The 56,605-nt window shown below is 66.9% G+C and carries 52 protein-coding genes, 1 tRNA gene and 3 pseudogenes (2 of these 56 only partly in view); 30 read left to right on the top strand and 26 right to left on the bottom strand.

The genetic code is table 11. The features are described from left to right. The 3 genes and pseudogenes from ACQP0P_RS47140 to ACQP0P_RS47130 form a co-directional block, all read left to right on the top strand. On the top strand, nt 1–1,235 hold the 3' portion of the coding sequence (locus ACQP0P_RS47140; protein ID WP_433369579.1) for a GmrSD restriction endonuclease domain-containing protein. 460 nt of this gene lie to the left of the window's left edge; only the last 1,235 of its 1,695 coding nucleotides appear in the window; its start codon lies off the left edge, out of view; it ends in the stop codon at nt 1,233–1,235. A 76-nt stretch (nt 1,236–1,311) separates the two neighbouring features. Then, entirely contained in the window at nt 1,312–1,965 is a 654-nt protein-coding gene (locus tag ACQP0P_RS47135; RefSeq protein ID WP_433369577.1) for a JAB domain-containing protein, read from the top strand. A 330-nt stretch (nt 1,966–2,295) separates the two neighbouring features. After that, a pseudogene (locus ACQP0P_RS47130) lies at nt 2,296–2,412 on the top strand (hypothetical protein); the annotation flags it as partial. 37 nt (nt 2,413–2,449) lie between these two features. Here ACQP0P_RS47130 and ACQP0P_RS47125 read toward each other — a convergent pair. The 12 genes from ACQP0P_RS47125 to ACQP0P_RS47070 all read right to left on the bottom strand — a co-directional run bounded on the left by ACQP0P_RS47125 (nt 2,450) and on the right by ACQP0P_RS47070 (nt 17,539). After that, nucleotides 2,450–3,592: a restriction endonuclease subunit S gene (locus tag ACQP0P_RS47125; protein WP_433369574.1), complete on the bottom strand. Its 1,143-nt coding sequence runs from the start codon at nt 3,590–3,592 to the stop codon at nt 2,450–2,452. Continuing rightward, a complete protein-coding gene (locus ACQP0P_RS47120; RefSeq protein ID WP_433369572.1) occupies nt 3,589–5,067 on the bottom strand; it encodes an HsdM family class I SAM-dependent methyltransferase in 1,479 nt (492 codons plus the stop codon). The genes ACQP0P_RS47125 and ACQP0P_RS47120 overlap by 4 nt, the downstream gene beginning before the upstream one ends. A 5-nt stretch (nt 5,068–5,072) precedes the next feature. Further along, a complete protein-coding gene (locus tag ACQP0P_RS47115) occupies nt 5,073–5,546 on the bottom strand; it encodes a type IV toxin-antitoxin system AbiEi family antitoxin domain-containing protein (protein ID WP_433369569.1) in 474 nt (157 codons plus the stop codon). An 85-nt stretch (nt 5,547–5,631) separates the two neighbouring features. Next, nucleotides 5,632–8,100 carry an EcoAI/FtnUII family type I restriction enzme subunit R gene (gene hsdR, locus ACQP0P_RS47110; protein ID WP_433369566.1) on the bottom strand — a complete coding sequence of 823 codons (2,469 nt, stop codon included), beginning with the start codon at nt 8,098–8,100 and terminating at the stop codon, nt 5,632–5,634. A gap of 293 nt (nt 8,101–8,393) precedes the next feature. Next, entirely contained in the window at nt 8,394–8,777 is a 384-nt protein-coding gene (locus ACQP0P_RS47105) for a toll/interleukin-1 receptor domain-containing protein (protein ID WP_433369564.1), read from the bottom strand. 437 nt (nt 8,778–9,214) lie between these two features. Beyond that, a complete protein-coding gene (locus tag ACQP0P_RS47100) occupies nt 9,215–10,333 on the bottom strand; it encodes a hypothetical protein (protein WP_433369561.1) in 1,119 nt (372 codons plus the stop codon). A gap of 16 nt (nt 10,334–10,349) precedes the next feature. Continuing rightward, nucleotides 10,350–12,389, bottom strand: coding sequence for a methyltransferase, FxLD system (gene fxlM, locus ACQP0P_RS47095; RefSeq protein ID WP_433369558.1), 2,040 nt, complete (start codon nt 12,387–12,389; stop codon nt 10,350–10,352). A 36-nt stretch (nt 12,390–12,425) separates the two neighbouring features. After that, complete coding sequence (locus ACQP0P_RS47090; protein ID WP_433369555.1) at nt 12,426–13,484, bottom strand: lanthionine synthetase C family protein; 1,059 nt, start codon at nt 13,482–13,484, stop codon at nt 12,426–12,428. Continuing rightward, a complete protein-coding gene (locus ACQP0P_RS47085) occupies nt 13,481–15,505 on the bottom strand; it encodes a lantibiotic dehydratase family protein (RefSeq protein ID WP_433369552.1) in 2,025 nt (674 codons plus the stop codon). The genes ACQP0P_RS47090 and ACQP0P_RS47085 overlap by 4 nt, the downstream gene beginning before the upstream one ends. Nucleotides 15,506–15,567: 62 nt before the next feature. After that, complete coding sequence (locus ACQP0P_RS47080) at nt 15,568–15,741, bottom strand: FxLD family lanthipeptide (protein ID WP_143121300.1); 174 nt, start codon at nt 15,739–15,741, stop codon at nt 15,568–15,570. 68 nt (nt 15,742–15,809) lie between these two features. Beyond that, a complete protein-coding gene (locus ACQP0P_RS47075) occupies nt 15,810–16,130 on the bottom strand; it encodes a hypothetical protein (RefSeq protein ID WP_433369549.1) in 321 nt (106 codons plus the stop codon). Between the two features lie 965 nt (nt 16,131–17,095). Further along, a complete protein-coding gene (locus ACQP0P_RS47070) occupies nt 17,096–17,539 on the bottom strand; it encodes a recombinase family protein (RefSeq protein ID WP_433369546.1) in 444 nt (147 codons plus the stop codon). Between the two features lie 157 nt (nt 17,540–17,696). On the opposite strand from ACQP0P_RS47070, the gene ACQP0P_RS47065 reads away from it, so the two are divergent. Genes ACQP0P_RS47065 through ACQP0P_RS47045 form a run of 5 tightly spaced genes read left to right on the top strand, consistent with a single transcriptional unit; the run spans nt 17,697 to nt 20,943 of the window. Continuing rightward, nucleotides 17,697–19,481: an ElyC/SanA/YdcF family protein gene (locus tag ACQP0P_RS47065; RefSeq protein WP_433369543.1), complete on the top strand. Its 1,785-nt coding sequence runs from the start codon at nt 17,697–17,699 to the stop codon at nt 19,479–19,481. Next, the gene (locus ACQP0P_RS47060; RefSeq protein ID WP_433369540.1) at nt 19,423–20,223 is read left to right on the top strand and encodes a WbqC family protein; all 801 of its coding nucleotides are present in this window, start codon (nt 19,423–19,425) and stop codon (nt 20,221–20,223) included. Before ACQP0P_RS47065 ends, ACQP0P_RS47060 begins: the two co-directional genes overlap by 59 nt. Nucleotides 20,224–20,271: 48 nt before the next feature. Next, nucleotides 20,272–20,496, top strand: a complete 225-nt coding sequence (locus ACQP0P_RS47055) for a hypothetical protein (RefSeq protein ID WP_433369537.1) — start codon at nt 20,272–20,274, stop codon at nt 20,494–20,496. A 43-nt stretch (nt 20,497–20,539) separates the two neighbouring features. After that, entirely contained in the window at nt 20,540–20,617 is a 78-nt protein-coding gene (locus ACQP0P_RS47050; RefSeq protein WP_433382459.1) for a hypothetical protein, read from the top strand. Between the two features lie 17 nt (nt 20,618–20,634). Beyond that, a complete protein-coding gene (locus tag ACQP0P_RS47045) occupies nt 20,635–20,943 on the top strand; it encodes a C40 family peptidase (RefSeq protein WP_433382457.1) in 309 nt (102 codons plus the stop codon). A 110-nt stretch (nt 20,944–21,053) separates the two neighbouring features. On the opposite strand, the gene ACQP0P_RS47040 is transcribed toward ACQP0P_RS47045, so the two are convergent. Further along, complete coding sequence (locus ACQP0P_RS47040) at nt 21,054–21,233, bottom strand: hypothetical protein (protein ID WP_433369534.1); 180 nt, start codon at nt 21,231–21,233, stop codon at nt 21,054–21,056. Nucleotides 21,234–21,620: 387 nt separating this feature from the next. Here ACQP0P_RS47040 and ACQP0P_RS47035 point away from each other — a divergent pair, with 387 nt between their 5' ends. Beyond that, nucleotides 21,621–22,733: a hypothetical protein gene (locus tag ACQP0P_RS47035; RefSeq protein WP_433369531.1), complete on the top strand. Its 1,113-nt coding sequence runs from the start codon at nt 21,621–21,623 to the stop codon at nt 22,731–22,733. A gap of 290 nt (nt 22,734–23,023) precedes the next feature. Here the strand turns inward: ACQP0P_RS47035 and ACQP0P_RS47030 are convergent, their stop codons facing one another. After that, nucleotides 23,024–23,842, bottom strand: coding sequence for an IS3 family transposase (locus tag ACQP0P_RS47030; RefSeq protein WP_433369529.1), 819 nt, complete (start codon nt 23,840–23,842; stop codon nt 23,024–23,026). A 161-nt stretch (nt 23,843–24,003) separates the two neighbouring features. Here ACQP0P_RS47030 and ACQP0P_RS47025 point away from each other — a divergent pair, with 161 nt between their 5' ends. After that, nucleotides 24,004–24,369, top strand: a complete 366-nt coding sequence (locus ACQP0P_RS47025; RefSeq protein WP_433369527.1) for a hypothetical protein — start codon at nt 24,004–24,006, stop codon at nt 24,367–24,369. A gap of 29 nt (nt 24,370–24,398) precedes the next feature. Here the strand turns inward: ACQP0P_RS47025 and ACQP0P_RS47020 are convergent, their stop codons facing one another. Continuing rightward, nucleotides 24,399–24,755, bottom strand: coding sequence for a hypothetical protein (locus ACQP0P_RS47020; protein ID WP_433369524.1), 357 nt, complete (start codon nt 24,753–24,755; stop codon nt 24,399–24,401). Nucleotides 24,756–24,900: 145 nt separating this feature from the next. Between ACQP0P_RS47020 and ACQP0P_RS47015 the strand changes: the two genes are divergently transcribed. Then, entirely contained in the window at nt 24,901–25,821 is a 921-nt protein-coding gene (locus ACQP0P_RS47015; protein WP_433369521.1) for a nucleotide kinase domain-containing protein, read from the top strand. A 39-nt stretch (nt 25,822–25,860) separates the two neighbouring features. Here the strand turns inward: ACQP0P_RS47015 and ACQP0P_RS47010 are convergent, their stop codons facing one another. From ACQP0P_RS47010 to ACQP0P_RS46995, 4 genes are all read right to left on the bottom strand, one after another. Next, nucleotides 25,861–26,658: a hypothetical protein gene (locus ACQP0P_RS47010; RefSeq protein WP_433369518.1), complete on the bottom strand. Its 798-nt coding sequence runs from the start codon at nt 26,656–26,658 to the stop codon at nt 25,861–25,863. Nucleotides 26,659–26,722: 64 nt separating this feature from the next. Next, nucleotides 26,723–27,631, bottom strand: a complete 909-nt coding sequence (locus tag ACQP0P_RS47005; RefSeq protein ID WP_433369516.1) for an ImmA/IrrE family metallo-endopeptidase — start codon at nt 27,629–27,631, stop codon at nt 26,723–26,725. Continuing rightward, complete coding sequence (locus ACQP0P_RS47000) at nt 27,628–28,053, bottom strand: helix-turn-helix domain-containing protein (RefSeq protein WP_433369513.1); 426 nt, start codon at nt 28,051–28,053, stop codon at nt 27,628–27,630. The genes ACQP0P_RS47005 and ACQP0P_RS47000 overlap by 4 nt, the downstream gene beginning before the upstream one ends. Continuing rightward, nucleotides 28,050–28,238, bottom strand: a complete 189-nt coding sequence (locus ACQP0P_RS46995) for a hypothetical protein (protein ID WP_433369510.1) — start codon at nt 28,236–28,238, stop codon at nt 28,050–28,052. Before ACQP0P_RS46995 ends, ACQP0P_RS47000 begins: the two co-directional genes overlap by 4 nt. Before the next feature lie 193 nt (nt 28,239–28,431). Between ACQP0P_RS46995 and ACQP0P_RS46990 the strand changes: the two genes are divergently transcribed. Continuing rightward, nucleotides 28,432–29,304 carry a nucleoside triphosphate pyrophosphohydrolase family protein gene (locus ACQP0P_RS46990; protein ID WP_433369507.1) on the top strand — a complete coding sequence of 291 codons (873 nt, stop codon included), beginning with the start codon at nt 28,432–28,434 and terminating at the stop codon, nt 29,302–29,304. 103 nt (nt 29,305–29,407) lie between these two features. On the opposite strand, the gene ACQP0P_RS46985 is transcribed toward ACQP0P_RS46990, so the two are convergent. Further along, nucleotides 29,408–29,533: a hypothetical protein gene (locus ACQP0P_RS46985; RefSeq protein WP_433369504.1), complete on the bottom strand. Its 126-nt coding sequence runs from the start codon at nt 29,531–29,533 to the stop codon at nt 29,408–29,410. Nucleotides 29,534–29,929: 396 nt separating this feature from the next. Between ACQP0P_RS46985 and ACQP0P_RS46980 the strand changes: the two genes are divergently transcribed. Both ACQP0P_RS46980 and ACQP0P_RS46975 read left to right on the top strand, forming a co-directional pair. Then, a complete protein-coding gene (locus ACQP0P_RS46980) occupies nt 29,930–30,475 on the top strand; it encodes a winged helix-turn-helix domain-containing protein (RefSeq protein ID WP_433369501.1) in 546 nt (181 codons plus the stop codon). 794 nt (nt 30,476–31,269) lie between these two features. Next, nucleotides 31,270–33,051, top strand: a complete 1,782-nt coding sequence (locus ACQP0P_RS46975) for a reverse transcriptase domain-containing protein (protein WP_433369499.1) — start codon at nt 31,270–31,272, stop codon at nt 33,049–33,051. A 247-nt stretch (nt 33,052–33,298) separates the two neighbouring features. On the opposite strand, the gene ACQP0P_RS46970 is transcribed toward ACQP0P_RS46975, so the two are convergent. Then, nucleotides 33,299–35,467 (bottom strand): recombinase family protein, encoded by a 2,169-nt coding sequence (locus tag ACQP0P_RS46970; RefSeq protein ID WP_433369496.1) that lies wholly within the window; start codon nt 35,465–35,467, stop codon nt 33,299–33,301. 331 nt (nt 35,468–35,798) lie between these two features. Here ACQP0P_RS46970 and ACQP0P_RS46965 point away from each other — a divergent pair, with 331 nt between their 5' ends. From ACQP0P_RS46965 to ACQP0P_RS46950, 4 genes are all read left to right on the top strand, one after another. Next, complete coding sequence (locus ACQP0P_RS46965; protein ID WP_433369493.1) at nt 35,799–35,933, top strand: hypothetical protein; 135 nt, start codon at nt 35,799–35,801, stop codon at nt 35,931–35,933. A gap of 170 nt (nt 35,934–36,103) precedes the next feature. After that, nucleotides 36,104–36,238, top strand: coding sequence for a hypothetical protein (locus ACQP0P_RS46960; RefSeq protein WP_433369490.1), 135 nt, complete (start codon nt 36,104–36,106; stop codon nt 36,236–36,238). A 37-nt stretch (nt 36,239–36,275) separates the two neighbouring features. Further along, nucleotides 36,276–36,536 (top strand): hypothetical protein, encoded by a 261-nt coding sequence (locus ACQP0P_RS46955; protein WP_433369488.1) that lies wholly within the window; start codon nt 36,276–36,278, stop codon nt 36,534–36,536. Nucleotides 36,537–36,703: 167 nt separating this feature from the next. Next, nucleotides 36,704–37,522, top strand: a complete 819-nt coding sequence (locus ACQP0P_RS46950; RefSeq protein ID WP_433369486.1) for a DUF5677 domain-containing protein — start codon at nt 36,704–36,706, stop codon at nt 37,520–37,522. A 641-nt stretch (nt 37,523–38,163) separates the two neighbouring features. On the opposite strand, the gene ACQP0P_RS46945 is transcribed toward ACQP0P_RS46950, so the two are convergent. Together ACQP0P_RS46945 and ACQP0P_RS46940 are read right to left on the bottom strand one after the other, a co-directional pair. Next, complete coding sequence (locus ACQP0P_RS46945; RefSeq protein ID WP_433369483.1) at nt 38,164–38,340, bottom strand: hypothetical protein; 177 nt, start codon at nt 38,338–38,340, stop codon at nt 38,164–38,166. An 84-nt stretch (nt 38,341–38,424) separates the two neighbouring features. Beyond that, complete coding sequence (locus ACQP0P_RS46940) at nt 38,425–38,571, bottom strand: hypothetical protein (protein WP_433382536.1); 147 nt, start codon at nt 38,569–38,571, stop codon at nt 38,425–38,427. Here ACQP0P_RS46940 and ACQP0P_RS46935 point away from each other — a divergent pair. The 3 genes and pseudogenes from ACQP0P_RS46935 to mobF all read left to right on the top strand — a co-directional run. Continuing rightward, nucleotides 38,504–38,791, top strand: a pseudogene (locus tag ACQP0P_RS46935) (LysR family transcriptional regulator substrate-binding protein); the annotation flags it as partial. The gene ACQP0P_RS46940 and the pseudogene ACQP0P_RS46935 overlap by 68 nt on opposite strands. Nucleotides 38,792–38,939: 148 nt before the next feature. After that, the gene (locus ACQP0P_RS46930; RefSeq protein ID WP_433382534.1) at nt 38,940–39,128 is read left to right on the top strand and encodes a hypothetical protein; all 189 of its coding nucleotides are present in this window, start codon (nt 38,940–38,942) and stop codon (nt 39,126–39,128) included. 316 nt (nt 39,129–39,444) lie between these two features. Beyond that, nucleotides 39,445–43,404, top strand: coding sequence for a MobF family relaxase (gene mobF, locus ACQP0P_RS46925; protein ID WP_433369480.1), 3,960 nt, complete (start codon nt 39,445–39,447; stop codon nt 43,402–43,404). Nucleotides 43,405–43,760: 356 nt separating this feature from the next. Here the strand turns inward: mobF and ACQP0P_RS46920 are convergent, their stop codons facing one another. Continuing rightward, nucleotides 43,761–44,108 (bottom strand): GntR family transcriptional regulator, encoded by a 348-nt coding sequence (locus ACQP0P_RS46920; RefSeq protein ID WP_433369477.1) that lies wholly within the window; start codon nt 44,106–44,108, stop codon nt 43,761–43,763. A gap of 696 nt (nt 44,109–44,804) precedes the next feature. Between ACQP0P_RS46920 and ACQP0P_RS46915 the strand changes: the two genes are divergently transcribed. The 4 genes and pseudogenes from ACQP0P_RS46915 to ACQP0P_RS46900 all read left to right on the top strand — a co-directional run. Continuing rightward, complete coding sequence (locus tag ACQP0P_RS46915) at nt 44,805–45,203, top strand: hypothetical protein (RefSeq protein ID WP_433369475.1); 399 nt, start codon at nt 44,805–44,807, stop codon at nt 45,201–45,203. Then, nucleotides 45,204–46,079 carry a hypothetical protein gene (locus ACQP0P_RS46910; RefSeq protein WP_433369472.1) on the top strand — a complete coding sequence of 292 codons (876 nt, stop codon included), beginning with the start codon at nt 45,204–45,206 and terminating at the stop codon, nt 46,077–46,079. Nucleotides 46,080–46,302: 223 nt separating this feature from the next. Next, nucleotides 46,303–46,455: a hypothetical protein gene (locus ACQP0P_RS46905; protein ID WP_433369469.1), complete on the top strand. Its 153-nt coding sequence runs from the start codon at nt 46,303–46,305 to the stop codon at nt 46,453–46,455. Between the two features lie 5 nt (nt 46,456–46,460). After that, nucleotides 46,461–47,579 (top strand): annotated as a pseudogene (locus ACQP0P_RS46900) (recombinase family protein); the annotation flags it as partial. Nucleotides 47,580–48,114: 535 nt separating this feature from the next. Here ACQP0P_RS46900 and ACQP0P_RS46895 read toward each other — a convergent pair. Next, nucleotides 48,115–48,200: transfer RNA gene (locus ACQP0P_RS46895), tRNA-Leu, on the bottom strand. Nucleotides 48,201–48,364: 164 nt separating this feature from the next. On the opposite strand from ACQP0P_RS46895, the gene ACQP0P_RS46890 reads away from it, so the two are divergent. The 3 genes from ACQP0P_RS46890 to ACQP0P_RS46880 all read left to right on the top strand — a co-directional run bounded on the left by ACQP0P_RS46890 (nt 48,365) and on the right by ACQP0P_RS46880 (nt 52,830). After that, complete coding sequence (locus ACQP0P_RS46890) at nt 48,365–49,672, top strand: M20/M25/M40 family metallo-hydrolase (protein ID WP_433369466.1); 1,308 nt, start codon at nt 48,365–48,367, stop codon at nt 49,670–49,672. Between the two features lie 109 nt (nt 49,673–49,781). After that, entirely contained in the window at nt 49,782–50,402 is a 621-nt protein-coding gene (locus ACQP0P_RS46885; RefSeq protein ID WP_433369463.1) for a hypothetical protein, read from the top strand. A gap of 250 nt (nt 50,403–50,652) precedes the next feature. Continuing rightward, nucleotides 50,653–52,830 carry a chaplin family protein gene (locus tag ACQP0P_RS46880; protein WP_433369461.1) on the top strand — a complete coding sequence of 726 codons (2,178 nt, stop codon included), beginning with the start codon at nt 50,653–50,655 and terminating at the stop codon, nt 52,828–52,830. 182 nt (nt 52,831–53,012) lie between these two features. Here the strand turns inward: ACQP0P_RS46880 and ACQP0P_RS46875 are convergent, their stop codons facing one another. Beyond that, nucleotides 53,013–53,429, bottom strand: coding sequence for a DUF5703 family protein (locus ACQP0P_RS46875; RefSeq protein ID WP_425427982.1), 417 nt, complete (start codon nt 53,427–53,429; stop codon nt 53,013–53,015). On the opposite strand from ACQP0P_RS46875, the gene topA reads away from it, so the two are divergent. Both topA and ACQP0P_RS46865 read left to right on the top strand, forming a co-directional pair. Continuing rightward, the gene (gene topA / locus ACQP0P_RS46870) at nt 53,356–56,007 is read left to right on the top strand and encodes a type I DNA topoisomerase (RefSeq protein ID WP_433369458.1); all 2,652 of its coding nucleotides are present in this window, start codon (nt 53,356–53,358) and stop codon (nt 56,005–56,007) included. The two genes, ACQP0P_RS46875 and topA, sit on opposite strands and share 74 nt — an antisense overlap. 132 nt (nt 56,008–56,139) lie before the next feature. Next, nucleotides 56,140–56,605: the 5' end (the start) of a metallophosphoesterase gene (locus tag ACQP0P_RS46865; RefSeq protein ID WP_433369455.1), read on the top strand. The gene runs 941 nt beyond the window's last position; the window shows 466 of its 1,407 coding nt (coding positions 1–466); the start codon lies at nt 56,140–56,142; its stop codon lies beyond the right edge, outside the window.

Raw genomic sequence — 56,605 nt, 5'->3', positions numbered from 1 at the left:
AGTACGCCAAGTGGGCTTCGAAACGGCTTCCTGAGGAGTTCGAGGAGGCGGCGGGGCAGTTGTTCGACAACTTCGCGAACTACGAGACCTCGGTCGTGACGCTGAAGACGGCCTCGATTACTGAGGTCGGCCGGATTTTCGAACGGGTCAACACGCGCGGCACACCACTGACGGCGGTCCAGGTCATCCGCGCGGTGACCTGGCGCAGCGACTTCGATCTCCTCGACGCCATCGACGGCGTCCGCGACGTGCTCGCGGCCAAGAACTACGGCTTGATCGACCAGATGCTGCTACTCCGCGCGATCTCGGCGGCGGCCGGGCTCGGGTTCGCCAAGTCCGACATGGAGCAGCTGCCGTCCGTAGGCCATGAGCGTCTCCTGGCCGCCATCGAGGAGACCGAGGAGGCCGCGAAGAAGGCCGTGGACTTCCTCACCACCGAGATCGGCACTCCGACGGCCGCCGCGCTTCCCCACGCCAACCAGCTCGCCGTCGTCATCGAGATCTTCCGGCAGATCCCGAGGCCGAACGGCAAGCAGTTCGCCCAGCTCCGCAGTTGGTTCTGGCGGACGATCCTCGGCGGCTACTACGACGGCTGGAATCCCCGGAAGATGGCGGCGGACCTCGCAGCGGTGACGGCATTCGCGAAGGGCGAGACCAAGGGCATCGAGGTGGACGTCCCGCCACCCAGCACGCGGCTGTGGGCGGGCAAGTACGATCGGGGCACCGCGCCGCAGAAGACGTTCGCGCTCATGCTCGCGGCACGGGGCCCCGTCGACCTGATCACCGGGGCGGCCATCGACGTGGGGAAGACCTTGGCCGGGGACAACTACCTGCAGTTCCACCACTTCTTTCCCAAAGCGGCCCTCCTGCGCAGCGCCCTCAGCTTCGAGCAAGCCAACGTCCTCGCGAACATCGTCATGCTGACCGCGATCAGCAACCAGAAGTTCTCCGACCTGCCGCCGTCCGCCTATCTGAAGGCCGAAATCGACTTCAGTGACGAACGGACGATCCGCGAGCGGCTCGACACGTGCCTTGTCTCCGCACCCGCTTTCGACGCGGCCATGCGCGGCGACTACAAGGCGTTCATCGCCGCCCGGTCGGAGACCCTGCTGGAGTGGGCGAGGGACCTCATCCAGCGCGGCCTGGCGACGGAGGCCGCGCCAGCGGAGCTCGACGAGGAGAGCCTGCGGCTCGCGAACGAGGTCGAGGTCGTGGACGAGGACACCGACGACTGAGGTCCGGGCGGCGGTGTTCGGGACGGCCGCGTTCTGTCGGTGCCGGATGGTCTCCTGGTGGCGGGAGGTTCGTCCGATGCGCGTCACTGATCTACCCCAGGCCGACCGGCCCAGGGAACGGCTGCTCGAGCACGGCCCGCGTGCGCTCGCCGACCGGGAGCTGCTGGCGCTGGTGCTGGGTGAGGGCCGTCCCGGCGTGGACGTCATCGAGCTGGCGTCCCGGCTGCTCGCCGACCATGGCGGGCTTGCCGCGGTGGCGGCGGCCGATCCGGGCGCGCTCCAGCGGTCGGCGGGGATCGGTCCGGCCAGGGCGGCCCGGCTGACAGCGGTGTTCGAGCTGGCGCGGCGCGCGGCTCGGCCGCCGCGACTCTGCCGGATCACGGCCACCGAGGACATAGCGGTCGCCGCCGCACCGCTGCTGCGGGGTCTCCGGCACGAGAGGGCGGTCGTGGTCGTCTGCGACGCCAGCGGCCGGATCCTGAAGACGGCCACGCTCACCGACGGTGCGGCGGATCGCACCCCGATCCCGGTCCGTGACGTCCTAAGCCTGGTCCTCGCGCTGGGCGGCACCTGTTTTGCGGTGGCGCACAACCATCCGAGCGGCCGGACGGAACCGAGCGAGGCAGACGTCCGGGTGACCGCCCGCCTCCGCGACGCCGCTACCACGGTCGGGCTCCGCCTGCTCGACCACGTCATCGTCACCGAGACTTCGTGGGCCAGGATCCCGTGACATCGCACCGGTGCCGGTCCAACCGGCGGGGACGGCTCGCACGAGCCCATCCGGTCGCCAGCCTCGACGAGCCCGTCGGGCGACCCCGACAGATAGACCCACCAGGTGCCCGTCGCGCGCCCATACCAAGCCCACACGGCGCGAGCCCATCGGCGAAGCTCCGCCGACGGACTCACGCGCACTCTCGTTCGGCGAGTGCCGCCTGCAGCGCGAGTCCGTCACTTGGATGAAGCTCAAACAGAAGGAATACGAGTGACTCGCGAGGTTGCAGACCTGGAGTAGCACAAGAGCAGCCACAGCGGTTCAGCCGCCGAATGCGTCGAACTCGCCTCTCTACCGAGCCGTGTCTTGATCCGCAAGTCTATGAACCCCGGCAAGCGATTTCTGAACGTCGCGGGCGTCAACGCCCACCCAATCTTCGCCACGCTCCGCGCCGATCGGCTCTGACCAACGGGACGGGCGAGGCCTGAGGCCCTGCCCTCACTCACAACCGTCCGTTGAACGCATAGTTCAGGAGAGCGGATCCAAGGGCCTTTAGCTCTCGATCTTGCGTCGCGGACGCCGCATGGCAAGTGGCCAGTGAGTCAAGCGCATCGGCGAGCCGTCGTTGTTCTGGCATCGGTGGAAGCGGTACCTCAGTAGCCAGGAGTCGTTCTGGACTGACTCGCTGCCGTCTGGAACCCATGCCCGTGGTTTTGTCGCGGAGCGCGGCATGAAGGGCAGGCCACGTAACCAGGTGCTTAACATATCGGGGATCGGCTACATCGGCGTCGATGGCGAACGTGGGGAATTCGTGGGAGACATACAACCGGTCGAACTCGTCAGGAACGATAGCGAGGGCGCCTTCCCAGCCGAAGAGCTTGCTGTAGACGAACTGCCCCGCCCGTAGGCGGTTGTATCTTGCGTACTTTGTCTCAGAACCTTTGATTGGTGGCCGAGTGAACATCCCGCGACCGTGGCTATAGATGCCAGCCGTTCGATAGAGGGTGTCCGCCTCGACGGGTACGGAGTCGTTGACAGGTATCAGGAAATCGCGTACCTGCGCAGGATCCCCTGCTCGTGTGATCAGCGAGCTGAAGAGGGCGCGACGAGTGGCCTCGGCAGTTTCCTTAAGCTGCCTGATCTTCCCTATCTTGGCTGTGGCGGCGTCGAGGTGGGCGGCGATGCGGCGTTGCTCGTCCAGTTTTGGCAGGGGGACGGTTGTGGAGAGAAGGCGGTCGATATTGACTCGTTGACGGCGTGAGCCCATGCCGGTGCCCTGGTCTCGGAGCTTGTCATGGAGACCCGGCCAGGTGGTTAGGTGGGCAACGTAGTCGGGGTCGGCGACGGCGTCGTCGATGTGGAAGGTCGGGAATTCGTGAGAGACATGCAGGCCGTCGAATTCTTCCGGCACGGTAGCAAGCGCGCCTTCCCAGCCGAAGAGCTTGCTATAGATGAACTGCCCCTTCCGGATTCTGTTGTATTTGAGATAGTTGGTCTCGGAGCCGGTAATGGGCGGGCGCTTGAAGAGCCCGCGCCCGTAGCTGTAGATGCCTGCCGTCGTGTAGGTGGCGTCCGGGTCGATGGACACGATATCTGATTCTTGCCACAGGAACGTGCCGAGAGTGACTTCCGGGTAGGCGTTCACACTGATCCCTCCACGTCCTTCGCGAGCGAGGAGAGGAGTGCGAGGATTTCGTGTTCGGCGGAGACCAGATTGCCGAGGAGTTCGGCGGGCGGGCGATGGGCCAGATCGTCTTTCTCGGTCGGATTGGCGAGGTCGAGATTGTAGTTCTGACTGATGATGTCGGCGGCGGGAACCCGCCATGCGCGATCCGTTTGTGCCCGGTTAGCACGCTCGGGACCACCCCACCACGCGGCGCAAGCCTCGAATTCTTCATAGCGCATGGGCTTGGTTTTGGCGTAGCCCTTGCGACCTTCCGGCGGGATGATCTCGTAATACCAGATTTCCTTGGTTGCGCCGGTTTTCTCGAAGAAGAGGAGGTTAGCGGGGATCGGTGTATAGGGAGCAAAAACGCCTTGGGGGAGGCGGATGATGGTATGGAGGTCGCACTCCTCCAAGAGCTGCTTGCGCACCTTCGCGCCGGGCCCCTCGCCGAAAAGCGCGTTATGAGGGAGAACGATGGCGCAGCGTCCGCCATGCCCTAGCTTTTTGATAACTGAGTGAAGGAAGAGCCAGGCCGTCTCACGGGACCGGTAGGCGGTTGGGAAACCTTGGACGATGGAGTCCTCCTCCTCGCCGCCGAAGGGCGGGTTGGTGAGGATGACATTGACCTGGGAGGCGGGGCCCTTCTCGTCGATCATCACGCGGAGGGAGTTGGCGTGGAGAACCTTCGGGGAGGGGATGCCGTGCAGGGTCAGGTTCATCATGCAGAGCAGGAACGGCAGGGGCTTCTTCTCGATGCCGCGGATGTTGTTGAACAGCTCTTGCTGGAGGACCTTGTTGGTGGCCTGCGGGAATAGTTCGGTGTAGGCCTCGACGAGGAAGCCCCCGGTGCCGCACGCCGGGTCCATGATCGATTCGCCGAGCTTGAGGAAGGTCTGCTCGACCATGAAGCGGATGACGGGGCGCGGGGTGTAGAACTCGCCAGAGTCGCCCGCGGCGTCGCGCATCTGCTTCAGCAGGTCCTCGTACAGGAACGCCATCGTGTGGATGTCGTCGCTGCTGTTGAAGTCGATGCCGCGGATCTGGTTGACCAGGTCGCGGAACAGGTAGCCCGACAGCATCCGGTTCTGGACGCCGGCGAACACCTGGCCGAGGACGTTGCGCGGGTCGCCAGGCACGTCGCTGCGCATGCTCGCGAGTTCCGGCAGAAGCTTGACGTTGACGAACGCCAGCAGGTCCGCGCCGGTGAACGTCTCGTCGTCGGCCCAGGCCCGCCACTGGTACTCCGGTTTGATGATCGGGTCTTCGCCGAATACCTCGCGTTCGGCCTCCAGCGCGTCGAAGGAACGCAGGAACAGCAGCCAGGACAGTAGGGGCAGGCGGTCCAGGTCGCCGTTGAGGCCCGCGTCCTTGCGCATGATGTCGCGGGCCGACTTGATGACGGCCGACAGACGGGCGCGGGAGGTCGTGTCCTGCTTCTTCGCGGGTGGGGCCATGGTCGTCAGAGATCCTTGTTCGTCGGCTGGATGTTCAGATCGATGAGGGTGCGGGCGAGAGTCGTCGCGCGGAAGCCGTCGCGCTGCTCGACGTCGGCGGGGGACAGGTCAGCGCGGTGGGTGAGCACGGCGGGGTCCCGCTGGCGGAATCCGGGCGGAACCGTCATGTGCACGACGGCTGGGTCGACCGGCGCGAGGCCGTGGACGCTCAGGGCTGTCTCGTGGGAGAAGACCGCGCGGTCCAGGCTCCACAGGGACCAGCGGACCAGATGGTCCAGGTCGCTCGACGGGAGGTCGGCGTACTCGCGGAAGCGGTACAGGCCCCGGTCGATGCGCGTCCAGTTGCCCCGGCGGACGTGGAAGTACTGCGACTGGTAGGAGTAGCCGTCGAGCAGCGCCTGGGCCGCCGTGAAGAAGCCGCGCTGACGGGCGGCCCGGCGCCAGAGCCGGGTCCGGGGTTCCTTCTCCCGCTGCCTCATACATGGAAGGTTAGCGCAGGTGAAACTTATAGTCGCTTTTAGTTTTGTGCACGATAGGGGATTGCTTCTTCCGTTCCGAAAGAAATCAGGAGGCCTCGTACAAACGGGTTCTTAGCTGGTCGACGGCGACACGGAGCCCGGCCCCGGCGCGGTCTCCGAAACGCTCGGCGATCTCGACGACGGTGCCGAAGCCACGATAGGGGGATGTCTTCATGGAGTCGGAGTCCAGCTCGAGTTCCTTCTCGTTGTGGGAGGAGTACTGCTCCAGCAGGCGTTCGAGGATCGTGCGGGCTTCGGGGGCGAACGACTCCAGGAACTCGCGGTGCTGGAGTTTGAAGCGGAGTGCTCGTTCCGAGCGCGAGAGCACGGGGAGGCCCCAGCCGAGATAGATCAGGAGGTCGATGGCGTCGGCGTCGGGGCGACCCGTCAGCTCGCCGAGGTCGGCGGAGCTGATTCCTGAGGACTCCAGCCGCTTGCGCAGCTCCGCGCGGCTCCGGCTGTGTGCCCACTGGGCGAGCAGTTGGTTCGGGGACAGGTCGAGCTCGTGGAGTCTGTCCTTGATGAACTGCTCCAGCCGAACCAGCCGTAGTCGCAGGCCGGTGCCATCGGTCTCGGTGACGAAGACGGCCGTGCCGACGATGCTGACCTCGACGTCGTCGATGTAGTAGGTGCGGCCCTCGGCGCGGATGTCATCGATCTCGTCGGGGTCGGTGATCATCCGAGGCAGCTCGCCGCCTTCCGCACCGAGGTACTCGGCCTCGGGTTCGGCGACCTCGTCCGGGTCCGGTTCAGGTTCGGTGTCGTCGAGGTCCTCGGGGAAGGTGATGAAGCTGCCGTCAGGGTCTGCCTCGTCGCGGAGCCGCCGGAGCGGCGGGCCATCGAACTTGGGGTCGTAGAACAGGCGGGTCGCGTCCACGAAGTCGATGATGTCGAACGCGAACTTTCCGGTCTCGGGCGACAGGCGGGTGCCGCGGCCGATCGTCTGCTTGAACTCCGGCATCGAGCGGATCACTCGGAATAACACGATGTTGCGGACGGTCGGGATGTCGACGCCCGTCGACAGCATCCGCGACGTCACCGCGATGACCGGGACCTCGGAGCTGGCGTCGCGGAATTCGTCCAGACGCTCCCGGCCGGCCTCGTGGTCGTCTCCGGTGATCCGGCAGACCCACTTGTGGCCGTGCCGCTGCGACAGGTCGGCGTTGGCGCGGGTCAGCGCCTCGACCATGCGCATCGCGTGGTCGTTGGTCTGGCAGAACACGATGGTCTTGTGCATTCGGCCGGTCTTATGCAGATACTCCGTCAGGTAGCGGGCTACCTCGTCGGTGCGGTCGAGGATCGCCACGATGCGCTCGAAGTCCTTCGGCCCGTAGAGCTCATCGGGGATTTCTCTGCCGTACATGTCGAGCTGACCTGCGTCCGGCCGCCAGCCGTACAGGTCGATATCGATCCGGACGTTGCGGACCCGGTAAGGGGCGAGGAAACCGTCGCGAATGCCCTGGGCGAGGGAGTACTCGTAGATCGCGTCGCCAAAGTAGTGGTAAGTGTCGACGTCCTTACGGCTGATCGGCGTGGCCGTCAGACCCAGCTGGACGGCGGGCTCGAAGTACTCCAGGATCTCGCGCCACTGCGAGCCCTCCGAGGCGCTGCCCCGATGGCACTCGTCGACGATGATGAGGTCGAAGAAGTCCCGGTCGAACCTCGTGTAGAAGTCCTGCGCCCCGCCGGGCTGCGACAGCGACTGGTACAGCGCGAAGTAGATGTTGCGGCTCTTCTGCACTCGGCCCTGGCCGAGCCGGTGGACGGCCTCGCCGAACATCTCGGTGAAGTAGTCGTCCTTGGGCTGGTCGATGAGGATGTTCCGGTCGGCGAGATACAGGACACGGGGCCGCCGCCCCTTTTTTGGCCAGTTCGCGTTCCACAGCTTCGCAACGATCTGCGCCGAGACCAGGGTCTTGCCCGTGCCGGTGGCCAGCACTAGGAGTAACCGTCGTTGGCCCTTGGCGATGGTCTGGACGGCTCGGTTGATCGCGTTGCGCTGGTAGTAGCGGGGGTCCTTCGGAGTGCCGTCCCAGTTGCGGGTCAGTTTGAACGGCGCGGAGGCCAAGTCGGCATGAGCGTCGTCGGCGAGGGATCGGTCATCGCGGTACCGGGCCCAGAGCTGCTCCGGCGTGGGGAACTCCGAGATCTCCGAGATCAGGCCAGTCCGGTAGTCGACCTCGATGGTGCGGGTGCCGTTCGTCGAGTAGGCGAACGGGACGTCTAGCAGCTCGGCGTAGCGTTTGGCCTGCTCGAAACCCTCAGCGGGATCAATGCGGGAGCGTTTGGCCTCGACGACGGCGAGCGGCAGGCCGTCGGAGTACTCCAGCACGTAATCGGCGATCAGCGGGCGCTGCTGATGGTGGCGGCGGGCGGTCGGCTGGATCCGGCCGCGATTGATCCGGTATCGGCTCTTGACCTGCACTTCTACATTCCAACCGGCCCGGACGAGAGCGGGCAGGACGAACCGCTCACAGGTCTCGTCCTCGGTGGGGTTGCCGCTACTGGAAGTCACCCTTCATTTCTACCCGGAGGGTGTGACAATTTCCGGACTATCGATCCCAAACCCCCTTTGAACGCGGATTGGATCTTCGACAGGATGACGGCTCAGTCGGTTGCCTCGCCTTTCGTGACTACGGAACGATACGAAGTACCGGGCGTTGGTCAGCCATCCCAAAAAGCTCACGGACCCGTGAGGGGGGCCAGGCGAGCTGGTCGGCTAGGTCCTGCATGCAGGCTCCACCGACTCCCGTGTTCTGGGCTTGGCACCGGCAACGCGGAGCGACGCCCGAGCACGCTGCCGGACGCCTAGTTCGCCGATGTGAGGGGTGCGGTCAGATCGTCCTCAACGGAGACCAGCTCGGCGATCTTGTTGGCAATGTCTGCCATCGAATCATCCGCCGTGTTCAACCCATTTCGGGAGGCAAGCAAGGGGCTAACCTTCCGGAGTTCGTCGTAAGTCGTCTCGTGCACGACAGGGAGCAGTAGGTCACGTGCAAGGAGCTCCGAGAGCTCCTTGTCAGAGACGCCCCGGCGGTCGACGCGTTTCAGTAGCGCTGGGGTGACTAGGACGAGACCTGTACGCGACCTCGCCAGGCCTCTGTCGATCTCCCGCATGAACGGTTGGCCGAGCACGATGTCCTTCTCGCTGAACCAGACCGACACGCCCTCTGCATCCAGCAGGTCGTGCAACTCCTTAGCAGCACCGCGCCGGTCATCCCACGCGTGGCAAAGGAAGACATCGCGAAGGTCTGGCTCTAGACGCGCACGCAACTCGACAGTGCGGCGAACGGGAGTCAGCGCCCGCACCTCGGCAGGCGTGTAAGTTATGGAGGAGGTGCTCGGTGACCAAGGCGGCCGCGTTCTGCCGCTAGTGGAGCCGCCTCTACTGCTCGCGCCGCCCCCGCTACTGCTCCGCGACATGTAATCCGGCTGCGGATAGTAAGGCCGGGGCGATGAGTACCCGGAGCGTCGGCCACTGCACGCAGGGCAAGCCGCAGCTGCGCTGGCGGTTCGATGGCCCCGGACCGGGGCTGTACAAGAACTCATAACCACACGGTAGTCCACGCGGCTCCTGGAGCCATCTCGTTGACGCGTAGCCCGGGGTCGTCTAGCGATCATAGGTCGGCTCAGGCCGCTCCGTGTAGCTCGGCAAGCAGGGCACGCAGGTTGCCCTCGCCGTGACGGACTGCGGCAGTGAGGGCATCCAGGTGGGCTGCTGGGAGGTACCTGGCGCCGAACCCCGAGGCGGTGAGCACGCCGGCGACTTCCTGTTCCTGCTGCGGGGTCATGCGGGAGCGCATCCCGTGGTGCCCCATGACCTCTCGGGCAGCGTAGGCGTCCGTGCAGGCCACGCCGACGACAGTGGACCGCAGGTCGGAGTCATATGCCGTGGGTCGGTCGGCGGTCAGGTCGAGCATGGTCAGGGTGAGCCGAGTCCGGAACGCTGCGGTCATCGGGTCGGGGTCGGTGATCAGCGCGAGAGTCTCCCGCCCCGCATGGTCCAGTTCGTCCTGTGGTGTCGGCGTGGTCGGAGGACGGCAGTAGACGCGCAGGATGGCGGCGACGGCGTTCTCCCAGGGCTCTGTAGGAACGCTGGAGTCGATCATGGTGACGGCCTGCTGCGGGAGGCCCTGTTCCATCAGCGACATGATCGTGAGCTGGCGGCCGTCGAGAAGCCGCTGACCGACGCCGCGGTGCGCGGCCATGGATTCGGCCGCCTCGGTCCAACGGCCAACGCACGCGAGGGCTCTGGCGCCGTCGATCAGCAGGGCGACCCACAGCTCCGTACAGATCGTGCGGTGGTCTGCGCCGGTCCGGATCAACGGCGACAGGTCGACGGCGTGATCGCGGATGACGGTGGCGCCGCGCTGCTCGGCGGCCCGGTACAACTGCTGCAGCACCGCGAAGGCAGCGCTACCTTCACCTTCGCGGACCAGGAGTCGGGCGATGTTCACCAGCGGCATCAGCGACATCACGGCGATGTCCTGGTCGAGGCTCCCGGCTTCGGCGAAGACCTTGTGCTGCCGCCAACACAGTTCGGCTGCCAGGTCGGGCATGCCGCTGTCGGAGGCGATGAGCGCGGAGAAGTTGAGGACACCACAGGCGCGGGCCACCCGCTTGGAGTGGTCCGCGCCGGGTGTTTCGGCGGTCAGCGCGGTGAGCTCTGCAATGCGCTTGTCCAGTGGAAGCCCGGGGGGTTTGGGTCGGCAGACCAGCGGGATACGGGCGGCGATCGCAGGGTTCATCACGCTGCTCCCCTTCCTACGGCCAGTCGATGACGAGTCGGCTGTTGGTCTTGTCGATGACGAAGCGTGAGTCAGCGGCCTTCAGCAGGTCGCGGTTGACGGCCGTGGCCATGCGGAAGCCGGGGGCCGGGGCGTCGTTGCCGTAGTCGCGGTCCCATTCCTGGATCGCGGCGGCGACCTGCTCGGCGAGGTCGGCGGCGCGCGGGCCGTGACCGATGACGCCGATCTCCCAGAACCGGCCCACGGTGTCTTCACCCTCACGGACGGTCAGATAGGCCAGGCTGTCGCCGTCGAGCGCCGCCATCGAACCCCACCCGAAATGCGGGGTGAACCCGGGCCGCTGGCCAGGTACCCGAGACAGGCCGTTGGGCAGGACGCACGCCAACCACAGATAGACCCACTCCCAAGCTGAGCCCTGCCGGAACTTCACTCCCGTGTAGACCTGGTGGGAGGGCTCGTCCAGGACGGTCCGCATCGCCTCCCGGTCCACGAGCTGCTCACTGTAGGTTTCCAGCCGGACGTTGCCCTCCCCGGCCATGGGGACCACGGTACGGACGTCGTCACATACGCCTTTGCGCAGCGGGACGAACGTGGCCATCTCGCAGGAGACGGTCTTCCAGGTCTCGCCGTCGCCGTCGCGCTCGAAGGCGAAGGATCGGGAGATACTGCCGCGGATCCGCATCGGGATGACGAGACGGCCGTCCGGGGCCAGTTGATTCAGGACGGGGAGGGGGATGTCACCGGCGCCCACGGTGAACTGGATCCGGTCGAACGGGGCATGCTCGGGCAGACCGGTCGCGCCATCGGCCAGCAGCGCGGTCACGTTCGACGCGCCAGCTGCGGCCAAGTGCTTTGCGGCGGTGTTGACGAGGTCAGTGTCGACGTCCACCGTCCACACGTGGCCGCCGGGGGCGACGAGTCGTCCGAGGAGGGCGGCGTTGTAGCCAGTAGCTGCCCCGGCCTCCAGGACCTTGTGGCCGGGCTCTGCGCCCAGTTGCTCCAGTTGGGTGGCGACGATAGACGGCGCGGATATGCAAGAGATCATCTCGCCGTCTCGGTCGTTCTTCACCGACACGGCGTCATCGACGTAGGCGGCGACGACCTCGACGTCGGGGATGAACCGGTGGCGCTCGACGTCCCGGAAGGCATCGATGATGGCGGGAGTGCGCAGGTGGCCGGAGCCGGTGAACTTGTCCACCATGGCGTTGCGCAGCTCGGCGGGGTCGGTCGTAGTGATGGTGCTCTCCATCCTCTTGAAAACGGGTGCGGACTGACTGCTAGACACGGTGGCTGGGTTGCCGTCTCCGAAGGCGACGTTCCAGCCAAGCCAGGCCGCGGCAGCCTGCTCGGCCACGGGTGTGGCCGCGCGGTTGAAAGCGAAGATCGCATGGTGGGCGAGGACCGCGCGCAGCCCCCGCCGGAGTTGCCCACTGGTCGCGAGCCGGGCCAGGCGGCGGCCAGCGTCCTCGAACGCGGCGACGCGGTCAGGCCAGCCGGGTTCGGTGGTGTCCCGCTTGGCGGCGTCGGCGTGCACGAGGCGCCGCATGGCAGTGATCGCAGACGCCTGGTAGGCCGCCTGCGGTGGGTCGATTGCCGGGCGGAGGTTGCCGAATGTCGCCCACACGTCGCTGATCTCGAACGGGTCGAGGCCTGCCGCGCGGTTCATGGTGGAGAGCAGCAGGATGCACCGCTCGCGGGCGTACGGGCTGCCGGTCTCGGCCAAGGCCGCGGGGCTGTCGGCGCACCACACCTCGTGGGCGATGGCCATACCCTGCTCGCCGCCGAAGGTTTCGATCTCCGGTTCGTAGATGCCGCCAACCCAACCGGCCGCGACCTCGTCGGCGACGAGTTGATCGAGCAGGTCGGCAGCGGGCCTCTCGGTGCGCAGCCGGAGATTGCCTTCCTTGCGCAGGAAGTGGAAACGCCAGCCGGACAGCGCGGCCGCGAGTGCGATCGCAGCCTTCGGGGTCGCTCCGGCATCGCCGGGAAAGCGGATGGTGGCGTGCCACCACTTCGGTTCGTCGGGCAGCGGTAGGTTCTCGTCGTTCCAGTCCATGTCCTCGGTTCGCTCCTGCTCGGTTGTGGTGGCGGGTCAGTTGATCAACAGGGCGCGGGTCCAGCCGGTCACGTTGGAGCCCTTCAGCGCCATGACCGCCCCGGCTCGGCCTTCCATGAACCCGGGCTTGGACAGTGCGGGGATCCCCGCTTCTAACCTCTGGCGGGTCTGCCGGATGGGCTCGGCGAACCGGTCGGGGGTACGGCTGTCGGCGGCGAGGGCGGTCGTGACGGTCAGCAGCCCGGCCCAGCCGTGGCAGAGGGACGCATCGGTGACCCGGCTCAGGCGGGCCGGGTCGGTGAGGGCGGCGATGGCGAGTTCCTCGGCCTTCTGCCTGCGGGCGTCGTCGCCGAGCGCGCAGGCTGCCAGTTGCAGCGTGCGGGCGATACCAAGGTCCCCGTAACACCAGGAGGGGCGCAGGGGCGGCGCCTGCAACGCCTCAGCGGCGAGTGGGTCCAGGGTGATCCAGTAGAAGGAGCCGAACTTCTCCAGCCAGGCCGTGAACGTCTTGATGGCGCCTATCTGGCCTTCTACCAGGACGCCGCGGCGGGCGGCGAGAGACAGCAGCGCCAACGGGCCGGCGATGCCGTGGGCTACCCCATTGTTCGCGTGGCCACCGGTGATCTCCTCATGCGTGGGGCTGTTCGGCGACCACCACCCGGGCAGGACCTGGGCATCGGCTTCGGCCGGGACTGCCAGCGTCACCAGGTAGGCCAGCACCTCCTGCAGCAGCGGCGGCGAGCCTGCTCGGGCAAGCAGCACCACCCCCAGCCCGGTGAGCCCCCGGATGAGATCGAACTCTGCCAGTGCCGGGAGCCGGGTCGCCTTTCGTCGGCAGCGGGCCGCGGCGAGCCGGGCGGCCACGACCCGGTCGACGGCCGTCTGAACGGTCTGGTCGACGCGCCCGGCACGGCCAAGCACGAACTCCAGGGCCGGGGCGCCGTGGAACAGAGAAGCGTTGGAGCCGGTGCTGACGCCGCCAGCGACCGCCTCGGCCAGCAGAGGCCGGGCTGCGGCAAGGTTACCGCGCTCGATGTGCAGCAACGCTATCCCCAGCGCGCCCTCGGCCAGGGCCTGCGTCGTGGGCGGGCTCATCGGCCCGCCCTGACTGCGACGACGATGCTGTGGGCCCGCCCGCCGATCCATCCATCCATGTCCGGCGGCGGCGCCTCATAGAGCACCGCGATAGGGGAGCCGCACAGGTGCGTACGGAGCACGTCCAGGTCCATCTCCCTGGTGAGGTCCAGGAGCAGGCGCTGATCGTCCATGGCCAGGAGCACACGCTCCGGCACACCCGCCCGGCCGCGCCAGGCGTGCAACTGCGCGGCCCACTCGTCCAGGGGGGCCGCACGGCCGGGCAGGGCGCGGGCCCGAAGCTGCCAGCGGGCGGCAACGACGATGCTGCGCCGATAGTGCAGCCCCGGCGTGAACGGCAGCGTCCACGCCGCACCCCAGTCGAACCAGGTCACCTGCGGAGTCGCGGCACGGCTGATCTCGGCCAGGAAGCGGGCCAGCGGCGGGGTGAAGTTGTTCCACATGAAGTTGAGCGCGGTCGGCGCGAGCAGCTCCAGGCGCTCCCCGGTGGCGGCCACCGCGAGGTAGAGGTGGCTACCGCGCAGACCTACGACCAGATCAGAGGGGACGAACACCGTGGCGTCGCTGCCCCGGTGCTCTCCGACGCTGACCAGCTTCGGCAGGACTTGCGGGGTGCGCGTGAGCAGGTCGGCCTCGACGCGGGAGGGATGGAACGACAACTGAGCCAGTTCCGCCACAGGATCAACCGTGGGAAGGGCCACTTGCCCGGCGGCCTGCGGGAACAGGTGCCCGAATCGCCCCGTCATCGTGCCTGCCGCCCTGGAGACGGTGTGAACGTGGACGCGGAAGTCGCCTCGGTCGAGCGCTGGGAGGGAACGGGCTTGGACCTGTGCGCACACCTCGAAGTGCGGTGCCAGGGCGGTGGGTTCGCCTGCGGCCGCCTCCAACTCCTCGATGAGCGGCTCGGACAGGATCACCGTCCGGTGGCGTTCGACGGCGGCGGTCCCTGCGAGATCCAACAGCAGCCGGTCGCGCCGCGACATCGGTCGTGGCGGCTCGGACACCGAGCCGAACCCGTCAGGCAGGCCCAACCCGTTGTCCGGGTCAACGAGCTGCTCCAGGCCGACCTCGGCGTCTTCACCCCATCGGGCGGCGAACTGCTCGGTGTAGCGCCGCCACGCCCGGGTGCCGGTTGGGTTGGCCGCGAGCCTGGCCAGCACGGTTGCCACGGTTTCCATCTCGACCGCGACGGCCTCCGGCAGCCGAACCGTGGCGTTTAGCCGTAGATCCACGTACGCCTCCCGATCGCGGGCGTCCAAGGCGACGGCAGGCAGGACGGCTGCCGGGTCAACGACCGTGGCGGGAGCACGCAGTGCCGACAGCAGCAGCCGAAGCCGCAGCAGCTCCGCGAGGAACGCCGCCTGGCGGTGTCCTTCCACCTGTGGGAATTCTGCGGCGAGTTTGCCCGCGAGCGCCGCATACCGGATGGGTGACGTGGCCGCCTGGAGAACGAACGTCAGCGCAGGCGTCAGCGCGAGGGAGAACTCCGACGCGCCCTCGGACGGCACGAAGACGCAGCCGCCGCGCACGTACACCAGGTTGTTGACGCACACCTCGATGGCCGCCATCGACACGCCGCTGCCTTCCTGGGCGCTGATCACCTTGTCCAGCGCCCGGGGGTCGGCTCGGGTGACGATCTCGTGCTCATCCCCGACAAGCACGGCGGATGTCTCGCCGAAGTCGACCAGGCAGACGCCGGCGAACAGGCCGAACGGCGTGGACCGGTGCTCATACCTGATGGCGTACCGGGCGACCGCGAGCGCGGCGCGACGCGCCCGGCGAGCGTTCAACAACCGCCCGTCAAGAACTGCCTCCACCTGGCGGGCCAGGTCCAGGCTGGCACTGGAGACCGCGCGCCGGAACGTGTCATCGGCCCAGATCGGGCCGAGCCAGGAACGCCACTGCTCGGGGGACGCGGCGGGCCCCGGCCACTGTGGCAGGGCGGGGGCGGAAAGGTTCACCGCCGCGCGCAGCATCCCGGCGCCCGTACACCGGTACAGGGTCCGCCGCGACCGCGTCATCACTCACGCTCCGTTCTGGGGAAGAAGGGGGCGCGGGCCCGTACGGACCCGCGCCCCGCGGACTACGAGGTCGTGCAGGCGCTCGGGCAGGAGGTTCCGCAGTTGTCGCCGGTGCTGCACATCAGCACCGTGTCGGCCGCCGGGGTGTTCTCGATGAATTCGATGTTGAGGGCGAACGGGTCGAACGTCTCTCCCGTGTCGACCGTGGCGGTCTCCTCCGGCGTCAGAGTGCTCATGTCTCTACTCCTTGTCCTGTTTCGGGTTCCTGACGTGGGGTGTCCACGCCAGCCGGGCAGGGGCATAGTCAGCCCGCTTCCGCCTGGTTCACGTACGGGTCGGCCTCGTACCATTCGCCGCGGCTGGTGTGGTCAAGGTGGTGCTTGCGCACCAGGGCGGCGTACATCCGGATGACGTCGCGGTAGGCCCGGCCTCGGCTGGTTTGCTCGTGCCCGCGCCTGTCGGCGGGACGGAGCACGAAGAACTCGCCGCCCTCCGACGCCAGTTCGTACCGGCCGCAGCACGAGGTGTGTCTGACCCGGAGGATGGCGCCGTGTGACGTGTACGGCTCCCACTCGGGGGTGGGGCCCTCCTGCTTGACCGCCTGCGGCTGGCGGGTTCTCGTCATCCTCGTCTGCTCTCTCCACGGGGCGTGCGGCCCGCTGGGGGAGGAAGGCGGACAACCTGCACTCCTCGACAGGGTGCCCGCCTTCCCCCGCCTGGCCGACCCGCTGGCGAGCCTGCGCGCTCGCCACGTGGGAAGGGCCCGGCCAGGGTCTGGAGCCCGCCGCCCACGACGGCCTTCCGGGGCACATCGTGGGCGGCGGGTTGTAGGCGGCGCGGGGCAGCATGGGTGCTAGGTAGGGGCATGGGCCCGCGCCGGAGTACGTGGACGGCCGCACGTTGTGAGCCTGCTCGGCTGTCCACGCCAAGACGAGGAGAAGCAACACGGCCACCCGGCGGCGACCGCCAGGAACGCGTCACCGTACGTGAACACGATGCGCTCCCTTCCGGTGTGGTCTGGGGCCCCGAGGTCTTCCGGACCGGCGGGGTGCTGCCGGGTCCGGTGATCGTCTCGGGGCCGCTTCTGGCAGATCCTCACGGCCACCCGGGACGGATGTGGTGGGTGGCCGGTCCGCGGTCATGGCACGCGGGGAGGCCCGCCAGAGATCAAGTTCAGCTTCCTGCATGCGCTGCCACAGCTCGGCGGCGCTGCGCCCCATGACGGTGCGACACAGTCGCGGGTCGGAGCACTCCCACGCCTGCAGGACCCGCCAGTACGGGCGCCACAGGACAACCCAGCGGGGCGCCCGCGCCTGTACCAGTTGGGCGACCTCGACGGCGCCGGGGTCATACCGGGGCCGCATCGAGCACTTCACGAAGGTGTACGGGGAGGCGACAGCCCTCGCGACAGCCGCTGCGTTCTCTTGGACGACCTCGGTTACCCCAGGAATCGCCCCCTTCAGCTTGCCGGCGGCTGCACGGTCGGCCTCGAAGCCGTTCTTGTCGGCACCTGCGAGCGCGGCGTACGTGCGCTCTACCGCTGGCACGTTCGGGTTGAATTCGCAGCCGGGCGGTGGTGCGACGAAGGTGTCAATCATCATGGGGTCCTTGGCGAGTTGGTTCGAGTTGGCCATGGGGAACGGCGCGGGCCAGAGTCACGACCGGTCGGCCGGCGGAAGAGCCAGTGGTACGGAGGGCTCCCCGCACGACCAGCAGCCGCGCCCCAATCGCGTTCAGCTGTTCCCGCCGCCGAGTCGCGACGGGCTTCTCGCCCAGGTGGTGCGTAGTGGGCAGAACCACCCCGTAGGCGCCGGACATGAGAAGGACGTCCAGCAGGCCGGCGAAGGCCGGGTCGTCCGGCGATGCGGTCCCTCGATCGGTGAAGATGCCGCAGAGCTGCAGTTCGTGCTGCTCGCAGTATTGGGCGAGGGCTACCGTCAGGGCGGCGTGCCGCTCAGGCGTCGAACGATGCAGCCGCAGGTACCCGTAGACGATCGGGCCGTCCACATCGTGTTGTTCGGTGAGTGTCCACAAGGTAGCCGTCCTTACCGTGGTCGGGGCTTACGGCCCGCTCTTCGAGCATGGCCAGCCCCGACCCCGCTGGATACGACCCGCTGTCGCACTTGCGTCGCACTTCCGTAGGCCCTCGGTACCTCTGCGTGCTTCCATGGCCGTGGAAGGGAGCAGCGACGTGACGACCGTGCATGAGTGGACCGGTCTCGAAGCGCGTGCACTTCGCCGAGCCCTGCGGATGAGCGTGCGGGTGTTCGCGCAGCACCTCGGCGTGGCTCCCCGCACCGTGGCGAAGTGGGACCAGCTCGGTACCACCACTCGGCCACGTCCGGACACCCAAGCTATCCTGGACACCGCACTCGCCCGCGCGAATTCGGCGACTCACCTGCGGTTCGAGACGCTGCTCCTGGAACTCGGCCAGGACGTGGACCAAGGGCTGAGAGTCACTCGGATGGGACCACGGGCCTGGGACTACGAGACCTGGACAGACGATCTTGACCGGGCTGTGGTCGCTCTCAGCCGCCAGAGCTTCAGCTACGCCACCGACCTGCTGAACCGATGGCTCACCCGCTACGACCCGCACGCCTTGGACGACAAGGGTCTTTACCTGTTCGCACGATCGACGACGCTGTTCGGCGACCTCCAGCGCGACCAAGGAGCAGTCGCCGGCCCATTGTCCGCTCGCCGCTCCTACCTCAACGCCCGATCGATCTACGGACAGCTCGACATCCCCCGTCGTATCGCGCAGCTCGACCTTTCGTTGGCGGTGGTCGCCGAGATGGGGGGCCGGTTGGACGAGGCCGCCAAGGACTATGAGGCGCTGGCGGTGGACGACCGGCTCTCACCACGCGATAGGGCGCGAGCCCGGCTGTGGGTGGGGACCGCCCTGAGCAAGAACGACAAGAATGACTACGCCGCCCGCCTGATGACGACCGCCATCCGCGAGTTCGAGAACCTCGGTGAACCCGAGGACTGGTCCGTCGCGCACCAGAAACTCGCTCTGGCCCACCGTGGCGCAGGGAACCTCTCGGAGGCGCTACGCCTGATCGACCTCGCCCGCGCTACCGCAGTCACCGATGCGCCCATGCAGCGGGTCCGGCTGGAGACGGCTTACGGGCACGTCCTGCTTTCGGATCGGGCCACCGTGGATGATGGGGTGGTGATCCTCGACCGTGCCGCACGCGAGGCCGCGCAGCACGGGCTCGCGCACCAACTGCGCAGCATCGAGGGCATCCAGCGGACCATCCAGGGGGAGAGCCGCCTCCCTCTGCCACGGCGACCAGGGAGCAATCGAGTGAGCGTCAAGCAGCAGGTCATCACCGACGAGCAGTGGCAGCACGCCTACACCATCTGGGACTACCACCAGATGCACCACGACCTGAGCCGGTGTGACGTGGCCATCGGTCTGGGCAGCCACGATCTGGGGGTGGCACGCGCGGCGGTCGACCTGCACCGCGCCGGTTGGTTCCCGCTGCTCGTCTTCTCCGGCGCCACCAGCCCCACCACCGCGGCGCGCTTCCCCCGAGGCGAGGCCGTCCACTACCGCGAGCACGCGCTCGACCTCGGCATGTCCGACGAGGCGATTCTGCTGGAGCCGAACGCCACCAACACCGGCCAGAACATCGCACTGTCCCGCCAGGTGCTGGCCGATGCGGGTATTCAGCCCGGTTCGGTGCTCCTGATCTCCAAGCCGTACATGGAGCGTCGGGCCTACGCCACGGCACGAAAGGTATGGCCCGAGGTCGAGGTGGTGTGCGCTTCCGAGCCGCTTGAGCTGGATGACTACGTCAGCTCGATCGGTGATCCAAAGTTGGTCATCGACATGCTCGTCGGCGACCTCCAGCGCGTGATCGAGTACCCCAAGCTCGGCTACGCCATCGAGCAGCCCGTCCCAGGAGAGGTCCATGACGCCTACCAGGCTCTTCTCCGCGCCGGATTCGACAGCAGGCTCCTTACGCCCTGACCTGCCGTACGGCGAGGTGTGCGCCATCCACCAGCCCAACCTCTTTCCCCGACTGGTGACGCTGGCCAAGCTGTTCGCCGCTGACTACTGGATCGTCCTGGATGACGTGCAGTTTGCACGCAGGGACTACCAGCACCGCGCGCGCCTCGCCTCGCTCGACGGCTCGTGGCAGCCGCAGTGGCTCTCCATTTCCACCCATCTGCCATACGGCCGCTCCACCTCCATCCGCGGAGCGCGCCTGGCCGATCCCACCCGCTGCCGGCGCCGTGTCGCCCAGCTCCTCGCCGACCATTACCGGCACAGTATCTACTGGCCGCCGTTCAAGAGGCGGCTCGAACCTGTATTCGCCGCGTTCGAGAGCACGGATCGACTGGCGGACGTGACGGAGCTGTCCACACGTCTGCTGCTGGAGGAGGTCGGGTGGCGGGGGCAGATCCTGCACAGCAGCGATCTGCTCGCACCCGGTGAACGCTCGCAGCGCCTGGCCGACCTGGCCTGGCTGACAGGCGCCACGACCTACCTGTGCGGGACCGGGGGTATGCGATACCTGGACCCGGCCGCTTTCCGGGTCCACTCGATCGAGGTCCTCCCGTTCCAAGCCCGCGGATCGGGCATATGGGCATCCGCCCGGGAGGTGAGCGCGGTACACGCCCTGATGCTCGTCGGGTCGGGCGCTCTGGGGCGGGAACTGGAGGCCCTGCGCGAACGAGTTCTTGAGGACGATCCCCGATCTGGTGCCTAGCCCTGCTGGGCTTTGGAGATCGGTTCGCCTCCTCGCCATGCCGGGCTCATGGCACCCCGGTTCCTCGGCAAGGATCCCGACAGCCCCGACGGCGACTCGCCAACCGTCTGGGAGGACGGCGACGACTACATCCTGCAGGGCTTCACCATCACCGACACCGCCACTCTCCAGCATGTGGTCGACATGCTCGAGGGCGAAACGTTGATCCGCTTCCCCAAGCGCATGATGCAGTTCTTCCCGGAGGTAACCGGTGGCGGCAACAGCAACGCTTAAGCAACTCCTGAACGCCTGTCAGCGCTCTGCCTGGCACCTGGAGATGCGCGACGGCTACACCCTGAACGATCCCGGCCTCAGCGCCTGGCAATCCGGGCACAGGATTGGCCTGGATAACTAGACGGTCCCGGTTTCGGCATAGGCCGAGGGGCGAAGATCAGGGGCTTCGACTGCTCGGCCCTGGCCCAGTACGCCTGGGCCAAGGCCGGTGTTTCCATCCCCCGCGTGACCTACGACCAGTGGAACCACGGCATCCGCGTCCGTGGTCCCATCAAGCCTGGCGACCTTGTCTTCTACGAGACGGACTCCAAGATTCCCGGCCCTGACCGGGTCGGTCTGGCGATCTCCGACACCAAGATGGTCAACGCCCCGTTCACAGGATCAGTGGTCCGCGTCGAACCCATCAACTGTCGTGGGTTCGTCGGTGCGGTGCGGCTCAGCGGGTAAGGCTCGCACGACCGGTGGTGATGAAGCGCCAGCCGTATCCGGCAATACGGCTGACGTTCCGGCATGTAAAGGCCCCTCCTTTACACCTTTCGTTCTCTGCCGGTCCTGCTCTAACCGAACAAGATCGGGGAGAAGCCACCCAAAGCGGCGGTCCCGACGGTCAGCCCTACCAACAGGGAAGCCGACGGCGACTTTCCTGAACGCAGCGCGAGCAGGGCGGCGCCCCCTCCCACAGCAACAGAGAGGGCGATAGCGATGATCGCCTTGATCACCACGCCGGACAGGATCATCAAACCTCCGGATCGAAAAAGCTTCCGGACCATTGATTGACCGGGAGCTCCCTTTTGCTTGCTTACCTGTCTATCGCCTTCTCAATGCGGACATATCTATACAGACCATCGCGGGAGAGGTCAGATCGATGCGAAACGAAGCGGAACGAACAAAGGTTCTGTTAAACCATCCATTCCAAAGCCTCGTCGCGCCACACCGGATCGTTCCGAGTCGTTCTAGCTGCTCAGAGTGATCCGGAACGATTCGGAATGATCATATTGAAACGTTGATCATTGGTCTTATTCGTTCCGAGAGGGTTCGAGATGATCGAATCGGACGCGTAGATGCTCTTGACGCCTTGGATATGCGGGACAATTCGGAGATTGCATCAATGATGATGAACGGCGGTGTCCATGGTCGTGAATGGCCATCCCCCGAGCCAGGGGCGCGAACAGCTCGTCGCAGCGCTCAGGGAAGCACGGGATATAGCAGGAAACCCGTCGTACGGCGTGCTGTCTCGCCACACGCCCAGACGTCATCCGCTGAGCAAAACTGCCGTCCACGACATACTGAACGGGATTCGGGTGACTCCCCTTCGGTGGGAGATAGTTTCCAGCCTCGTGCATGCCTGCCGTGAGGTCTTGGAACAGACCGGCATCGATCCTGATGAAGCACTGGGAACGATGGCGGACTGGCACCAGCGGTATTGCAGCTACCTTCACAACGGCGCCCCGCGGCAGGTCGACGACGAAGCTGTTGTCGACCGTGCTACCGGCAGGATGCTCTCTTCCGCCTCCGCACCCAACGCCTCTGCTGAAGGCATCGGTCAATCCGCCGGCAACACCACAGGTAGCACTGTCTCCGCCGGGACCGGCCTTGGCTCCTCAAAATCGGATTCACCTGAGTGGAAGCGAATGCTGACGTGGTTCGGACCGCGGGGTGTCGACCTCCTCGACTGGGCTGACAAGCAGCAAGCCCTGGCGGCCTTCGAACTGGGTGTCCTCCTGCTGAACGCTGGGTCTCTGGCCGAAGGCGGAGAATTCCTGCGCCAAGCGGCCCAGCGGGACCCTCGCTTGGCCTTGAAGGTGAGCCTCCGGCAGGGAGCGTATCTCTACGGCAAGATCCCGAAGGATATCTGTCGCAGGGTTGCCGTCGGCTACTCGTGGTGTGGACTTGATGAGACGTCACGTCAGTGGCAACACTATGCCCAGAGCCTGGACGGTATCCCGGTGATCGGAGTCCTCTCCCCACTTGGGCGGCACGCTGTCATGGACGATGTCTTGGAGCTGAACCCGACCCGTCACGCCCCATTGGAGCCGAACCAAGTTCAACAGATCGACATCGCATACTGCGAGGTCTACACCTCACTGCCGGAGCCGGTTCTCACCAAGCATGAAGTCGATCTTCTAAAGAGCATACTTGCGCAGGATCAGCAGGACACTTCTGTCGTTGAGCGCGAGCATCTAACGATTCCGCCACCTGTGGAGATCGCGGAGTTCTCCGCAGATTTCGTCTCTTGACAGAGACTCCGCGGTCCGATCACCCGGCGCCTAAGCTGGAAGAGACCGCTCTTACCGTTTTCTTGGTCGATTGCGATGGAGCAGGTCAGAGGGCCGGTTCGCTCGCAAGCCGGCCTTCGTTGCGTCGGTGCCGACTCAGGTGTTCGGTTCGTCCGCGAGGTAGGCCTGCAGCATCGTGAAGCCCGGCATGCTCTGGTTTGGCTGAACCCCGACACCGAACACCTCCGGGTCCTCGAAGACCGGCTCACCACTGGGCCGGTGAGGGGCCACGGTGATTCCGGACAGCCGTGTTATGGGCGTAGTCTATGCGGCCGTTTGGGCTGAGAGGGACTCGTTGAGTACCTCCAGGGGGGCCGGTAGCCGAGCGCCGAGTGCAGGCGCCGGCGGTTGTAGAACCCTTCGATATAGCGGATGACCTGCCGTCTGGCCTTGGCTCGCGTGGTGAAGACGAAGCGGTGCAGCCACTCGTTCTTGAGCACGGCAAAGAACGACTCCGCCATCGCATTGTCGTAGCAGATCCCGGTGCGGCCGACCGAGCGGCGGATGCCCAAGCAGGTCAGGAAGCGGCCGAACTCATCCGAGGTGTAGTTCGAGCCGCGGTCGGTGTGGAACACGGCGCCGGGCTGGAGCAGGCCGGTGCCGGCGGCCATCCGGATCGCGTCCTTGATCAGCTCGGTGCGGTAGTGGTCGGCCATCGCCCAGCCCAGCACCGCCTTGCTGTGGCAGTCGATCACGGTGGCCAGATAGAGGAAGCCTTCCCAGGTGCGGATGTAGGTGATGTCGCCGACCAGCTTGACGCCCGGCCGCTCAGCGGTGAAGTCTCGGCCGATCAGGTCGGGGATGCCACGGTAGTCGCCCTGGACGGTGGTGGCCGGCCGGAACGCCCGGACCTGGGCCGGGACCAGGCCCTGCTCGCGCATCAGGGCGCGCACCAACTCGGCCGAGCAGTGCTCGCCGCGACGGGCCAGGGCGGCGTGCACGCGCCGGTAGCCGTAGGTCTCGTGCGAGGCGGCGAAGATCTCGGCAACCGACGCGGCCGGCAGGGTCCGGCGTTGCGCGGTGGCCGAGGCCAGCCGCTCGCGCCATTCGTAGTAGCCCGAGCGGGACACGCCCAGCCGGCTCGCAACGCAAGCTCGCAGTCATCGCCACCGGCGAGCTGATCGAGGGCAACGGGCGCCTGCTGGCCTACACTGGCCCCTGGTTCACCGGCGGTGTAGGCGACCCGCTACCGCCGCGCACCGATCCCCAGCGGCGCACCTTCAACCTCGACATGGTCGCCTCCGGCTGGGCCGCCACCTTCCTCATTTACCCCTCCCTCCCAACTGCGGCCGACCTGACCCTGCTGGTGGCCGATGCTGAGACCGCGTGGGTCGAGAAGCGCGGGGCATGGGCGCAGTTCGGCGAGGATCTCCTGCTGGGGTACGAGTACCGGGCCTGCATCAAACTCGGCGCCCGCACCCTGGATGACGGCCCAGCCGCCGCGATCGGCCAAGCGTTTCAGCGGGTGTGTGTGGACCTGCGCACCCTGGCTGAGGTCGGCCCCTACGGCTACCACCACATACCCCCCGGCCAGAGGTTGTGGATCTGGAACAGCGACTTGGACCAAGCCTGCCGTGACCTGCCCATCACCCCCTGAACCCCACCCCCCGGCCAGCACACCCACTTCTAGGAATCCCCGAGGTCGTCAGTGCTCCCCGCCTTTTGGGCGCCGCGTCGCGGTTTCGGGCGGTGTGTGTTTCGGCGTGGGCCTGGATGGCGGACTTCCGGCCAGTCCTCGGCGGCACCGGAGCCTGGGGTGTTGTCCAGGGCGTCGGCGCTCATGCTGCGATAGGCCTGCAGCAGGGCGGCGACGTGTTCGGGAGAGACCTCGGCGTTGACCACGAGGGCGGCGAGGAGTTGGGAGCGGTTCACGTTCTCGTGGGCGGCGAGTCCGGCGGCGACGAGTCGCTCAAGGCGGTCATCGACGGCTTGGGGCCAGGTAACCAGGGTGTTGCGGCGTCGAGCGCGCCACAGCAGTTTCATCGCCGCTCCCGCTGCCCATGATCTATATTCAATATATATTCCGTGCATGGTGAGCATGCTGCAAGCCCCGTCCCGGCCACAGACACAAGACTGTGAGCCGCCCGCTGTGGTGAGCATTGCCGGGCGGACACTGCGACCTACGCCGGTGTTCGACACCTATTGGCGTTTCGCCGCAGCCAGGCAGCAGGTCTACCTCGCACGGCTGGGGGAGGTGCCGCCGCCCGCATGCCAGGATCCGGTGCTGGCGCAGCACCGCTTCACGAACTGCTTTCGCGCCGCGGACCGGGTCAGCCAGTACCTGATCGGCCAGGTGTCCTACCGCGGGGATCAACAGTGGCGCGAGGTGTTCTTCCGCACCGTGCTGTTCAAGGTCTTCAACAAGATCCAAACCTGGCAGCTCCTGGAGACACACCTGGGCGAGGTGACCTGGAGCGGATATGACTTCCATGTCCTGGACGGCGTGCTGTCAAAGGCGTTCGCGGCGGGAGAGCGACTGTATTCCGCGGCCTACATCACTCCTCCGCCGGCGCTGGGGGAGCAGCGCAAGCACAGTAACCACCTGCGGCTCGTCGCGTTGATGATGGACCAGGAGGCGCCGGAGCGGGTGCGGCAGTCCGCATCGATGCGCGAGGCGTATGAGGTGCTGCTGGGCTTTCCGGCGATCGGCCCGTTCCTGGCCTACCAGTACCTGATCGACCTGAACTACGCGGCGCAGATGCCCTTCTCGGAGATGGACTTCGTCGTCCCCGGCCCAGGAGCTCGCGATGGGATCCGCAAATGCTTCGGCCCCGCGGCCAGCGGTCTGGAGGCTGAGGTGATCCACTACATGGCCGACACCCAGCAGGAGCACTTTGGCCGTCTTGGGCTGTCGTTTGAGGGGCTGCGGGGTCGTCCCTTGCAGTTGATCGACTGCCAGAATCTGTTCTGCGAGGTCGACAAGTACGCGCGGGTGGTGCATCCGGAGGTCGCCGGTATCAGCGGGCGCAGCCGCATCAAGCAGCTGTATCGGGCCGATGCCGCTCCCTTGAGCGCGTGGTTCCCGCCCAAGTGGGAGATCAACGCTTAAGCGCTCCAGCAGGTGAGAGCCCGGTGGTCGGCGCGCTGATCAGACGGACAGCTGCGTCTGGGTCTGAATCACCGGGCGGATGGCGCTGACGCGCTCTTCGATCTGGGCGTGACCGGCGATCACCGTCAAGCTGCCCGGACGTACTTCCGCCTGCTGGGCCAGGTAGGCCAGCAGGCGCCCTAGCCCCAGGTAGTTGCCATAAGCGCGGTCCACCATGTAGTGGCTGCGATACAGGGCTACCGCGTGCAGGGTGTCTTCGCGATCCAGCTGGAACGAGCAATGGCTCAAGCACGGGAAACCGCGGTACTTGTTGTCGGTGCCGGCGACGTGGACTGAGGTCGACCAGGTGCCCTCCTCTGGTTCGGTGTCGTGGGGGTGGGCGACGTCCATCTCGTAGGCGGCGCTCATCGGCCCCTTGATGGAGGTCTGTAAGCGAATGCGGGCGATCAAGGTGGTCAGCTGGTCGACCGGGCCCTTCTTGCCGGGGTAGGCGACGATGCGGCCGAAGTAGGTTCCGCTCCTGTTGTGCCGGTCGATGCGCATGAGCGACTTGTACATCTGCTGGTAGCGGTGCACCAGTTCCTCGGGGGAGGAGCAGGTGGCTGCCAGCCCGGCGGGGAAGAGGGTGTTGGCGACCGTTTCGATGGGCGCGTACCCGTGCTTGTCGCGGATCTGGTCGAATTGGGCCCGCACCTGCGGGTCCTCGGCGGCGGCGTCAGCGATGCGGACCACGGTGTGAAAACCTTTCTGTCCCGGATTGGTCTTCACATCCAGGGCCCGGCAGGCGGCGGCCCAGGCCAGGGAGGTGTTCTTCTCGGCGACGCTGAAGGTGTGCATCAGTGCTCCTGAGATCGTGACGGCGAGCGCGGCATGGCAAGAGCTGAAGCTGGAGCTGGTGCGGTCAGGTCGGCCAAAGCTCCAGGACGCCGACGCGCGGTGACTGCCGCGCGACGGTGACCTCGAGCAGATCGGCAGCGCCCGGCACCCGAACCGTCACCGTGGCCGTGCCGGTGAGGGCGTCGGTGACTTCCGCGACAGTTGCGGGGGCATCCTCGTCCCAAAACAGCTGCCCTTCGGGGTTGCCGGTGGGGACCAGGCAGGCGGGCAGCGCATCGAAGTGCGCGCCGGGGGGGCGCAGTACAATCAGGTCGCCTATGTCCACCCGCACCGTCGCCTGGTGGGCGGTCGTGTCGATCACGTGGACATGTGCCTTGCTGGGCACCATGCCACCGGCCAACACCGTCTTGATCGCGGCGGGTTTGACCTTCAGCCAGGCGGTCTTTTGTGCTCGCGTCAGGAGCCGCAGCCGGTGCAGGTGGTTCACGGTCCCGGTGTAGGAGGTGCCCAGCCAGCGGGCTACTTGGTAGGCGTGTTCGGGCACCCGGGGGCGCTCGACACCAAGTCGCCGAAGCGCCGATTCCACCGCGGGCAGGGGCATGAGGAACCACGCCGCGAAGGCCTCTGCGGTCTTCTCATCATCGGGCCAACTGCCATCTCCCCAGCCGACGGTGCGGTCCAGTTCCTTGTCGAGGGCGGTGCCGTGCCCCAGGCAGTGGTGACCCAGCTCATGTGCTGCTGTATGCCTTTGGGTGATTATGTCCAATTTTTCGTTCAGGAGCACCGCAGGTCCGTCGTCATGCGGGGAAAAGTAGATGCCGAACAGGCGCGGCATGGGCCGCGCCATCCCGACCAGCCCGGCTTCTCGTAGCGCGCCGTGCACGTCAACGTAGTCGTCGCGGTCGATTCCCAGGTCGCGGTGGGCCTGCACGGCCGCCATCGCGGCGACCGTGTAGGCGACGTCCCAGTTCACTCAGCCGGCCTGGACGGCGTCACGTGTCCGCCGTCTTGCTCTGTGTCTGGTGTCTCCTCCTGGGCGCGTCGGTATTTCAAGAACTCGGCGAAGCTGATGACCTCCTCCCAGTCTCCATCGGTCAGGCCGACCAGGGCGCGGGGCATCCCGGCCAGGGCGTGCTCACCCGGATCGGCGTCTTCTTCCTTGGCCAGGAAGTAAGACACCGGTCGGGTGTAGAGGCGGGCGAGCTTTTTGAGTTCCAGGCTGTCGACGCGTCGGGCGCCGCGTTCGATGTCGCTGACCGCGGAGCGCGGGATGCCGGTCATGTCGCACACGTACTGTTGTGACATGCCTAGGTAGTCGCGGGTGTGACGCAGTCGTTCGGCGAGCAGGTCCAGTTCGGGGTCGCGGTTACGCGCGTCGGCCGAAGCAGGGGTCATGAGTGGTGCCTTTCCTTGATCACCTTCAAGGCGGTGGCGGCGAAGGTGTACACAGACCGCGTGGAGCGGGCGGTTTCTTCGTTGGTGGGAACGGTGATGCCGTAGCGTGCCTCGACCTGGGTCAAGATCTCGACGACCAGGATCGAGTTGACCGGCAGCTCCTGGCCGCCTTGTTCCAGTTCCATGCGTAGTTCGCCGGGGTCGCGGTCTTGTCGCTGCGCCAGGAGTTCCAGGACGAGGGCGACGATGTCCTCCAGGGACGGCTCAAGCGTTTTCAGGAGTCTCTCCCGTTCGTCGGATTCTCCGGCATCACTGTTCTACTATACGACAACGTCGGCGATGCCGACGATGATGCCGGGTTATCCAACAGGAGGCGTGATGCACTTCAACCGCTACCAGCAAGCAGCGATCAAGACCCTTCAGCCCGCCGCTCCCGGCGCCGACCCCGTGATGGTCCCCCTGCTCGGCCTGACCGGCGAGGTCGGATCCCTGGCCACCGCCTACAAAAAGCACCTGCGCGATGGGCCCGGCATGGCCTCCGGTAAGCACCTCTTACGCGAGGAACTCGGCGACGTCCTGTGGTACGTCGCGGCCCTGGCGCACCGCTTCGACCTCGACCTGGAAGACGTCGCCGCCGCGAGCCTCGTAAAGATCAACGACTGGTGGCTCCCCACCCCCACGGCCGACCGCATCTTCTTCGACGCCACCTTCCCCCAGGCCGAACAACTCCCGCGACAAGCCACCCTCACCTTCACCCTGCAACAACGCGACCGCGACGGCCGCAGCGTCGCGGTACTGACCCACGACGGCAGGGCGTGCGGGGACCCCCTCACCGACTCCTCCCACATCGACGACGACTACCGCTTTCACGACGTCTTCCACCTGGCTCACGCCGCCGTCCTGGGCTGGTCCCCCGTCACACGCTTCCTGCTGCGCTGCAAACGCAAAAGCGACCCCAGAATCGACGAAGCCGAAGACGGCGGCCGCGCCATCGCCATCGAAGAAGGCATCTCCGCGCTCGTGTTCGCCTACGCCGCCCGCCACGGCTACTTCGAGAACGTGCGCCACATCGACCACGAGTTCCTCAAGACCATCGCCACCATGACCTCCCACCTCGAAGTGAGCGTCCTACGTGCCGCCGACTGGGAACAAGCGATCATGACCGGATACGCCGCCTGGCGACAGCTTCGCGCGAACGCGGGAGGCATCCTCCACCTCGACCTGGACCGGCAGACGCTAACCGTCGAGTAACCCGCCCACGACGACACCAAACAGCCACCCGAGGAGTGTCCTGGCCTCCGCTTCAAGTGCGGAGGCCAGGACCGAGACGGACGGACGGGATGCGGTGAGCGGGTTAGCGGTGAGTGATCCACCAAATGGTCAGCGCGACGGGGGCCGAGGCGGCGGCCGCAGCCGCGCTACGTACCGCGGCAGCCAAGGCGGCGCGAGTCAGACGGCGCAGGAACAGGCGGTCGATCATGAGCGGTTCTCCTTACCGCGGGCTCCGGTGCTCTGATTGCTCGGGGCGGTATCTGTGATTGAGCCGCTCCGGGTGGTTTTCCGGCTTTACGGCAGACAATTTCAAGCACAGTTAGAGGAGAGGCATGGGACGGCATGCGAGAGAGAAGGCCACCCCGGCATGACCGCAACTCCAGACGGAACGTGAAATTCAATTTTGGATTCTGGAATCAGAATCTTAGAGTGAGCTTTAATTGGTTCATCGTCAAGCATGAGCCATTTGGCCCCACTGGGGCCCTCAGCGAACACCGCACAGATTTCTCTGACAATTCCTAACGCGGTTGCCTCTGAGGTTGAAGGGCTGAAGTTACCTGCTTCGGGAGCGTGTTGATCGGTCCAGAGCGGTCATGCCGGAAGCATGAGGTATCCCGAAGGCGGCGGGCTGACCGCCGCCGCACGCGCCAAACGAGAACGCCTACGCTTCGAGGCCGCCGACCTGTTCGCCCAGGGCGTGCCGCCCCCGGAGGTGGCCCGCCGGTTCAGGGTGACCCGGATGTCGGCCAACCGCTGGTACCGGGCCTGGCAGGCAGGCGGCACCGCGGCCCTGGCCTCCAAAGGCCCCGGCGGAGAGAGGTGTCGCCTGGACGAGGCCCGTCTGGACCGGTTGAAGGCCGAACTGGAGCGGGGACCGGCCTGGCACGGCTACACCGAGGACCAGCGCTGGACCCTGGCTCGCGTCGCGGACCTGATCGCCTCGCTGTTTCGCGTCCGCTACACCCCGCGCGGGGTGTCGTACCTGCTGCACCGGATCGGCTGGACTCCGCAGGTGCCCGTCCATCGCGCCGCCGAGCGCGACGAGGAGGTGATTGAGTCATGGGCCGCCGAGCAGTGGCCGGTCATAAAAGGGCGGCGCTCGACCTGGGCGCCTGGCTGTGCTGGGCCGACGAGGCCGGGCAGAACCTGAGGCCGCCCAAGGCCCGCACCTGGGCATCGCGCGGCCGTACTCCGGTGGTGCGGGTGACCGGCAAGGGATATGGCCGCGTGTGCCTGGCCGGGCTGGTGTGCGCCAAGCCCGGGATGCGGACCCGGTTGATGTACCGGGCGCTGATCCGGCGCGGTCGTCCCGGGGAGGTCAGGGGTTTCGGTCCGGGGTGGTTCGCGATGCTGCTGGATGCCGCGCACGCCCAACTCGGTGGGCCGATCGTGCTGGTGTGGGACAAGTGCGCCGTGCGGCGTTTCGTTGTATCCCCAACGCAGTTGGGAGGAATTTGGAGGAACATTCCTGGGTCGCCGGACTTACCTGGAGGCGAAAGCCGAAGGGGACCACAGCATGTCCGGGAAGCGGTGACCGTCTGATGGCGTATCAAAGACGGTGCGCCGCGAGACCCGCGCGATATGGCCAAGGCTGGATTGCTTGAAGCCCAATCTCCAGTGGTGTCCAGACCCACCCGTCGGAAAAAGACGCCTGACACCGACGTCACGCTGTGCTCGGCCCTGGTTGTCCGGGCTGGGCAGCCTCCACAGCGGTGGACTTCGCCCAGCGAGGGCGGACAAGGAGATGAGTGGGCGGCCTACGTCGTGCTCGATACGTACAACGAAGACGTACCACGGGATCGCCTACCGGGCGCGAGCCCCATGGTGACGGAGTGCCCGTAGTAGTCGCAGGAGTCACGACCTGCCGCAGGAGGCCGGGAAAGCCGGGCCGCAGGGCGAAGGGGCACAGGCTGATCGAGATGGTCATGCTGGGAGGTCTGCGAAATGCAGGACGCTGAAACAGTTTTGGGCATCATCCGGGAACGCGGCAGGCGCGGCCTGCCGCTGGAGAGGTTGTATCGGCAGTTGTTCAACCCGCAGCTGTTCCTGCTGGCCTACGGTCGCATCTACGCCAACAAGGGGTCGATGACGCCGGGGGTCACAGCGGAGACCGTGGACGGCATGTCCCTGGCCAAGATCAGTTCGATCATCGGCGCACTGCGCACCGAGTCGTATCGGTGGTCTGCGGCCAGGCGGGTCTACATCCCGAAGAAGAACGGGAAAAGGCGCCCGCTGGGAGTGCCGACCTGGTCGGACAAATTGGTCGCCGAAGTGGTGCGCCTGCTGCTGGAGGCGTACTACGACGTCCAGTTCTCCGACCGCTCTCACGGGTTCCGTCCGGGACGGGGCTGCCACACCGCGCTGAGTGAGGTGGCTGTGGCCTGGACAGGAACACACTGGTTCATCGAAGGTGACATCTCTGACTGCTTCGGATCTCTTGATCACCCGATCATGGTCGGAATACTGGCGGAGAAGATCTACGATGGCCGGTTTCTGCGGCTGATCGAGCGGATGCTCCACGCCGGGTACATGGAGGACTGGAGATGGAACGCCACGCTCAGCGGTGCTCCGCAGGGCGGTACGGCGTCCCCGATCTTGTCGAACATCTACCTGGACCGGCTCGACCGGTTCATCGAGGAACATCTGCTGCCTGAGTACAACCGGGGCGGTCCCCGTCGCAAGAACCCCACCTACCTGGCCAATAAGTCTCAGATCGAAAAAGCTCAGCGGCGCGGCGACCTGGAGGCGGTGCGACTGCTCAAGCAGCAGCGCCGCCAACTGCCGAGCGGCGACCCGAACGATCCGGGATTTCGGCGGCTGAAGTATGTGCGCTATTGCGATGACTGGCTACTCGGGTTCGCCGGGCCCAAGCACGAGGCCAGGCAGATCACGTCACGGATCCGACAGTTCCTGCGCGAGGAACTCAAGCTGGAGCTGTCCGAATCCAAGACATTGATCACTCACGCCACCAGCCAGGCGGCGCGATTCCTCGGCTATGAGATACGGGTCCAGCATAACGACACAAAGATCACCTGCGGTCGTCGGGCGATCAACGGTGTCGTGGGCCTGTTCGTGCCCTCCTCGGCGATCCGAGAACGATGCGCCCGCTACACCAAGGGTGGGAAACCCGCGCCGCGCGGCCCGTTACTGCACGATGAGGACTTCAGCATCGTCAGCGCTTACGGGACCGAATATCGCGGGTTCGTCCAGTACTACCTGCTGGCTCAGGACGTGCACCGCCTGAATAAGCTGCACTGGGTTATGGAGACTTCGATGCTCAAGACCCTGGCCACCAAGCACAAGTCCACCGTCACCAAGATGGCCCGCAGCTACAAGGCGATCATCGACACCCCCGACGGTCCCCGGACCTGCTTTGAGGTCACCGTGCGGCGCAAGCAGGGAAAACCGCTGGTTGCCCGCTTCGGCGGGATCCCCCTCAAGCGGCGGCCCACCGCCGTCTTGACCGACCGGCAATCGATCGCGCCTGTCCGGCGCAACGAGCTGATTCATCGGCTCCGGGCCGGAAAGTGTGAGCTTTGCGAGGCCAGGGACGGGCTTGAAGTCCATCACCTTCGCAAACTCGCCGACCTCAACAGGCCAGGTCGACCCGATCGGCCTTCGTGGGTGGCCCTGATGGCGCAACGCCGACGCAAGACCCTGGTGGTCTGCCAAGGCTGCCATCACGACATCCATGCTGGGCGAGCCACAGCCCACCACCGGAAATGATCACTGGAGAGCCGGGTGCGGGGAAACTCGCCCGCCCGGTTCGGGAGGGGGCCGACGGAAAAGGACCCGAACCACGGGCACCTCGCCGGCGGCCTACCTCACCGACCGCCGTCACCTGTCGGTGGCGATGCGCGTGTTGATCGAGGCCCGCCCGTGGCTGACGGTCTTCCGTCTGCCCGCTTATGCGCCGGAGCTGAACCCGGCTGAGATGGGATGGTCTCAGCGCGACCTGCGTAGGGCTGTTCATTCATGAGCCTTGTGCTCCTTGGTGTTCGTCGGTTCGGCGGTCCGCAGGATCGTTGTCGGTCCAGCGGCGCCGGTTGTGATAGCCGGCCGGACGTTGATGCAGGACGCGGAGGCGTTCAACCTCGGCGCGGTCGGCGGTGATGATCCAGCGGTAGGGCGGGCGGCTGTCACGCCATCCGGTGATCCAGCCGCGGCGCAGCCAGCCGGACAAGGTCGCCGTCGGCATCCCGAGCTCGCGGGCCAAGGTGGCCAGCCACCATTGGTCGGGACCGAGGCCGCCCTGATCGGTGCTGCGGTCATGGTCCAGGCCAGGACGCAGGCCCAACCGGCGGATCAGGTGCTGGATCTCACCGACATGGAAACGTTCGTGCAGGTGGGGAGTGCGGAACCCCTCGGCTGCGAGCCGATCGGCGATCGCCGCGTTGCCCAGACCCTCAGCCACCAGCACCTCGATCCGCGCGGTCAGCGCCGGATAGTAGGACAACTGGTCGATCCGGGCCACGGGGCGGATCAGGTCGGCGTGGGTCTGATGCCCACCGGCCCAGGTGACGACAGCATGGACGTTCTCGCCGGCGCCATCGGCGGTGACCTGCACCCGTTCGACCACGGCGCGCACCAGCTTCTTGCGCTCAGCGGTGGTCGTCGTTGGAGCCGACCACAGGGCCGGGATGTCGTCGGCCAGGGCGCGGATCGCGGCCAGCTCGGCCGCCGACAGCCGCCTGGGGCGCTCGTGGCTGAACCGCTCGTAGTCCTCGATCAGCTGCCGCTGGGCGGCCAGCGCCTGTTCCCACTCGTGCTCAAGCTGCCGCACCACCAGGCGGTTTTCCGGCTCGGCGAGCTGGTACTGGCGTCGTGCCCGATCGCAGGCGAACTCAGCGCGCTCCAGGCGCTGCCGCCAGATCCGCTCCACCTGCCGGCGGTGCGCCTCGATCTGCTCGGCCGCGTGCACCGACACCTCCAGCGCGGCCGGGGCCAGCGCGCCGAGTACCTGGGCGACGACGTGGTCGTCGAGGAAGCGTCCGGCCATCTGCTGGCAGCGCGGTTGCCCGTAGGTGTGATGCCGTCGCTGACAGCTGTAGCGGTGGATCAGGCCGTGCCGGTTGCTCTCGTAGGTGATCTGCATGCGCTGGCCGCAGATCCCGCAGACCACCAGACCGGCCAGCAGGCCCGAGCCCTGGCGCGGTGCCCCGGCGCTCTCGGCCCGCGCCCGGTTGGCGGCCATCCGCGCCAGATTGCGCTCATAGTGCTCCACCGTGATGTACGCCGGCAGCGCTCCCTCGATGCGCACCAGCCACTGCTCGGCATCCAGGCCGCGCACCCGGCCGCAGTGCCCGCGCCCGGGCAGGTGCCGGGCCGCCTCGGTACGGCTGCGCCCATAGGCGTAGATCCCGGCGTAGGCCGGGTTGCGCAGCATGTTGCTCAGACCCTGCTGGTGCGGCGCCCGCCACACCAGCTCGCCTTTGCCCGGCCCCGAGCGTTCCCGCATCCCGATCTGCACCCGGTGCTCCACCAAAAAGCGCAACACCGCATGCACCGTCCCGAGCTGTTCGAACAGAACGAACACCAGGCGGACAACCGCCTGAACCTGCTCGTCCGGGTCGAGGCCGACCTCGCCGGAAGGGCGGCGCACGTACCCGGCAGGCAGCGGCACCGCCAGCTCCCCGCGGGCGGCCTTGGCCAACCGCCCGGACGCCATCCGCTGCTTGATCAAATGCAGCTCGACCTCGGTCATGGTGCCCTTCAATCCGAGCAATAACCGATCGTTGTACCAGTTCGGATCGTAGACCCCGTCCGCGTCGGCCAGCAGCGCCCCCGATAGCGAGCACAGCTCGACCAACTGGTGCCAATCGTGGCCGGCCCGGGCCAGCCGAGACATCTCCAAACCCAGCACCAACCCCACATGCCCCATGGTGATCTCGGTGACCAGGCGCGCGAACCCCGGTCGTTCGGCCGCGTTCGCCGCTGAGCGCCCCAGATCCTCATCGATCACCATCACCCGCGAGGCCGGCCAGCCCAGCGCGACCGCCCGCTCGACCAGCCCGTACTGCAGACGCGTGGACTCACTATGATCAAGCACCTGCTGCCGGGAGGACTGGCGCACATACACCACCGCCAGGTGGTCACGGTGACGCCCCTGGACCTTCCCGTCCTCATGCTCACGCAGCAGCATCGACATCACCCCCGCCCCGCCCATCCAGGCCGGCCGCCTGACCCGCCGCCCGATCCACCAGCATGATCAGGGTCTGAACCACCTCCCGCCGGTTCGGCTCCGGCAGTACCGCCCACAGCGTGCTCACCGGAATCTGGGGGGCTCGTCCTTGCCTGCGCTGTCCATGACGCGCCGCCTTCACCTTGGTCACGGGCCCGCAGCCGCTCGACCAGCTTGACCAGCCGAAGCAGGCCCTCACTGCCAATAATCGGCGCGTTCACATCCCGCTGTCCATCTTTCCCTGCACTGTGACAAACCAACTGAGGGCGTGTGGTCGGCGCTCAAGCGGGGTTTGGCCAACCTTGCCCCTCGCGACGTCGACGAACTCGCCGCGATGGTCGCCACCAAGCTCAAACGGATGCAGTACCGGCACGGCCTGCTGGACGGCTTCATCGCCCAGACCGGCTTCATCCTCGAACCGTCGTAACTCCCGCCTTTCAAACTCAGAGGCCCAGATGAGCCCAGACGGCTCTTCAATAGTGAGCAGCACAAAAGCAAGAATTAGCTACTGACCTCGACGTAGCCTGTTGGTTTGCCGCGTCTGATCCTGTTCGGCAAGGTCATGATGCGATTTTCCTCACGTCGGCGAGCCCAGCCATGGGAATCCGAATCAGTTGCCTCTGCCCGGGGGTGGCCAGGTGGCGGCCGCGCTGGTTTGCCATGCCCGACCTCGCGCCCGGCGCCATTCGCGACCTGCACGACCCGAATACCGCCGAGGACGACGAGATCTGACCAGCGTGGCGGAACAAAGGGTGGCAACGTGGGAGCCATGAAGGAGACACCGGACTCGGCCACAGCGACCTACGAGGACCTGCTGCGCCAGACCCGCCGGATCCACCAAGAGCTGGAGCGGTACGACGGGATAACCCGGCGGCAACTCCAGGAGGAGTGGAAGACCATCGAAGCCGCGATCTACGTCGCGCTGGGCACCACCGATGACGAGTCCGGCCAGGTGGCAGGACGGGCCGCTCTGGATGCCGCCCGACAGATCCGGGCGCGGTGGATCCCGGACGCAGACGACCTTCCGTAGCCGTATCCGGTGCGTTGATCCTTTGAGGGTGCCACCGTTAGATGAGCGCCCTGTTGGTGCGGCGGGAGCGCCAGCGAGCAGGACGTCGAGCCTGTACTGCGGCAATGATCGACTAGGTCACAAAAATGACTATTACCTCCGGCTTTGTCGTCAGTAGCGTTGATCAAGTGACTTATGAGTTTGGGTATAACCCCAAGACCACCCGGCGTGCCCTGCCGATCGCCCGCAAGCTGATCGCCGACGGTGACATGCTGCTGGCCCAGGGACTGGAGCTCCCGGTCGAGAACCGGGAGATCGTCCGTGCCCTGGCGGGCTGGTGGCGGCACGTCAACGTCCTGGCTGAAGACTTCATCAACCGCGTCGAGGCTGGCCGGACCATCACGACGACGCCGATCTACCGCTCCATCGTCGAGCACGTCTACAAGATGCTCTGGCTCGCCTCCGAGGGCGCCAACGGCCTGGCCGTCCTGGACTTCTCCACCTGGAACAACAAGAAGATCCTCTTGGAGGAACTGACCGACCCGAACACCGGCAAGCGCCGCTGGCCCGCCCTGGACCACATCGAGATCGGGGCCCCTCCGGGCGTCGACCTCTCCCATGCCTCCGCAGACCCGGAGATCGCCCGATTGAAGGTGCTACTGACGGAGTTCAAGAGATTCAACAAACTCACGGCCCGGTTTGGCGAGGAGGACATGTATACCGTCTACCGGCACCTGTGCGACTACACCCATGCCAGCGCTTACACCGCCGACGCCTACACCGAGGACCTCGGCGACGGCATGTGGGCGATCCGCACGGACGCCAAGCCGAGCGATGGGGAACGCGCCGACGTCATCTGGCTGCCGATCCTGCTCATGCAAGCCGGCCTAGTGTTGTCGTCCCGGCTGAAGGGCGATCCGTTCCGCAAACAGATCAAGCGCGCCGCTTTCGAGTACGACGTTCCGGTGACACGGCTCCTGCCCGTGGCGCTCCCGGCAACGGACTGACAGTGAATTCCCCAAGGTCGTCGACCGCGTCTTCACGTAAAACCCGACCGTCTACTCCGTCACCGCACGTCATGCTGAGGGAATAGACGGTCAGGTTTTCGTCCGCGTGTATGGGCAACACTTATCCGGCACGGTGGGCGCGCCGCGCTAGAGCAGGTCAGGCTCCGGAGGGACATCTAGGTCTAGAAGGTGACCCCTCTAGACCTAGAGGCAGTGAGGCGAGCTACGGGGAGTCCGCCCGAGATCGGCGCGCCCGGTAAGCCGCTTGACGGCATTTAGGGGAACAGTACTTTCGCGGTCGCCCACCCGCGCCACTGCGGGAGGCGAAGTCGGGTTTACCGCAGTGAGCGCACGCGATGGTGTTGGAGAGCCACTCTTCGTAGGCGTCGTCCACGCTGACGGCCTGCCGACCGCCTCGGCGAGCTGGGCCCAGGTCACACCCGTGGCGACCTTGGCCTGCCGGACGGCTTCGGCCGCTTCCTTCTTGGTGAGCACGAGGCTCCTTTCGTCTCGATCGTGGCCTGACGCGCGGGGAAGTTCGGGGAGCGGTGGCGAGGGCCGTGCCCTGGACGCTCACATCCGGGGCACGGCTCGCTTGCCGGCCGCCTCGCCCCTATAGAGGCTGGCAAGGGCCCTTGCGGCTAGCGCGTGCGGGTGCTGTAGGAGTGGACGCCGGTTCCGGCCAGTGCGCCGCCCTCGACGATCAGGTACTCGTCGCGGATCGGGGTGCCGTCCAGCCAGGCTTCGAGGATCTCGCGGGTGCCGGCGGTGTAGCGGGCCTGGGCCGACAGCGAGGAGCCGGAGATGTGCGGGGTCATGCCGTGGCGGGGGCGGTAATTCGCTGGCCTGACCGCCGAAGGGGAGCGGGTGCTGCCCTGGGCGCACCGCATCCTGGTCGACTGTCAGGCGTTGCGCCACGACCTGGAGACGATACGCCGGAGCCTGTCGGGCGTCCTGCGCCTGGGCGCCATCCCCACCGCGCTGGCCGCGGCGTCCCTGCTGACCGGACCCTTCTGCGAGCGCCACCCGCACGTGCGCGTCAGCCTCACCTCGCTGTCCTCGCGCGAGATCGACCGGCAACTGGCGGAGTTCGAGATCGACGTGGCGCTGACCTACCTCGACGAGGCGGATCTGGGCGGCGCGCACACCAGGCCGCTGTACGAGGAGCGCTACCTGCTGCTCACCCCCGACGACGGCGAACTCGCCGGCCGGGACGTGGCGCGCTGGTCGGAGGTCGCCGCGCTCCCGCTGTGCCTGCTCAGCCCGCAGATGCGCAACCGGCGGATCCTGGACGCCGCCTTCGCCGCCGCGGGCGCCGTCGCGGCCCCCCGCTGTCGAGACCGACACCGTCTCGGCCCTGTTCGCCCAAGTCGCCACGCACCGCTGGTCCAGCGTCATCGCCCATGCCTGGCTGCACATGTTCGGCGTCCCGGACGGCATGCGGGTGGTGGGCATGGAACGCCCCGCCCGGGCGCCGCGCGTCGGGCTGGTGATGGCCGACCGCACCCCCGAACCGGTACTGGCCCGCGCCCTGCTGGAGGTCACTCGCGACCTCGACCTGCGCGACACCTTCGACCGGATGCTCCACGACCACCTGAGCCGATAGCGAGCGCCCCTGGCCGCTCGGCTGCCCAAGGTGATCGGCAGCCAGTCACTGACATCGAATCCACGCGCAACAACCTTTAAGCAAGATCTTTAAGAAACCACTATTTCAACGCTGCTATCACCATCTCTGATTACGATGATCTATCTAATATCAACACAATCTGTCATAATTCCTTACAAGATCAATTCAAGACTTAGACCGAAGGTATCTGCGATACACCTTGGGCTGCTCCCGCCATCAGCGGCCCTGCCATCGTCGCTACCGCCACCGTCTGGACGGGGGTCACATGGCCTGGGTGAATGTGCTCGGTCCTTGCATGGAGCAGGTGGATTATCGATTACGGGAGGGCGCCGGTTGTGGCGTGCCATATGCGGGCGAGCGCGGTCACGACCCCAGCGAGGAACTGGATGGGCAGCTGAGCTACCGGCTGGGCGGTGGGCGCGGGCTGGTGTGGATCGGTGAGGGTCTGCATGAGGTGGGCATCGTCCCGGGCACTGCGCTGACGGCCGACCAGCACGGCATGGCGCGGGCGTTGATGAACGGTGAGGACCCGATTACCGGCGAGCTGCTGATGAAGGCCAAGCATGTTGTCGATCCACGCGGCAAGCTGCCTGCGGCGCCGCTTGGGGAGGCGCTGGAGGCTACCGCAGCCAAGCGCGGTACCACTGTGGAGGGCCTGTTGGCCGCCCGCCCGGCGATGGTCAAGCGGGCGGCTCAGATGGCACGCGGTATCGCTCGGCAGGGCGAGGTGCACCTGGTGCGCATCGATGATCTGGACCAGTTGGCCTTCGCCGCCGGTGTCGACCTGGCCGAGGTGTACGAGTGGGAGGAATTGGCGTACGCGCGTAAGTGGCGCGACGCACGGGTTCGTATCGGCAATCGTGGCTATGACCTGACTCTTGACGTGACCAAGAGCGTGTCGGTGCTGATCGGGCTGGCCGACCCCAGCTTCGCGGCGGGACTGGAAGGCGTCGCCGCTGAAGCGGTGTTCGAGACGGTCTCGGCGGTTGAGCAGTGGGTGGGCTACGGTCAGCGAGGTCACCAGGGCGACGGCCGGCTGGCTGAGCAGATGGGCACGAGCGGGTTACTCGGCTGGGTGATGACGCACCGAACCGCGCGTCCGGTGGGGTCGTCGGCGCCGGATCCGCACTGGCATGCGCACGTGGTGATCGTAAACGCAGCGCGCGGGTTGGATGGGAAATGGTCGGCGGTCGCGTCTGGAGGACGGGACTTATACCGACACGCGCACGCCGCCGACGCCTTCTTCAAGGCGCGAGTGCGCCGAGTAGCGATTGAGCGCTACGGCATCGCCTGGATCCGGAATCCGGAGACCGGAGAGTGGGAGATCGCAGCCATCCCAGCCGCGGTGCGGACGTTGTTCTCCAAGCGTGACGGCCAGGTGAAGCAGGTACTGACCAAACTCGGCTTCGCCGCTGGAGAGGCCTCTCGACGGGCTAAGAAGGTGGCTTCGGCTGAAAGCCGCCAGCACAGAACCGACCCCGGGCAAGCCGAGTTACGTGCCGATTGGCACAACCAGCTCGAAGCGGTCGGCGTGGACCCGGTCGCGCTGGTCGCAGCCTGCCGTAGTGGCGCGCCGTTGCCCGTGCGGCCTTCTCCGGCGGAGATCGCGGCGTGGATCTGGCGGCCGGAGGGCGGGTTGACCGCGCATCGCAAGGAGGTGTCCCGGGCCGCTGTGCTGGCTGCGGTCCTGGACGCGCTCCCCGACGGGGTGGCGGATCTGGCCGAGGCCGAGACGCTGGCCGATGAGGTGCTGGCACTGGCTCCAGCGGTGCGGCTGAGTGATGCCGGGGCGCGTCATATGGCCAACTCCGCTCGCTACACCAGCACCGACATCCTTGCCGCCGAACAGGCCCTGCTGGTCATCGTGCGCCGCCGCTATAACGGCGGTGTGGCCGTGTTGGACGCTGATGCCGTCCGCTTGGCTCTGGACACCTTCCAGGTCGGCCACCAGATGGTCTTCACCGGCGAGCAACGAGCTGTGCTGGAACGCGTTCTGCGTGCCGGGCACGGGGTGGAGGCGATCATCGGCGTGCCCGGCGCGGGCAAGACCACGTTGATGGCCGCCGCCCGCGCCGCCTACGAGAGCCGTGGCCTGGTGGTCCGGGGCGCGGCCACTGCGGCGGTCGCCGCCGCCACCCTGCGCGCCGAATCCGGCATCGGCACTGACACGATCGCCACCTGGCTGCTGCGCATCCAGCGCGGGCGGGGGTTGGCCGGGGTGGACGCGCTGGTGGTCGACGAAGCCGCCATGGTCGACGACCGCCAGTTGGCCACTCTCCTGGACGACGCTGAACGGCACGGCACCAAGGTGGTGCTCCTGGGGGACCCCAAGCAACTGCGCGCGATCGGCGTGGGCGGTGGATTCGCCGCCATCCACCGCCAGGTCGACGGGCTGGTGCTGCGGCAGAACCGCCGCCAGCGCGACCCGCTCGAACGCCAAGCCCTGGAGTTGTTTCGAGCCGGCCAACGCCGCCAAGCCCTGCATACCTGGGCCTCAGGCGGCCATGTACACGCTGAGGCAGGCGCCGATGACACGATGGCCCGGCTGATCGCCGACTGGGCCGGCGCCCGGCAACCGTACCGGGGCGTCGAAGGGCCGGGTGTGCATGACGAACTGGCCGACCTGCTGGTGCTGGCAGGAACGAACGAGGCTGCCAACCGGCTCAATCTGGCTGCCCGAGCGATCCGCCGCGAACTGGGCGAGCTGTCTGGCCCTGAACGCGTTTACCACTTGGCCGGCGGCGCCAGCATTGCCCTGGCCGTTGGGGACCATGTACGGGTACGCAAGAACGACTACCGCGCCCGCCGCGGCGAAGGCCCGGTGGATGTTCTTAACGGCTATCGCGGCCGTGTCACCGCCATCGACAGCAGGCGGGGCGTACAGGTCGAATGGCGTCAGGCTGGGCTGGATGGAGCCGCACTGGTACGTGAATGGGTCAGCCCTGCCTACATCGCGGCTGGTGGTCTGTCGTACGGCACCGTGATGACCGTGGCTTCCGCCCAAGGCCTGACCGGTCGAAACACGTTCGTCTACGGTTTGGGCCTGGACCCGAACAGCGCGTACACGGCCCTGAGCCGCGATCGGCACAGTGCCCACCTGTACCTACCTCTTGAGCTCCTGGAAAGCGACGCCGACCGGCTCCGCCACGGCCCAACCCGTGGCCCGGCCGACGAACTGCAGCGCGCCCTGGCCGCCTACGCCACGGCCCTCTATGGCGACCGCGCCGACCAACTCTTGACTCCCGAACCCGAACCCATCGCCCACCAGACACGCCTCATCCCGCCTGTCCAAGCAGACGCGTCTCCATACGTCGAGTTCGAGCGCGCCCAAGCCGAGGTGCAGGCCGCCGATCGCGCGGCTCGCATCACCGTGCAGCGCGCCCGCGTTCTGCAGTCCCTCACCAACTCCCCCTACGGCGTCGGGTTGGCCGCCGACGCCGAGCTGAGTCACCGCATGAGCCGACTCGGGAGACAACTCGACACGACGCTCGCCAAGGCCGGAGCCGCCGAACAGATCGCTCAGCGCCTGGCCGCTGAGGGCGGAGGCCTAAACGAACGCGGCCTGCTGGCCGAGCGCGCCGACATCGAGGAGCAGACCAGCCGGATTGAGACGGCCGAGGCTGCCGCCCTCCAGCTCCAGCAGGCACGCCAGGCGGTCACCGAGGGCCGCCGGCGCCTGAATGAGCTGCGCCGGCACGAGCATGCCGTCAAGGACGAACTGGCCAGCCTGCGCCCGTGGCAGCGAGGCCGCCGCCGAGACCTGACGGCCGAGCTTATCGACCTGCACGAAAGCAAGGAGCGCGTAACCCAGCGCCTCGCGCCGATCCGTGCCCACGGCCCGGTCTTGGAAGAGTCCGCTCGCCAGACCGCCGCGCAGGCCCCGCCGGTTGGCACCTGGCCGCACCTGCGCCGCCGCCACGCCGAACTGTCGAACTCCTTCGACATCAGCCTGCAGGCTGCCCGGGACAGCGACGTCGACATTGTCAAGATGCGCGCCCAAGGACTTCGCCAAGCTCATGAGGCCGCTCGGCACGAACTCACCACGATCCAACGCGAGATCATGCGCCGCGCCGACCTGCCACCTGACCAGCGCGACCTCGAACGAGCCGTCCGAGCCGAACAGGCCACAGCAAAGCGACCGGACGCTCAACCGCCCCACAGCCGCATCAACCAGCGTGGCCCCTCCCAGGCATACCAGCCACCGACCAATCGCATTCGCAACGATCTTCGTCGTGGGTCTGGCTTCAGTATGTGAGCACGGAAGCGTAGGCGCCGCCCGGCGCGGGAGAGCGTCACTGCCTTTCGCGAGCTCTGGAAGAAGACGCTGGCAGGCGGAACCGTCAGAAACGATCTTCTTCAATGGCGGGCGAGAATCGCGGCCGCCCGAGTCTTCCTCGCAGGCCGATGATGGCCGTCGCGAAGCCGCACCTCCAGGTAGTCGTCTCTCGCTTCGCTCGGGCCGCTCCACCTGGACCTGCGGCTTCGCGACGGCTGATTCGGCTGCTGCCGAGGAAGAGCCCGGAGCCCCGAGAGGTAGGAACCTCGAAGGTGCGTGGCGTTGCACGCGCGACGTTCTGAAGGGATGGAGCTCGAAGGGACGCGTGGAGGAGGTCAGCGGCCTTCGAGGTCTTTCACGCGAGACTCCAGACCTTCTACGCGTTCGGCCAGCCGGCGCACCTCGGTCATCGCCTGCTGAAGTTCGGAGGACGGCTCATTCTGGTCAGGAGTCTTGACCACGTATGTGCCGCGCGTCGATTGCGTGCTGATCAGGCCATCGTGCGCGAGTTCGTCCAAGGCTCGACGGACTGTCTCGACGGCCACGCCGTAGCGCTGGGCCAACTGCCGCCGCGCCGGAAGCCGCTCGCCGAGTTTGAGTCGACCTGCCGCCACCTCTTGACGCAGGTCGTCTGCGATCTGCAGGTAGGCAGGCTGAGGATCGCTGAAATCAGGCACGGACACAACACCAAGGCTAAGCCCTTCAGCTGTACTAGGAAAGCACAGTTGAGCTATACCTAAATTGAACTAGTACAGTACTGTCTACCTAGACCAAGCTGATCGCCAAGCAAGGAGGAAAGGTGAGAGCGATCGCCATGGGCTGATGGCTCCGACCTGGTGTGATGTCGGCCGTGCTTTGGATCACTAGCCGGATGGATGCGCGCACGGCAAACCAGCAGTGCGGTGTGAAGGTGATGAGAACAGCAGGGGGATCACGAGGCGCTAAAGCGCGAGGCGAATCTTCTGACTCTTTCGAGTCAAGACTAGCAAAGTGATTTGTGTCATCATGGCAGATACGTCTGATACGTACGTGATTCCTGGAACACAAGGGGGTGAGGCGTCTGGGGGATCACCAGCAGTTGGGAAGCGGACAACTGCGCATGTCGGCGTAGCTGAACAGCTCCCGCCGAATCATGAAGTTGGTCCTCTGCAAGTTCACTACAGGAGGACCCGGCGCCCGCATTGCTTGCAGGCTAAGTGGCGCCGGGCCTCCCGCCAGACCCACTCGAAGGGAGTAGGTCATGTTCAGCATCCCATCCATCGCAAGCACAGACACCTTAGGGGTGCCTCACTGGCTCATGCGTCGGCTGCTGACTCTCGTCACCACTCTGACGGGACGCGGGCATCTTGACAAGATCTCAGCGATCGGAGTCAATGCCGATGGCTGACACCGTCTGGCTGTCGTCAGATGGCCCCCATGGTGACGACTACACCAGCGAGGTCGCCGCAGCCGTATCCGAGGCTGTCCGCGTCCTCAACCACGCCACGCTCTCCCAGGTCGGCGTCACCTATCCGTCCACCGTGTACGACGTCCTCGGCCGTATCAGCATTTCGACAGCTGGGCTTGACCAACTGCTGGGGCAACTCGGCGAGGCGTTGCGGCGCATGCAGGAATCCGGACAACTGGGTGACGACCATGGCGACCCCGGCGAGCGTCTTGACAAGGCTCTGTCAGAACTTACGGCAGCCCGGAAGACAGCCCGTGACCTCGCGCTCCGAATCGACCGTGCCTTCAACACCACGGCCGGCCTGCATCTGACGTACAGAGGCAGGCACTAGATGAAACGAGAAGGGCTGTATTTCGACGACCGATTCCCGACTCGGAGGCAGGTAGCAGGCCTGTCGGACGCCGCATTTCGTATACATTTCACAGCGATCTTCTGGTGTGCCCACAACCTGACCGACGGTGCGGTACTCCAGGAAGACCTGATCGACGTGTGTCCGCGAGTGCGAAAGCCGCTGCGCTTCATCGCCGAACTCGTGTCCCGGGGTACCTGGCATCTGCCTGGTGAAGAGTGTCCCTCCGATCTCTGCCCGGCGCCTGTGGCGAAGGGGTGGGTGATCCATGACTTCTTCGCATTCGTGCCCGCTAAGGAGCGGGCGGAGAAAGAACGGAAGGCCAACGCCGAGCGGCAGAAGGGGTGGCGAGACAGGCGACGCAACCGAACCGAGCCACACGCAGTCGACGGTGGCGTTAGTAACGCCAAACGTAACGCGTTACTAACGCCACGCAGCTCCGTCCAGTCCCCGAAGGGGACTAGGACGGAAGAAGATGCAGACAATCAGTCGTCTTCTCGTCGTAACGCGCGTGCCTGGGCGAACGACGACGATGCCATCGATCGCGGTATCGTCCAGCTCCTGGCTGAGTTGACCGGCCGCGAGATCCGCCCCCTCGACGCGGCCGCGATCCGCCACGCGATCCTCGATGGCCGGTCCGTCAAGTACCGCAGTCGCTACGTGGCCAAGGCAATCGAGGAAGACCCCGACAAGTTCCTGCCTGCGGTCGAGGGCGTCGAGCCCAGTCCGTCGCTGAGGATCGCCCCAAATTGGTGCGGTCACTGCGACGAGCGCACCCGGCAGATGGAACTTCACGACAACACTGTGGCGCGCTGCCCGGCGTGCCACCCACTCGTGGCTAAGAGACCTGCGTCATGACCAGACGCAAAGCACTGTCCTGCTTGAGAAAGCACCGCAGGCAGCCTGCGCTTTCGACGTCACGGAAACATCCGACCCGCCGCCCTGCCGAGGTGCCGGCCGCAACGTGCGGATCTACGCCAAGGTACGGCGGCAAAGCGGCCCCGACTCCAGTACCGCCAAGCACGTCGCCGGGGCCGTACCCCTACCCGCCAGCAACGAACGCATAGGAGCGCCTCTCATCATGACCGCATCCACCACTCGTAAACAGCCGACTCCGCACATCGTCTTACCAAGTGGACCGCCCTGCCTGACGCCCAGCGCCGCCACGGAACTGCTCGCCATCCTGCTGGAGGCTCACCAAGCCATGCTGGTCAACCACCCCAACGCCGCATAGGACCCATGAACACCATCCGCTTCGCCTTCTACGGCCGGGTCTCCACCGAGGACAAGCAGGATCCCCAGTCCTCGCGAGGCTGGCAGATCACCCGCTCCCGCGCGCTCATCGAGTCGCGCGGGGGCGTGATCGTCACCGAGTTCTTCGACGTCGACAAGTCCCGCTCGATCCCCTGGCAGCGCCGCCCGCACGCGGCGGCGCTGCTCGCCGAATTACGCAACCCCGACCGCGGCTTCGACGCGGTGGTGATCGGTGAGCCGCAACGAGCCTTCTACGGCAACCAGTACGGCCTGACCTTTCCCGTCTTCGAGCACTTCAGGGTTCCGCTCTGGGTGCCCGAGGTGGGTGGCCCGATCGACCCGAACAACGAGGCCCATGACCTCGTCATGAGCGTGTTCGCCGGGATGAGCAAGGGCGAGCGCAATCGCATCAAGATCCGCGTGCGCAGCGCCATGAAGGCCCAAGCCCAGGTGGAAGGCCGCTTCCTTGGGGGCAGGCCGCCGTACGGCTATCGCTTGGCTGATGCCGGCCCCCATCCCAATCCCGCCAAGGCGGCCGAAGGCAAGCGGCAGCACCGATTGGAACTCGACGAGTTCGCCGCTGCCGTCGTGGCCCGGATCTTCGGTGAGTTCCTGGAGGGCCGTGGTCTCTACGCCATCGCCGAACGTCTGAGCGCCGACGGTGTTCCCTGCCCTTCGGCCCATGATCCGGGCCGCAACCGCCACAGATCCGGGATCGCATGGTCCAAGAGCGCAATACGGGCCATAATCACCAATCCTCGCTACACCGGCCGCCAGGTCTGGAATCGGCAGCGAAAGGACGAGGTCCTCATCGACGTTGACGACGTCGGCCTCGGCCACGCCACCAAGCTCCGCTGGAACACGCGCGAGGAATGGGTGTGGTCCGACGAGATCGCGCAACCGCCGATTGTGACCGCAGAGGACTTCGAGGTCGTCCAAGAGTTGCTCGCCGGGCGCGGTGGGCGGCAGACCGGCCGCCGCCTCAAGGCCGCGAGCCACACGTACATCCTCCGAGGGCTGCTCTTCTGCGGGGTATGTGATCGACGGATGCAGGGCAACTGGTCCAACGAGGCGCCGTACTACCGGTGCCGCTTTCCCGAGGAGTACGCCCTGGCGAATCGGGTCATGCACCCTCGCAATGTCTACATCCGAGAGGACGCGATCGTTCCGAAGCTTGATCGCTGGCTGGGGAGGTTGTTCGTTCCTCACCGAGTCGATGAGACGCTCGACCTTCTGGTCGAAGCCCAGCGGATCGAGCCGTCGGAGCATGAAAATCTCGCCGTGGCGCGGCGTCAACTGGCTGAATGCGATCGAAAGCTCGCCCAGCATCGCGCCGCGCTGGAGGCGGGTGCGGACCCTGCCGTAGTCGCTGGCTGGATCCGAGAGGAACAAGCCAAGAAGATCCGAGCCGAAGCACAGCTACGCCGTGAACCGAACCGCAGGCGGCAGCTCACCCGAGACGACCTTGCGAAGGTGATGAACACCATGGGTGACGCAGTACGGCTTCTGGGAAAGGCTGAGCCGGTCAGGAAGGCCCGGCTGTACGCCGGGCTCGGCGTTCGGCTGACCTATCACCCCAGCAAACGAAGAATCCTGGTCAGCTCTACGTCTGACCAGGACCTCATGGGCGAATCGAACGTGTCCGAGGGGGGACTTGAACCCCCATGCCCCGCAAAGGGCACTAGCACCTCAAGCTAGCGCGTCTGCCTATTCCGCCACCCGGACGTGGTGCCTGCACGTGGGACCGTCATCCCGCGTCGGCGGACTTAGGTTAGCAAACTCTTGAGCTTGCGTCATATCGGCAGGAGGGCGAGTGCGGACGGGGTGCCGGGAAGGAGGGTACGGCGGGAGGATGGGGGTGGAAACCGTACCGAACTCAAGGAGTCCACATGGCCACGCTCAACGGTGAGGATGAGGTCGTCGGGCTGTGCCGCGACCTGATCAGGATCGACTCGACCAACGCGGGTGACAATTCGGGGCCAGGGGAGCGGGCCGCCGCCGAGTACGTGGCCGAGAAGCTGGCCGAGGTCGGGCTGGAGCCGCAGATCCTGGAGTCGGACAGGGGGCGGGCCAACGTGATCGCCCGCATAGCGGGGGAGGACTCCTCGCGGGACGCGCTGCTGCTGCACGGACATCTGGACGTCGTGCCCTTCAACGCCGCCGACTGGACCCACCACCCGCTCAGCGGTGAGATCGCGGACGGCTGCGTCTGGGGGCGCGGCGCGGTCGACATGAAGGACATGGACGCGATGATCCTCGCGGTCGTACGACAGCGGCTCAGCGAGGGGCGTCGCCCGCCGAGGGACGTGGTGCTGGCCTTCACCGCCGACGAGGAGGCCGGGGGCCACTACGGCGCGCAGTGGCTGGTCTCAGAGCACAAGGACCTGTTCGACGGGTGCTCCGAGGCGATCGGTGAGGTGGGTGGGTTCAGCGTCTCCATCGACGAGGCGCGCAGGCTCTATCTGATCGAGGCGGCCGAGAAGGGCATCGCCTGGATGCGCCTGACCGCCACCGGCCGGGCCGGGCACGGCTCGATGCTCAACGCGGAGAACGCGGTCACCGAGCTGGCCGAGGCGGTGGGCCGCATCGGCCGGTACGAGTGGCCGGTACGGATGACACAGACGGTGAGGACGTTCCTGGAGGAGACCTCCAGGGCGCTGGAGCTGGAGCTTGACCTGGACGACGCGGAGAAGACCGTCGCCAAGCTGGGGCCGCTGGCGCGGATGATCGGCGCCACGCTGCGCAACACCACCAACCCCACGATGCTGGAGGCCGGCTACAAGGCCAATGTGATCCCCCAGGCCGCTACCGCGCACGTGGACGGCCGCTTCCTGCCGGGATATGAGGACGAGTTCCTCCAGACCGTCGACGAACTGCTCGGCCCCAATGTGACCAGGGAGTTCATCTACCACGACATCGCCATCGAGACCGGTTTCGACGGGCCGCTGGTGCGCGCGATGGCCGACGCCCTCCTCGCCGAGGACCCGGGCGCGCTGGCCGTGCCGTACACGCTGTCGGGGGGGACGGACCTGAAGGCGTTCAGCCGGATGGGGATCCGGGGGTTCGGGTTCGCGCCGCTGAAGCTCCCCGCCGACCTGGACTTTTCCGGGATGTTCCATGGGGTGGACGAGAGGGTGCCGGTGGATTCGTTGCGGTTCGGGGTCCGGGTTCTTGACCGATTCCTGGACGGCTGCTGATCTGTTCTCGGGAAATCCGTTGCACTGACTCCATGTAGTGCTAACGTGACTCTCCGTTGAAGGGTGGCCCGTGTCCAAGCGGGCCTGTCCAGGAGCTTTGGGAGGCCATGTGGCGCACGTGCCGCACGAGCAGTGGAGGGCGTCCTCGCCCGCTGCTCGACGCGTGCCCGTGGCCTTCTCCGTCGACGACACGATCCCCGACCGGGCTGACCGGATGGCGCGGTTCGCGGCCGGCACCCGGTGGGGCATCAGGCAAGCCCTCGCCATCGGCGGCCTCCTGGCCGCCGCATGGCTGCTCGCGATCGTCTTCGGCTTTCTCAGTGCCACTCCCGCGGTCGCGGACGCCACCGCGGCGACAGGAGTGGCCCGTTCCCAGACCCTCGACGCTGTCGCTTCCGGATCGGCTTCAAAGGTCGATGACTTCCCCACGGGCAGCGGCAAACCGTCGGCGACGGACAACGCCGAAGCCATGGCGGGGCGAGGTGTGGACGGGCTCACCAGCCAGTCCAAGCCGGGGGCCCCGGCACCCGCCACCGTCGACCACGGCTCTGGCAGCAATGGATTCGTGCCTCAGAGCGGTGGTGGATCCAGCCTCTTCGGCTCGGGTCCGGGGGATGTCGCATGGTTCGCCTACGACCCGCGACTGGCGACACAGCGTGTTCCGCTGGCGTTCGTGCTCCCCCCGGTCGTCCGCACAGCGGCGGACGACCCTTCTTTCTCTCCTGACTGACATCGTCTTGTAGACCGGCCTGATCTCCTTTCGAGTGATCCGCCGGTCGCGGAGCCTGTCTCGATCCTCCGTCCCCAGGAGAGTCGCTCCACCGGTGAGCGACGAGCAGGCCGACGAGCCAGCCAGTTCCCAACTCCCTCGTGACGGCCCGCCTGGGCCTCCACTGTGCGGACCTGTCCGGTCCTCGCATGGCTCTCGCATGCCCTCACGAGGGTTCAAGGTCCCCCCGAGACTGCTAGGAGCTTCAATCATGCGTACGTGGGTTAGGGGCACGGCCCCTGCGGCACTGCTCGCACTGGGCGTCATGGCCATGGGCGGCGGTACGGCCTTCGCCGACACCGACGGTGACCACTCGATCGCCGGAGGCAACCAGGTCAACCTTCCGATCACCCTGCCGATCGACATCAGCGGAAACGCCGCCGCTGTGGCCGGACAGTCGGCTGCCTCCTCCGAGGGCGGCGCGTCCGTCGAGAACGGCGGTGGCGGTGGCGCGGGGGGCAACGAGACCTCCGGGCGGGGCAGCGTCCTGGGCGGCAATCAGGTGGTCGCGCCGATCACCGCGCCCGTCAACGCCTGCGGCAACGCGGTGTCGGTGATCGGCCGTTCCGAGGCGGGCTGCCGAGGCGGTGCCTCGGTGCGGAATCAGGGCGGGAACGGCGGCGGTGCTGGTGGCAACCGCACGAACGGTGATCACAGCATCGGCGGCGGCAACCAGGTGGTCGCGCCGATCACCGCGCCGATCAACGCCTGCGGCAATTCTTTCGCGATCTTCGGTGGGGCGACCGCCGGTTGCCGGGGTGGTGCCTCGGTGAGCAATCAGGGCGGTGGTGGCGGTGGGGCCGGTGGCAACCGCACCTCCGGGCGGGGCAGCGTCCTGGGTGGCAACCAGGTGGTGGCGCCGATCACCGCGCCGATCAACATCTGCGGCAACTCGGTCGCCGTCGTCGGCGAGGCGTTCTCTGGCTGCGAGGGCGGTGCCGAGGTCGTCGGCGGCAGGCCCGGCGGGCCGGGGCAGCCCGGTGGCCCGGGGCAGCCCGGCGGGCCCGGGCAGCCCGGTGGCCCCGGGCAGCCCGGTGGTCCGGGACGGCCGGGTGGCCCCGGAGAGCACGGCGGCCCTGGCAAGCCCGACTGGCCGGGTAAGCCGGGTTACGGAGGTCACGGAGACCACGAGGGGCGTGGAGACCACGGCGGCCACGGCGGCGGCTGGGAGCGCGGCCCGCGTCCCGGCGGCCCCGGCTCGGGTTACGGTCGGCCAGGAAACGACACCGACGGGCGCTTCGGAGCCGGTAGCGGCAATCAGGTGGTCGCGCCGATCACCGCGCCCGCCAACGTCTGCGGCAGCGCCGTCGGCAACGGCCAGGCGGGCTGCCCGGGCGGTTCGTCCGCGGGGACGGGCCAGGGCGGCGGCGGTGCGGGCGGCAACCGCACCTCCGGGCGGGGCAGCGTCCTGGGTGGCAACCAGGTGGTGGCGCCGATCACCGCGCCGATCAACGTCTGCGGTAACGCGGTGGCCGTCCTGGGCGGGGCCTTCGCCGGCTGCCAGGGGGGTGCGTCCGTCGGGACCGGTGGTCCCGGTGGCGGCGGTGCCGGTGGCAACCGCACGAACGGTGATCACAGCATCGGCGGCGGCAACCAGGTGGTGGCGCCGATCACCGCGCCGATCAACGTCTGCGGTAACGCGGTGGGCGTGCTCGGCCGGGCCGCGGCCGGGTGCAGGGGCGGCGCCTCGGTCTCCGGCGGCGCGGGTGCGGGGGCCGGTGGCAACCGCACCTCCGGGCGGGGCAGCGTCCTGGGTGGCAACCAGGTGGTCGCGCCGATCACCGCGCCGATCAACATCTGCGGCAACGCGGTCGCCGTCCTGGGCGACGCCGCCGCGGGCTGCCTCGGCGGCTCCCGTGCCGGAGGGCCGGGCGGTGGCCACAATGGTGGCCAGTGGGGTGGCCACGAGGGTGGTCACCGGGGCGGATCCAAGGGCGACTACAACGGCAGCCGGGGTGACTGGGACGGCAAGCCCAGCAGGCACAGGACCAGTAGCCTGCTGTCCGTCCTCCCCGCGGTTCCGGGGGTCGGCGGCGAGGCCGGTCAGGCGTCGCTGTCCGACGCCCGCGTTGCCCAGGAGGCAGGCCAGTCCCAGCTTCCGGCCGCCGCCGGTCTGCCCGAGCTCCCCGTCATGCCCGCCACCCCGGTGAGCAAGCGGGCCGCGGCGGCCGACAGTAGCTCGCCGCTGGCTCCCGTCACGGGCCTGACGTCCTCCACTCCGGCCGGTAACCTGCCGATCCGTGACCTGGGTCTGATGAGTGCCGCTCAGCCCGTCGGCGTGACCGGAATGAACGTCGGTTCCCTGGTCACCCTGCTGATCGGCGCGTTGGCCGCGGCCTCCGCGACCGTCTTCGGCACCACCCGCCGGATCCGTTTTGGTAAAAAGTAAGGCATTAGTCACCCATTAGGCATGCCTTCCTCAGAGCCACTGAGGAAGGCGCGCAGACGCCTCGACGGCGGCGAGACAGGATGACCGCGCCTGCGTGGTGCGGTGCTCGCTCGCGTGGCGAGGCACGGAAGCTTTGCCCGTTCCGGGGGCGCGGCCCGGGGCGGGCAAAGCCATGTCTGGAATCACATCGTCCTGGTCACACGTATGATCTTCCGGCGCAGCCGGACGTCTCGGCGGCCATCGGGATACAGTCGCAGGCGGTCGAGCTCCCAGTCGCCGTATTCTGCGTGTTCGGTCAGTATCCGGCGGGCTGCGTCCCGTGAGGTGCCACGCGGGAGGTGGAGAACCAAGTAGGAGTAGTCCAGCACAGCGATTAGTCTCCGAGGGTGAGCCGAGGGACGTCGACACTCATAGGGCTTTATTCTGCGTCCTTGCGGCTTTCCTTGGGAGTGTTCCCGACTCAGATCGGGTAACCCGAGGGGAAGTAAACGGGGAACGAATGCGAACAGCGAGGTAGGAAGCAGCGTGCCAGCCAAGAACGGCAACGCCGGCGGAAACCGCCTGGTGATCGTCGAGTCGCCTTCCAAGGCGAAGACCATCGCCGGGTACCTCGGCCGCGGCTACGTCGTGGAGTCCAGTATCGGGCATATTCGTGATCTCCCTGAGAAGGCCGACGACATCCCTGAGAAGTACAAAGGGGAGTCCTGGGCACGCCTCGGCGTCAATGTGGATCACGAGTTTGAGCCGCTCTATGTCGTCAACCACGACAAGAAGGCACAGGTGAGCAAGCTCAAGCAGCTGCTCAAGGACGCCGACGAGCTCTATCTCGCCACTGACGAGGACCGCGAGGGCGAGGCGATCGCCTGGCACCTCCGCGAGGTGCTCAATCCCAAGGTCCCGGTGCACCGCATGGTGTTCCACGAGATCACCCCGCGGGCGATCCAGGAGGCGGTGGCCAATCCCCGCGCCCTGAACCTGCGGCTGGTCGACGCCCAGGAGACCCGGCGCATTCTCGACCGTCTCTACGGTTACGAGGTCAGCCCGGTCCTGTGGAAGAAGGTCAAGCCCCGGCTTTCGGCCGGGCGCGTGCAGTCCGTGGCGACCCGGCTGGTCGTGGAGCGCGAGCGCGAGCGCCTGGCGTTCACCAGCGCGAGTTACTGGGACCTGCAGGCGCTGCTCGACACCGGTGGTGACGAGGTTCCGCACGAGTTCACCGCGATGCTGACCGGCGTGAACGGCAAGCGCGTCGCCCAGGGCCGGGACTTCGCGAGCAACGGCACCCTCAAGAGCGCCGATGTGCTCCACCTGGACGAGCAGGCCGCCCAGGCCCTGGCCGGGCGCCTGGCCGGTGTGCCGTACAAGGTCAGGTCGGTCGAGCGCAAGCCGTACACCCGCAAGCCGTACGCGCCGTTCAGGACGACCACGCTGCAGCAGGAGGCCAGCCGCAAGCTGGGCTTCTCCGCGAAGTCGACCATGCAGGTCGCCCAGCGTCTCTACGAGAACGGCTTCATCACCTACATGCGGACCGACAGCATCACGCTGTCGGAGACCGCTGTCGCCGCCGCCCGCAGCCAGGCCATCAAGCTTTACGGCTCGGCCTATGTGCCCGACAAGCCGCGTGTCTACGCCAGCAAGGTGAAGAACGCGCAGGAGGCGCACGAGGCGATCCGTCCCTCGGGTGAGGAGTTCCGCACGCCGGGCGAGACCGGGCTGACCGGTGACATGTTCCGCCTGTACGAGCTGATCTGGCAGCGGACCGTGGCCTCCCAGATGAAGGACGCGGTCGGCGAGTCGGTCATCGTCAAGGTGGACGGCACGTCCAGTTCGGGGGAGCAGGTCGAGTTCAGTGCCTCCGGGCGGACCATCACCTTCCATGGCTTCCTGAAGGCCTATGTCGAGGGCGCGGACGACCCGTCCACCGACCGCGACGACTCCGAGAAGCGCCTGCCGAACCTGAGCGAGAACGACCCGCTCACCGCGTCCGCGCTGAACGTGCTGTCGCACGCCACCAAGCCGCCGGCCCGGTACACGGAGGCGTCGCTGATCAAAGAGCTGGAAGACCGGGAGATCGGCCGTCCCTCGACGTATGCGTCGATCATCGGAACGATTCTGGACCGCGGCTACGTCTTCAAGAAGGGCACCGCCCTGGTGCCGTCCTTCCTGGCGTTCGCGGTGGTCAACCTGCTGGAGCAGCACTTCGGCCACCTCGTCGACTACGACTTCACCGCCGACATGGAGAAGGTCCTCGACGACATCGCCAACGACCGGGCGGAGCGGGTGCCCGAGCTGCGCCGGTTCTACTTCGGTGTGGACGGCGGCGAGGGGCTGAAGGAACTGGTCACCGACCTCGGCGAGATCGACGCCAAGGAGATCAGCTCGTTCTCGATCAGGGGCACCGACATCATGATCCGGGTGGGCCGCTACGGTCCGTACCTGGACCGGGAGGGTGTCCGGGTGAACGTGCCGGAGGACCTGGCCCCCGACGAGCTCACCGCAGAGAGGGCCGAGGAACTGTTCTCCCGCCCGACGGGTGACCGGGAGCTGGGCAAGGACCCGGTGACCGGGCACGTGATCGTGGCCAAGGACGGCCGCTTCGGTCCGTACGTCACCGAGATCCTGCCGGTGGAGACGCCTCCGGCCGAGGGCAAGAAGAAGACCAAGAAGGCCGACGCCCCCAAGCCGCGCACCGGGTCGCTGCTCAAGTCGATGTCCCTGGACACCGTCACCCTTGAGGACGCCCTGCTGCTGCTCTCGCTGCCGAGAGTGCTCGGGGTGATCGACGACCAGGAGGTCACGGCGCAGAACGGCAAGTTCGGACCGTACATCAAGAAGGGCACCGACTCTCGTTCCCTGGGGTCGGAGGAGGAACTGTTCACGGTCACCCTCGATCAGGCCAAGGAACTGTTCGCCCAGCCCAAGACCAGGGGTAGGCGGGCCACGGCCGCGCCGCCGCTGCGTGAGCTGGGTGAGGACTCGGTCTCCAAGAAGCCGATCGTGGTGAAGGAGGGGCGGTTCGGGCCCTACGTCACCGACGGGGAGACCAACGCCTCACTGCGCAAAGGCGACGAGGTCGAGCAGATCACCACCGAACGCGCCGCCGAGCTGCTCGCCGACCGCCGCGCCCGAGGCCCGGCGCCCAAGCGTCCCCGCACCACCCGGGCCAAGGCCAAGGCCTGACGCCGCCGGGCCAGGGCCCCTCGTACGGGGCTCTGGCCCGCGGGGTTTCCGCACCCGCTGGGAACGCATTCGCCGCTTCGGGCGTTCTTCGGAACGCGCCGGGACGGCCGGTGGGCGCGAGAGGGAAGGCAAGTGACGATCGTGGGCTTCGTGTCGCTGGTCATCTGTGCGATCACGGTGGTCCACTACTACCTGTGGCGCCGCCTGGTCCGTTCGACCACCCGGCCGGGGCGGACCCGCCGGGTGCTGACCTGGATCCTCGTCGGCCTGGCGGTGCTCGCCCCCGTGACGCTGGTCGTCTCCCGCAGTGAGTGGGGGCACTTCCTGGCGTGGCCGGGATTCTTCTGGATCGCGACGATGTTCTACCTCGTCGTGTTCCTGGTGGTCCTGGAGATCCCCAGGGCCGTGGCCCTGCTGCTGGTGCGCGGGATGGAGCACCGGGCCGAGCGGCGCCGGGTACCGCCGGGGGTGGTCGCCCGCCGTGCGAAACGAGCCGCGCAGCCGGAGCTCGCCGTTCGATCCGAAACCGCCGTCCCACCGGCGTCCGTGGCCGCCGTTCACCCCCAGCACTCCCTCCGGTCCGTCCCCACGGCCCAGA

Origin of the sequence: Streptosporangium sp. CA-115845 (genome assembly GCF_050943795.1) — a bacterium.
Classification (GTDB): domain Bacteria; phylum Actinomycetota; class Actinomycetes; order Streptosporangiales; family Streptosporangiaceae; genus Streptosporangium.
Note: the sequence above shows the minus strand (reverse complement) of the source record. Positions and strands in the feature narration are given on the sequence as shown.

Excerpts from the sequence above, each read along its gene's own strand:
- ACQP0P_RS47135 (WP_433369577.1), top strand. The coding sequence starts at position 1,312 with ATGCGCGTCACTGATCTACCCCAGGCCGACCGGCCCAGGGAACGGCTG.
- ACQP0P_RS47120 (WP_433369572.1), bottom strand. The coding sequence starts at position 5,067 with ATGGCCCCACCCGCGAAGAAGCAGGACACGACCTCCCGCGCCCGTCTG.
- ACQP0P_RS47115 (WP_433369569.1), bottom strand. The coding sequence starts at position 5,546 with ATGAGGCAGCGGGAGAAGGAACCCCGGACCCGGCTCTGGCGCCGGGCC.
- ACQP0P_RS47100 (WP_433369561.1), bottom strand. The coding sequence starts at position 10,333 with ATGAACCCTGCGATCGCCGCCCGTATCCCGCTGGTCTGCCGACCCAAA.
- fxlM (WP_433369558.1), bottom strand. The coding sequence starts at position 12,389 with ATGGACTGGAACGACGAGAACCTACCGCTGCCCGACGAACCGAAGTGG.
- ACQP0P_RS47090 (WP_433369555.1), bottom strand. The coding sequence starts at position 13,484 with ATGAGCCCGCCCACGACGCAGGCCCTGGCCGAGGGCGCGCTGGGGATA.
- ACQP0P_RS47085 (WP_433369552.1), bottom strand. The coding sequence starts at position 15,505 with ATGACGCGGTCGCGGCGGACCCTGTACCGGTGTACGGGCGCCGGGATG.
- ACQP0P_RS47080 (WP_143121300.1), bottom strand. The coding sequence starts at position 15,741 with ATGAGCACTCTGACGCCGGAGGAGACCGCCACGGTCGACACGGGAGAG.
- ACQP0P_RS47075 (WP_433369549.1), bottom strand. The coding sequence starts at position 16,130 with ATGACGAGAACCCGCCAGCCGCAGGCGGTCAAGCAGGAGGGCCCCACC.
- ACQP0P_RS47060 (WP_433369540.1), top strand. The coding sequence starts at position 19,423 with ATGACGCCTACCAGGCTCTTCTCCGCGCCGGATTCGACAGCAGGCTCC.
- ACQP0P_RS47055 (WP_433369537.1), top strand. The coding sequence starts at position 20,272 with ATGGCACCCCGGTTCCTCGGCAAGGATCCCGACAGCCCCGACGGCGAC.
- ACQP0P_RS47050 (WP_433382459.1), top strand. The coding sequence starts at position 20,540 with ATGCGCGACGGCTACACCCTGAACGATCCCGGCCTCAGCGCCTGGCAA.
- ACQP0P_RS47040 (WP_433369534.1), bottom strand. The coding sequence starts at position 21,233 with ATGATCCTGTCCGGCGTGGTGATCAAGGCGATCATCGCTATCGCCCTC.
- ACQP0P_RS47025 (WP_433369527.1), top strand. The coding sequence starts at position 24,004 with ATGGTCGCCTCCGGCTGGGCCGCCACCTTCCTCATTTACCCCTCCCTC.
- ACQP0P_RS47020 (WP_433369524.1), bottom strand. The coding sequence starts at position 24,755 with ATGAAACTGCTGTGGCGCGCTCGACGCCGCAACACCCTGGTTACCTGG.
- ACQP0P_RS47010 (WP_433369518.1), bottom strand. The coding sequence starts at position 26,658 with ATGCACACCTTCAGCGTCGCCGAGAAGAACACCTCCCTGGCCTGGGCC.
- ACQP0P_RS47000 (WP_433369513.1), bottom strand. The coding sequence starts at position 28,053 with ATGACCCCTGCTTCGGCCGACGCGCGTAACCGCGACCCCGAACTGGAC.
- ACQP0P_RS46995 (WP_433369510.1), bottom strand. The coding sequence starts at position 28,238 with ATGGAACTGGAACAAGGCGGCCAGGAGCTGCCGGTCAACTCGATCCTG.
- ACQP0P_RS46990 (WP_433369507.1), top strand. The coding sequence starts at position 28,432 with ATGCACTTCAACCGCTACCAGCAAGCAGCGATCAAGACCCTTCAGCCC.
- ACQP0P_RS46985 (WP_433369504.1), bottom strand. The coding sequence starts at position 29,533 with ATGATCGACCGCCTGTTCCTGCGCCGTCTGACTCGCGCCGCCTTGGCT.
- ACQP0P_RS46980 (WP_433369501.1), top strand. The coding sequence starts at position 29,930 with ATGAGGTATCCCGAAGGCGGCGGGCTGACCGCCGCCGCACGCGCCAAA.
- ACQP0P_RS46975 (WP_433369499.1), top strand. The coding sequence starts at position 31,270 with ATGCAGGACGCTGAAACAGTTTTGGGCATCATCCGGGAACGCGGCAGG.
- ACQP0P_RS46970 (WP_433369496.1), bottom strand. The coding sequence starts at position 35,467 with ATGCTGCTGCGTGAGCATGAGGACGGGAAGGTCCAGGGGCGTCACCGT.
- ACQP0P_RS46960 (WP_433369490.1), top strand. The coding sequence starts at position 36,104 with ATGGGAATCCGAATCAGTTGCCTCTGCCCGGGGGTGGCCAGGTGGCGG.
- ACQP0P_RS46955 (WP_433369488.1), top strand. The coding sequence starts at position 36,276 with ATGAAGGAGACACCGGACTCGGCCACAGCGACCTACGAGGACCTGCTG.
- ACQP0P_RS46945 (WP_433369483.1), bottom strand. The coding sequence starts at position 38,340 with ATGACCCCGCACATCTCCGGCTCCTCGCTGTCGGCCCAGGCCCGCTAC.
- ACQP0P_RS46930 (WP_433382534.1), top strand. The coding sequence starts at position 38,940 with ATGTTCGGCGTCCCGGACGGCATGCGGGTGGTGGGCATGGAACGCCCC.
- mobF (WP_433369480.1), top strand. The coding sequence starts at position 39,445 with ATGGAGCAGGTGGATTATCGATTACGGGAGGGCGCCGGTTGTGGCGTG.
- ACQP0P_RS46915 (WP_433369475.1), top strand. The coding sequence starts at position 44,805 with ATGGCTGACACCGTCTGGCTGTCGTCAGATGGCCCCCATGGTGACGAC.
- ACQP0P_RS46910 (WP_433369472.1), top strand. The coding sequence starts at position 45,204 with ATGAAACGAGAAGGGCTGTATTTCGACGACCGATTCCCGACTCGGAGG.
- ACQP0P_RS46905 (WP_433369469.1), top strand. The coding sequence starts at position 46,303 with ATGACCGCATCCACCACTCGTAAACAGCCGACTCCGCACATCGTCTTA.
- ACQP0P_RS46890 (WP_433369466.1), top strand. The coding sequence starts at position 48,365 with ATGGCCACGCTCAACGGTGAGGATGAGGTCGTCGGGCTGTGCCGCGAC.
- ACQP0P_RS46880 (WP_433369461.1), top strand. The coding sequence starts at position 50,653 with ATGCGTACGTGGGTTAGGGGCACGGCCCCTGCGGCACTGCTCGCACTG.
- ACQP0P_RS46875 (WP_425427982.1), bottom strand. The coding sequence starts at position 53,429 with ATGGTCTTCGCCTTGGAAGGCGACTCGACGATCACCAGGCGGTTTCCG.